Origin of the sequence: Sphingobacterium sp. UBA5996, from assembly GCF_002429765.1 — a bacterium.
Lineage (GTDB): Bacteria > Bacteroidota > Bacteroidia > Sphingobacteriales > Sphingobacteriaceae > Sphingobacterium.
This window is the reverse complement of sequence record NZ_DJAS01000005.1, coordinates 57,672-115,342: the sequence shown is the minus strand read 5'-3', so window position 1 is coordinate 115,342 and position 57,671 is coordinate 57,672. Positions and strand designations below refer to the sequence as shown.

Below are 57,671 nucleotides of genomic sequence, written 5' to 3'. Positions count from 1 at the left end.
AGTTTACCGTTTTCTCCTGACGGACAACACCGCCACAGTCAATAAAATTTTTTGTGATCTGGCCCACTTCGGTTACGTGGAAGTGCTCGGGAACCAATGTTCCGTTATCCAATTGGAATTCAATAGTTTCCAATGTTGGTAGGATTTCTTTGATTTCGGATAGTCTCATGGTATTGGATTTAAATTTGTGTAATTATATATTGCAATATTACGATATTATTGATTAAAAAAAAGCGCTACGAACAGCAGCTCTTTACTTTTACCTCCTGGTTGAAGAAAGCATTGAAATTGCGCTGCACCGACTTCCATACCGCTTCGTCAATACAATAACAGACAGACTTTCCTTCGATAGTGCCCTGAATAATACCCGTACTTTTAAGTTCCTTTAAATGCTGTGAAATGGTTGCCTGGGCAAGTCCCAGTTCATCCACAAGATCATTGCAAATACAGGCTTTCTTATCGATAATGTACTGAAGTATGGCGATCCTTGCAGGGTGGCCCAATACTTTGAATGCCGAAGCCACTTTATTCTGCTCGTCTGTAAAAATCTCTGTCTTGGTAAGTCCCATGGTGAAGCTTATTTAATATTGTAATATTACGATATTAATAATTAAGATACAAACGGAAATAAAAAATGTCGGCCTAATTAGTTCTTAGTTGCTGAACAGATTGACTAGCACAGCGCAATTTCTTTTCGGGAACGATAGGTTGTACACGGCTACTGATTATTCCTGTTGGTACATAAGGTCTTTGCTGAGGCAGTGCTCTTCCCAAGGTATTTCTATAAGCTGGCTATGTGCGTTTTGTGGAATGATACGCTTTGCTGTTGGCAGGTAAAAATGGGTTTTGTTTCCGTTTCGCAGGGTGTCGCGTAATTCGGGGATCTTTTTGAGGTTGCGTTGCAAGGCTGCAAAAAATGCTTTTGCGGATTTGTCGGCTTGCTTCATAATTTGCCGTAAGTGAATGATTTCTCTTGTCCGGTCTGTTTCATAACCGCCGCTTCCTGCAAGGGTATATTCGGCTACAGGCGAATCGTAAAAGATGCCGGAGCTTGTAATAGTTTCCTGATCGGAAAAGGGATAGGTGGACAGGAAAAATCCATGATAATCCGCTGATGCTATGCTTTTCAAAAATGCCGACTCATTTTCTTGGCTATATTTGAAGCATTTCCGCGTGCCCGATTGGCGGTTTATCGTCTCAATATAAGCGTGCGCACCATGTTTTTCCATCGTTTGGCCACAATACTGAAAAAACAGCTCTGCAGGTATGGCAATCCAAAAGTATTGGCTCATTTTCTTTTCTGTATTTAAATTAACTCATATAGGATGTTCGAGTTCTAAGCAGCAAAGTCCGCGCCTGATTTTACTTTGAGGTTGTTGAGGTTATGTTATTTTTTAGTAACTTGATCGAACTAAAGATAAGGGAAACAGACTTAAAATAATGCTTGAACAGTTTAAAAAACACCTGGATAAATTTATAAAAATTTCCGATGATGAATTTGTCGAGATAACCGGATATTTCGAGCGGCAGCGCTTAAAGAAGAAAGAAAACCTATTGACTGAAGGGCAGATCTGCAAAGCCAATTATTTTGTGCTGGATGGAATTCTGCAAAAATTTTTTATTAACGAAAAGGGGGTGCAGCAAACCACTGAATTTGCGATTGAGAACTGGTGGATGACAGAGACCTTCTCGTATATCAATCAGAAAGCCACAGCGTTTTACATCCAGGCTGTACATCCAACGGAAGTTCTGGTCATTCGCAAGCAAGCCTATGATGAACTGCTCGAGAAGCATCCGGCCCTGGAAAAGTATTTTCGCATGGTGTACCAAAAAGCGTATGCCGCAGCGCAGATGCGTATCAAGTTCCTTTATGAATACTCTAGGGAAGAACTATACCTTCATTTCCTCAAAGACCAGCCGGCCTTTCTCCAGCGCGTACCGCAATATCTTGTGGCATCCTATCTGGGCTTTACTCCCGAATATCTCAGCGAAATACGTAAAAAGAATCTTTCTTAAACCCGTTTAAGTTTTTCCGGTTTTTCATTTTCCAATTTTGTAGAAGCAAAACAAAAAATAAGAAACATGGATAAACGAATCAACATCAGTACGTCAGAACCACAGGGCTATAAAGCCATGTTGGGATTGGAAGGTTATCTTTCCAAAATTGACATCTCACAAACGCTTAAAGAGCTCGTCAAAATTCGTGCGTCACAGATCAACAACTGTGCGTACTGTATCAACATGCACACCAAGGATGCCATTAAAAACGGTGAAAGACCAGAGCGTATCTTTATATTGGGTGCCTGGAGGGAGGCGACCAAATTTTTTACCGAAGAGGAGCAGGCCATACTGGCAATGACAGAGGAAGTAACCCTTATCCACCAGCATGGATTAGCTGAAGAAACCTACAACAAGGCGGCGCAATTTTTTACTGAAAATCAGATTGCTCAGATCATTATGCTCATCGTGACCATCAATGGCTGGAACCGTATTGCCGTGAGTACGCATCTACAAATAGAGTATTAAAAATCAGTAATACAGGGAGTTGTAGAAATCAACCAGAAGTATTTCTTTAGCTCCCTTTGTTAACTTACTGCAGTTTTCAGTGCCCAGTCCTCAAAATGAATCTTGCCGGCATGGTATGTTCCAGCAGGTACGAGCAATGATTTAGGAACAACCAGATGCATATATTTGCTGTCCTCGTCGGAAACTACCCTGATGTGCTTCCCGGTGATCGCGATATATTTTGCGACAAAATCGTCCATATTGGCCTTTATGGGCCCCGCAATCTCGACCGTACCATTTTTAGGCTCCTCGAGTGCAAACTGCACAATGTAGTCTGTGACATCTTCTAGGGCAATGGGCTGGTAGTCGATCTTGGAAACAAATACCTCGTTGCCCTGGCCCTGCACGGCAATGATGGCATCGGTATGCTCATAAAATTGTGTCGAACGAATGATGGTATAAGGTATTCCGGACTGCTTGATATTGTCTTCCTGATATTTCTTGGCGCGAAGATAGCCGATCTCTGGCGCGTCGTCCGTTCCGACAATGGAAAGTACGAGGTGATGCCTGATGTTTGCAGCCACCTCTGCTGTTACCAGATGCTTTCCTGCGGTCTTAAAAAAGTGGATGGCATTTTCTTCTTCAGGAGTGGAGGAATTGGAGAGATCGATCACGATCTCCGTATTTTCAAGCGCCTGTGTAAGACCTTCTCCTGTCATTAGATCCACGCCATGTGAAGGCGAGCCAATAACGACTTGATGACCAAGTTTGGCCAGTTTTTTTGTGACCAGCCTTCCTGTAAGACCCGTTCCACCGATTACTAATATTTTCATAGCTGAACAATTTAAATATACAACTTATCTATTGCACAAAATTGATCAAAAATTGAACGCCGGTAAACTGATAAACAAAGGTTAAAGGTGGACAAAAAAAGGGCTGTGTCGCAGTTGAATAGACTGGGTGGGCTAAGCTTGATCCGTATTGGCGCGTAGTGTCTTTCTGTAATCGCCCGGGGATAGCCCAGCTTTTTTTGTAAAAAGCCGGATAAAATACTTGGTGTCTTTATAACCGAGCTGCACGGCAATTTCCTTAATACTTAATCGCGAATAATAGAGCAGGCGCTGTGCTTCGCTTAGTATTTCCTTCTGAATCAGTGCGGATGCGGATAGGCCGGTCACCTTTTTTACGACATCGTTTAGATGGGCCACGGAGATATTTAACTGCTGGGCATATTCTGATGGACGTTTAAGGCTGCGATAATCGTTCCTGACAAGATTTTTGAATTGGTTGGCGATACTCATAAGCCGGGGGCTGTGACTTATGGACCCAACTACGTTGCGCTGTTGGCAAATTACCGCCTGCGTTATAAAAGCTGAAAGCAAGGGTTGCTGCACTTCCTGATATGCAGTATTGTTTATGCTGTGCAAATTTATGAGCGAGTCGAGGACGGATTTAAACCATTGTTGCTCGGACGCTGAAAGTGACAATATAATGGTTTCATGTAAAGCTGCATCCAGGATATCTTTGGCTGAGCTCGTTATATGACGGCCTTCGAACGAAATGTAATAACCCGCTGCCCCTAATCTGCTGGTGATCTGATGGACCTGGTGCGGCGGGCAGATAAAAAGTGTCCCTGCAGGCATGGTGAGCGGTTCCAAATCAAATAGGACTTCCAGCTGGCCAGCCTCTACAAGCATGCAGGTATAGTGGTCATGCCGATGCGGATTCAGTGCTTTTAGGATCCCCGGAGTTGAACCATCCCATATTCCAACAGCCATACTGCTGCTGGAATCCATGCTGTTCACTAAAATAGGATCTCTTTTTGGCATGCGGCGCAATTTTAAGTTCAAATGTAGTGCATCTATGTTAAGAATTAAGATCGATGTTTTTTTGTTCCGTAAATCTCGTATAAACTTATCCTTTTAATTTTGAATACACGACGGTATCAAGAAACTTACCGTTATAAAATTCGTTCTCTTTGAAATAAGCTTCTCTTACAAAACCACATTTTTCGAGCACGGTGCTGGAAGCTATATTCTCCGGATCGACTAACGCTTCGATGGAGTGAAGTCCCATCGCCTCAAAGCCGTAGTGGACGACTGCAGCAATCGCTTCAGTTATATAGCCCTTCCCCTGAAATTCCGGGAGCAACATATAGCCAATCTCTGCACGATAATGCTCAGGCTTAATGTGGTAGAAGCCTATTGTTCCGATCATAGTAGGGTCACCCTTGATGCTGATCTTCCAATTGATCATTTCATTGTCCGCTATTTTTTCATCCGTCACCCGCAGGAACTCGGCAATCTCGTCTGGCGAAGTTGCCATGGGGCGTGGAATGTATTTCATAATCTGTTCATCAGAACGCAAGCGATAGAGCTGCGGTATATCCGTTGTATCTGCCCGTCTGAGGGTTAACCTGTCGCTGTGTAGTTCTGGAAATGCAGTGAAATCTAGTGTTAACATAGTAACTTTAATGTAATGACGCGCTATTTCTCTAAAAATTTAGACCATAGCTGATTCAATTGCAATGATAATAAATACGGAAACAAATCCAGCTGTTAATTTAAATTTTCGGTATAGCTAAGCGGCCTTCTGCGCTTCTTTTTGTGAGGGCAAGCCCCTTAAATTGCTTCCGTCACTCGGACTAATTTTGAAATACTCAATTAACGATAGCATCGATAAAACGGCTATTAACTGGAGCGCCAAACTAAAATCGCGCATCTGATAAACCGTATCCTGGTAGTAACTGCTTGCCAGGTGCAGCGTCACTGCGCCCAGCGCGATACCCATACCGAGCGCCATTTGCTGCGCCGTATTGTACAGGGTATTGGCATTGCTCATCTTTTCATTCGGTACGTCTGCGTAAGCCAACGTGTTGAGGCTCGTAAATTGAAGCGAGCGCGTCAGTCCGGAGAAGAAGAATACGATGGCCACCAGCCAAATCGGCGTTTGTATGGATAGCAGGGATAGCCCGGCAGTGACAAGCGTCAGGATAACGCCATTGCCGATTAAGACTTTTCGAAAATCATATTTCCGTGTGATCCACATGGCCACGGGCTTCATGCTCATACTGCCCAGCATATTGGCCATGTAGAGGAGACCGGCATGAAATGGGCTCAGTCCAAAACCGAGCTGCAACATCAGGGGCAATATAAAGGGCGCTACATTGATCACCATACGCGTGATCGAACCCGAATACACCGTAATCCGGAAGGTCTTTACTTTAAGGATACTGTAATCGATCAGCGGATATTTGATGCGTTTGGAGTGCCATACGGCGACGGCCATAAGCGCAAAGCTTGCTAAAATGGTCACGATCGGTTTTGTATAATTGCCGTTGGCAGCACCGATCATTTCAGTCCCCAGCATAATGCCGGCAAGACCGATACCGCTGATAAAAAAGCCGACGATATCAAGCGGACGGTTATTTTCTGAATCCATCGCCGGGATAAATCGATGTACTGCCCACAGCGCAAAGACGCCGACGGGTACATTGATAAAGAAAATCCAGTGCCAGCTGAAATAGGTGGTGAAAAATCCGCCCAGCACAGGGCCGATAATTGGACCCAATAGTCCGGCCCAGGCAATATAACCGATCGCTTCAACCAGATCTTTCTTTTCGGTGTGCTTTAGCACAATGAGACGTCCCACAGGCACCATCAGGGCACCGGCGGTACCTTGGCAGATGCGCGCTAGCACAAAGGCTGTTAGGCTGGTACTGAGCCCACAGGCGATAGACGAAAGGATAAATCCAATAATCGCCATATTGAACACTTTTTTTGCACCATAACGGTCCGCAATCCAGCCACTGATCGGAATAAATACTGCTAACATAACGGTATAAGACGTAATACCCGCGCTGAGGTGTACTACATTTGTCTCAAAATCATGAGCCATTTTGGGTAAGGCCGTGGATATCGCTGTGGTGTCGAGCATCTCCATAAGCAGCGTGCCCCCGACAATGAGCGATATGATGCGTGATTCTTTCTTCATTTTGCTCTTTTTCATTCCCGAACGGGAAATATTTGCCACAAAAGTAAGCGGATCTCATCAAAGAAAAGTCATGTAAAGGCTATTTTTACCCGATAGTGATGGGGTTGCGTTGTATCAAATCAATATACCGCTAAATCAGCGCTTCGCATAGGGCAGCCGTTCAATCCGGTTGGTGGTATGGTAGCTGTCAAGTCCGCTGGTGGTTACTGAACCGGCTTCTTCGATATCAATATAGCCATCTTCCTTGACATACGTATCCGGCACCAGCACCGTTGTAATCTGCCCAATGACCAAGGTCGTACCGTTTAGCTCAATGGCTGTTTGCTGCACAAAATTACAGGCAAATTTAAGTGTACTTTCGCGCACAAAAGGAGCGGGGATGTTTTCCAGGTATTCGGGGGTGAGCCCAACCTGTTCAAATTCGCTCACGCCTTTTGGATACTTGGCGCTGCACTGGTGCGCCTGTTGTACGAATGCAGGTGAAACATGATTAATGGTATAACACTGCTGTTCAAGAATATTATCCAATGTACTGCTAAAAGGAGTGGCCGGCCGAAGGATAATACCACAAAGTGCAGGATCTGCGCCCAGGTGGAATAAGCTACTGAACGTAGCTAAATTTTCACTTCCGTCGCTGTTGTTGGTGCCGATCAGTACCAGGCTTTTAAACCCGCCCAGTGAATTGATAAAGTTGGCCCTGTATCTTCTTTCAAATGCAGCAATGGCGTCTTTAGTATAAATCATCGTGTCTAAATGCTTATGTTCAATTTTCAGCGACCCTGTGTAATAGCCTCCTGCACAGGAAGCTACATAAAGCTGATATGATATACGAATAGTGCTTTCTGGCGCTAACAGGTTATCACCGTTAAATTGATGCATAAATATACTACAAACATCGATTGCAACATCATGTTTACAAAAACTTTTGCTATGGCAATGTTACATTCGCGTAGTACGTCATTGTTTATATTTGTAGCGTATGCAGATCAAATTGCATGCATTAGACGTAATACAACCTATGTTAAGACGAGTCATATTTCAATTTCTCTTACTGGTGAGTGCGATGCTGCTAGTTGTAAAGCCTTTGATCGGCTTTTCACTCTACCATCAGGCAAAAGCGCAGGGCGAGAATGAGTTTATCACCGTTATCAAAGCCTTTAGTAAACGCAAACAGGAATATTTGGACTGGGTGGATGCAAAGGATGGTGTCTGCCTGACGCTATCGCCCGTCCGCCACTTTGTGGCCAAAGTGAAGGAGTTTTTCATCACTCATTTTTTTAACACTTTTGTTCCAAATTTCGACGCGTTTTCTACCGGGCACTTCCTGTCTAAGATATTGCCGCTAGAACGGCTTTACCTGCGTAATCTCCAGCTCACCTTATGATAAAAAAGCCATTTTAATCGTATGCAATGGTTCCCCGTGGGACTACAGACATTCATTTATTTAAAATAAGCTTTTTATATGTTTCAGAAACTTGTCCTTATGGGGCATGTGCTGCTCTGCTGTAGCCTATTGGGCTACGGTCAGGAGCGTCATGTGCCTATCAAACTCAACGAACTGCTCGCTTCGGTAACGCAGCATGCGCCCTCTTTGCGGACCGACTACGTGCGTACACAGGTACAGCAGGCCCGTGCCGCCGAAGTGAAAAATAACCGTCTGCCAAGCCTCCAGCTGTCGTATCAGGCAGATGTCGGATCCAATAATAATGTACCGGGGCCTTACTTCGGATTTGGCCTCGTGCCTACCAACAATGGCGGTATCCGCGCCGATAATAAGTATCAGGCGGTGAGCAGCAATCTTGGCATCGCAGCTTTCCAGTGGGAACTGTATAACTTTGGTCAATTCAACGCCCAGGACGCACTCGCCCAGTCGGAGGTAAACGTCGAAAACCGCCGTTTTGATCAGTCTAAATACGACTTACAGTCTTTTACCATCTATAGTTACCTGCAATTATTAAAGCTGCACGACTTGATCGGTATTCAGTCGCGCAGCATCGCCCGTAACCAGGAAATCCGCCAATCGATATTTGCACTCGTCAAAAGTGGTATCCGGGCGGGGGTAGATACCAGTATGGCCGATGCCGAAATATCGCGGAGCCAGCTTAGCCTCATCGAGCTGGACAATCAGCAGCAGCAGTTGCAGATTCAGCTGGCCACGCTGGCGGGAATATCGCCAGCTCAGATTGTAGCCGATACCACGGCCGAAAAGATTCTTTTTGAGCAGGTCAAGAATGCCCCCATTGCGCTCGATGGTGGCCGACAGCATCCGATGGTCGCCTATTATAATGCATTGTTCGATAAGACCAAGATGGAAGAAAAGCTGGTTGCCAGCAGCTACCGCCCCAAGCTGTTCCTCTCCGGCGCAGTCTGGGGAAGGGCTTCCAGTGTCCATAGCGACAATAGCTATGGGGCGCTCACCGATGGCTTTGGCTTGCAGCGTGGCAATTACCTCGTTGGCCTGGGCATCAACTACAACCTATTCGACCTGCGCCGCAAAAAGGTAAAACTCAATACGCAGCGCCTTATGGTGAACGAGGCGGGCCAGAAACTACAGGAACAACAGGCCAACATTTCCATGAATATCGCACAGTCGGCCGCCGAAGTGGAAACTGCCGGAAGACGGCTCAAGGAAATACCGCGTCAGACCAAGGCTGCAAATGCCGCCTACCGTCAGAAGTTTTCCCTCTACAAAAACGGTCTCATCGACATCGTGGAGGTTAATGTAGCCCAGAACATGCTCTATCAGGCAGAGCGCGATTACATCACGGCCAAGTACAATTATTACCTGGCATTGTTTCACCAGGTGGTGGCACAGAACAATGTCGATGGCTTTCTTCAACTTTTTAACTAATCACTTATGTCACTAGTCACAGCTGCTTTACGAAGGCCCATTACCACGGTTATCATCACGCTGAGCCTGTTGCTCTTTTCGGTGCTCGCTGTACTGAAAATACCGATAGATATCTTTCCGCAGCTCAATTCGCCGACAATTTACGTCATCGAATCATACGGCGGAATGTCCCCGCAGCAAATGGAAGGTTTCTTCTCCTCGCGGATGCAGGATCAGTTTCTGTATGTAAATGGAATCAAGAATATATCCGCCAAAAATATTCAGGGCCTTACGCTTCTGAAACTTAGTTTTTACGAAAATACCGATATGGCCGAAGCCTCGGCGCAGGTGGCACTGCAGGTAAACCGGGCCATGAAGTTTTTCCCGCCTGGAGCCTTGCCACCACAGGTGGTCCGTTTTGATGCCTCTTCACTACCGGTGGGGCAGCTGGTTCTTTCGTCGAAAACCAGAAGCCTCAAAGAGATCTACGATATGGCGAGCACGCTGGTACGGCCCACGTTTTCGTCGGTACCGGGACTCTCGGCACCGCCGCCCTTCGGCGCCAACTCCAGAACGATCACGGTGAATGTAGACCCCAATAAACTGCGGAGCTACAACCTCACCGCAGATGAGGTGGTGATGGCCTTGTCCAAATTCAACGTGATGTCGCCATCGGGTAACCTGCACCTCAATAATACGATGTACGTAACCACCATCAATTCATTGATCAAGAATGTGGCCGACTTCGCCGATATCCCTATTCTCACAAAAAATGGGATTCCGATTTACATCAAAGATGTGGCACGGGTATCGGATGCTTCGGACGTGACCGTAAGTTACGCCCTGATCAACGGGCGGCGCTCGGTTTATATTCCTGCCGTCAAGACATCGGATGCATCTACCTGGGCCGTGGTGAGCAACCTCAAAGCCAAATTGCCCGAAATCCAGAATCTGCTGCCGGAGGATGTCAAGGTGTCTTATGAGTTTGACCAGTCCGTGGCCGTAATGAATTCGGTGCAGAGTCTTTTGCACGAAGGTGGGCTCGGTGCTTTGCTTACCGGCCTGATGGTACTCTTGTTTCTGCGCGACTGGCGAAGCAGCCTCATCGTCATTGTAACCATACCGGTGTCCATTCTGATCGGCGTACTGCTGCTCACCTTGTTTGGCCAGACCATTAATATTATGACCTTGAGCGGATTGGCACTGGCCATCGGTATTCTGGTCGATCAGGCCACGGTGACCATCGAAAGCATTCATCAGCATCAGGAACAAGGGGCACACAAGCGTAAGGCCATCTATCAGGCCTGTCAGGAAATTGCGGTACCATTGCTTTTAATCCTGTTTTGTATTTTGGCCGTATTTGCACCTTCCTTTATGATGACGGGCATACCGCGGGCGATGTTTCTGCCGCTCTCTTTGTCCATCGGATTGACCATGATCGCTTCTTATTTCATGGCGCAGACGCTGGTACCCATTCTATCCAACTGGCTGCTCAAAGAGCATCACATTGGTCATTTCCAGTCGGATTCGCCTGGATTTTTCGATAAGATCAAAAAGCGGTATCGCTTTGGCCTGTATCGGTCCATGCGGCATAAGGGCAAAGTGATTGTCGGTTATCTGCTGTTCACGGTCGCTCTTGCAGCGGCAGCATTTATGTATATCGGCAAGGATATGATGCCCAAGGTCAACAATGGGCAGTTTCAGTTGCGCATCAAGGAACCGGATGGCACTAGACTCGAACGTACCGAAGAGTCCGTCAAGCAGGTGCTCCAAGTAATCGATAGCACGGTAAACCACCAGGTTGCCATCAGTTCGGCCTACGTCGGTCTGGTACCCAGCAGTTATGGGGTCAGTAACCTGTATGTATTTAATACCGGGACGCATGAGGCGGTGATCCAGGTGAACCTCAATGCGGATTATCATGTCAATATGGATGAGCTTAAAGATGCCTTACGGCGTAACATCCACTTTAAACTGCCCAAATTGCGACTCAATTTTGAGCCTATTGATATGACCGAAAAGATTATGAGCCAGGGGGCGGCAACACCGATCGAAGTGCGCGTTGCCGGAAAGAAAATGGACGAACTAAAGGTCTATGCCGATAAAGTGGTCAGTTCACTGCGGCATATCGACTATCTGCGCGATGTGCAGATCGCGCAGCCACTACGCTTGCCGACGATTGCCATTGCCATCGACCGGCTCAAAGCCTCACAGCTTGGTCTGCAGATGGATGATATTGCGCGATCGGTAACTGCGAGTACCTCGTCCAGCCGATTTACGCAAAAGATCCAATGGCTCGACGAAAACAATACCTATACGTATCAGGTACAGGTGCAGGTACCGGAATATGTGATGAATACCATGGACGAACTGCGGGAGATTCCGCTGGTAAAAGGGCAGCTCACGCCCACCTTGGGGGATATTGCCACGTTCAATACCCAATATGTACCGGGAGAGTATGACCGGCAGGGGCCAAGGCGGTATTTGACAGTGATGGCCAATATTCATCAAAAGGACCTGGGTTCAGCAACGGCCGATGTGCAGCAGGCGATTCGCGAGCTTCCGGCACCGCCGCGCGGTGTTATGGTGGAAATGAAGGGGATGTCGACGCTGTTGCTCGATACCATGGGCAGTCTGCAGCTCGGTCTGGCCTGTGCTATTGTTGTGATCTTTCTGCTGCTGGCCGCCAATTACCAAAGTGTCAAGCTTTCGCTGACGGCATTGGTGACTATTCCAGCCGTAATATTGGGCTCGCTGGCCATGCTTTTGCTCACAGGGTCTACACTCAACCTGCAGTCTTACATGGGCATGATTATGTCTACGGGGGTGTCGGTCGCTAATGCGATCCTGATCGTGTCCAATGCTGAAACGCTGCGGCTCGACTTTCGCAATGCCCGTACAGCGGCTTTGGCCAGTGCAACCACACGGCTGCGTCCCATCCTGATGACCAGTATGGCCATGATTGCCGGCATGATTCCCATGGCCATGGGCATGGGGGAGACAGGCGAACAGGCCGCTCCGCTGGGAAGAGCCGTTATCGGCGGGCTGTTTGCATCCACCTTTGCCGCCCTTTTTGTATTGCCGCTGCTGTTTGTGTGGATGAAGGAAAAATCATCGTTTGATTCCGAATCCCTGTTGCCGCAGGACGAGCCCGATCATGGGTCTTTATCCATCGAAACCCATCCGCAGGAACTGCGATGATAAAGGCAGCAAGGGGATTGCAAAGGAAGAGAATAGTATTAAAGATAAAAACGCCAAAGGTATGCGGGCTGATTGAATGCGGCGCGCATGCCTTAAAGAAAATACCAAATCATGAACAATAAAATAGAACGGATAAAAAAAACAGGCTTTGTACTCGTGCTGGCAAGCTTACTTTCGGCTTGTGGTAACACCGAAAAGCCGATTGATCTGACGCCGAAAAATCCGGCTAAAGCCAGTACCTACCAGACCACCGTAATACAAGAAAAAGTAATGTCGAGCAGTGTACGCCTGCCCGGCAAACTCAAACCCTTTAACGAGGTAAATATCTATGCCAAGATGAACAGTTTTGTGAAGCATATCTATGTGGATAGAGGAACCCTTGTAAAAAAGGGACAGCTGCTGATGCAGTTGGAGGCACCCGAGATGTTGGCCGCGGTGCAAGCGGCGCATTCCCGCTTTGTACAGGCTCAGGAAACGGCTTCGGCGAGTAAGGATAAATATAAAAGGCTTAAAAATGCAGCGCAGGAGGAGGGAGCAGTGTCGCCCCTTGATCTCGACAATGCGTTATCGAAGATGAAAGCGGACGAAGCGGTTGCCATGTCGGAAAAAGCAAATGTGGAGGAGGTTGAGATGCTGCAGTCTTACTTGAATATCAAAGCGCCTTTCAATGGGGTGATTGTGCAGCGTAACGTCTCCGAAGGTGCGCTCGTAGGACCGGGAAAAGGGAATGATCAACCGCTATTGATCTTGCAGGATCTCAATAAACTCCGGTTGGAAGTACAGATCCCGGAGACTTATGTCGATAAAGTGGATCTCTCGAAGAAAGTGACCTATCGTTTTAATAATACACCGAATAAGGTATTTGAAGGGATGATTGCGCGTTCGGCAAATTCTTTGGGTGCGATGCAGTCCGAAGCCATAGAGGTGGATGTGCCCAACTCGGATAACAGACTCAAGCCGGGGTTATACTGTGAGGTGGATATTCCCTTATCTGCCGGAGCGAATTCGTTATTGGTGCCCTCCAATAGTATTGTACGTTCGACAGAAAGGCAGTACGTAATTCAGCTGATAGACGGCAAAACTCATTTTGTGGATATTAAAGAGGGGGTGTCCACACATGATTCGACCGAAGTTTTTGGAAAGCTGAATAGGAGTGATCAAATCTTGCTGCATGCCAATGACGAAATAAAAGAGGGGGTCAAACTGCCTTTGGAAGAGTAAGTATAGTGTGTGATTTAGTAATTTGAAAGGCCTCCACGGGGCCTTTCAAAATTTGATTAGCCATGGGTTTTGACCAATGACTCAGACGTTATACCTAAAAATTCATTTTCTGCAGCACAGCAATTGGATGCAACTATTCGCGTTAAAAAAAAGATGATTTATTATCATTTTTTAAAGCAAAGACCTTCGCTTTTGGCACGATTATTTATCGATATTCATACTTTCATCGCATTCGTTTTGGCGTAATTGCCATAGTTTAAAAATTTTAGAAGGTTTATATTTATGCAAGGCACAATTGACAGGATAAACAGCGAGCATCATCGTTCGCAGGTTTTCCGTTTAACGTACAAAGGACAGGATTACCAGTTGATATTGTTAAAAAAATCTTTATCAAAGTTCGATACAGAGCTCCCAATTTTGCTGGATGGAATTGACCAAAAATTAGTAAAGAAAGGCGACAGCTGGTTTTTTGAAAATATGTATTCCGATCAGCACTTTGCTACCGAGATCTGGCGCAATCTATCGCTTCGGTACCGCCTTTAAACCCATATTTAATCGTGCCTCATCTTTCTGTAGACAATAAAGGAATTGTGCCATTTGGCCAACCTTGAGGCAATTTGTTGTAATTGTTTGATTTTCGTTATCTATTGTTTCTATTTAGTTACTACCGCCGTTGATCGATATGCTAACTTTGTCCTGTAATTAAATTGATATGGAGACAAATAAAGTATGGTTTATAACGGGAGGGTCCAAAGGTATCGGACTGTCGTTGGTCAAAAAACTGGTTGAAAAGGGCTATCGCGTAGCAGCAACAAGTCGAAAATTGCAGGCATTAATCGACGCAGTAGGACGTGTTGACGTGGCGCATTTTTTACCTCTGGAAGTGGATTTGACACGTGAGAAAGCGATCCGTGAAGCTGTCGCACGTACAGTTACTCACTTTGGTAAAATTGACGTTTTGGTGAATAATGCAGGCTACGGCATCGGGGGAGCGGTTGAAGAAATAGATCAGGATGAAATCAAAGATAGTTTTGACATTAACGTCATGGCTGTCATCAAAACGATGCAGTCCGTTATGCCTTACTTTAGGCAGCAGCGGTCGGGCAACATCATTAATGTTTCTTCTATTGCGGGTTTTGCCCCGGGAACTGGCTGGGCAATGTATGCTGCCACAAAATATGCGGTAACAGGACTATCAGAAGTCATGGCAGAAGATGTAAAGGAGTTTGGCGTGAAGGTGACGCTGGTGGCGCCGGGAGCTTTCCGCACCGAGTTTCTGCAAGATAGTTCACTTGTTTTGGCCCAAAAGAAAATTGATGGCTACAGCGCGGTGAGGACCTCGCATCAGAGATATGCAGCGATGAACGGGACACAGATCGGCAATCCCGAACTGCTGGCTCAGGTTTTTATCGATCTGGCAGCGCATCCCAATCCTCCTGTGCGCCTCTACTTGGGAAGCGATGCCTACAAAAGGGCAACGGAAAAAATCAAGTTACTTTCGGAAGAGCTGGAAAATAATAAGCTTATTTCTTATGCGACTGATTTTAACGAAATCTCTTAAGCGACAATTAGAGACGTTGTCATTATCATTGACCACGTCTTATTTGATTTTCGTATCTTCAACACATGGAAAAATTGCAGTCGCTCGAGGAATTTTACCAATCTAAATTTGAACGTATTCCGGAGGATATCCAGCATGGGGTAGGGCATTTCAATGTCTTTACAATTGATGAATATATAGGGAAGCATACGAAGCCAGTGGTGTATAGTCGAAAAGATTATTATAAGATCACCCTAATTATTGGTAAAAACAGAATACATTATGCCGACAAGGTGATTGAAATAAAAAAGCAGGCCTTGTTTTTTACCAATCCGCAGATTCCCTACAAATTTGAATGGATTGACGATTATAAGTCGGGATTCTTTTGTGTGTTTACGGCATCATTCTTTCATCATTTTGGCAACCTCAATGATTACGAAGTGTTTAAACCGAATGCCTTACCCGTATTTGAGCTGACGGATGGGCAACTGGAAGATATTAAACAGGTGTATGGGAAGATGCAGGATGCCTTAGATTCGGATTATGCGCATAAATACGATCTGCTGAGAAATCTTGTGTTTGATCTGCTGCACTATACGCATAGCATGCAGACGGCTTCTAAAGTGGAAAAGCAGCAAGCAAATGCATCTCAACGGATTACGCATATGTTTCTGGAACTCTTAGCACGTCAGTTTCCGATTGAGGATGCGCGGCAAAGGATCGGCTTTCGCTCACCCTCGGAGTTTGCGGGCCAGCTTGCGGTCCATGTCAATCACCTCAACCGTGCCGTCAAGGAGATCACTGAAAAGACTACCTCCGCGATTATTGCCGACCGTCTGCTGCAGGAGGCCAAAATATTGCTGCGGCATACCGAATGGAATGTCTCCGAAATCGCTTATTCTTTGGGTTTTAAAGAGGCCACTCATTTCAGTAATTTCTTTAAAAAAAAGATGCAGATGACACCGCTCCGCTTTCGGGAAATGGATTGATTATCTGTTGAGCAGTTGCAGTGCTTTTATGATTTTCTTGTCTTTCTTGAGATTTTCAAAGTCATCGCCTTGCAAAACTTCAACATCCGGAAGGATATTGCCGGTGTAAATCTTCGAATTTCTGTCAACGACATAGTCGGTAGACAGATTTATTCCAGCATCCTTGTTGATCGTGAAGCCCTGCACAGCTGTCGTATAGTCAGCCGTTGGTTCACCAACGATAGACGTGTTTTTTCTTCCGATTAGCGATATGGCAGTCATTTCACCGGCGCTGGCGGTATAGCAGCTTGTGAGTATAACGATGGGAATGTCCTTTTTTATGGAGTTTTTCTGTTGGGCCTGCCTAAGCAGTTCAATGCCGTCAATACGCATGTGGCCATCCCTGATTTCCCATTGTCCGGACGATAGGCCTTGTGCATTTCTAAAACCTCCGAAAATAATGTTTTGATCACCGATAAACTCCTGCAAACCCAAGAAAATAGGATACATATTGCCGCCGGTATTTATTCTTAAGTCGATGATCCATGCTTTTATTTTTGCAGTGGATAGTTTATTGATATGGGCTGTGAGATCATTGGCAATGCTGTCGACTTTCTTAAATGCAAAGTCATTGTTGCCAGGTATCCTGAGGTAGGCTATTGTATGATCAATGATCTGGCTGACCACCGCTTTTTCTGTTTTTAACTTTGCTTTCAGATAAGCACTCTCAGGCCGCTCAGGCCTGTCCCAGCTGTAGGTTCTAGCCTTGTATTTGAGAGACCCGTGATGATCCTTGAGCAGTTCAAAGACCCCTGTGTACAAAGGAGCAAGGTCAGAAACTGCATCGAGATCTTTTGCTTTGTTATACAAGAGGCTTTCGATCAGGTTGATGTTGGAGGTATCGATAGCATTCGATCGGATCAGGCTAATGGAAGTGTCCACAAATGATTTGATGCTGTCAATTTTAAACGTTTGGGCAAAGGAGGAAATATAGAAAAATACTAAAATATGGACTAGAGAAAACCGGATCATATGCAACAATGAAATTATATCATAAAGCGCTAAATATAAGAAATTACGCGCAATCATTTTACAGCCTTAGTGCGCATTTCGCGTGCTACTGGTTTTCCCCGACGGGAGAAAGCAAGGGGGTTAACTTGTAGAATGGAATGCTGAAGTGATTCGATTGAACTATTTATGGCCGTCTGGTGTTCTCAAAAGAACTGTAGAAAAATCGTAACGATAAGATTGAAAACATAAATAGCAAAATATGAATGGATTGAATAAAAATATGTTAGGCGGATTGCTCGGTGCGCTCGTACTCAATGTAGTCCATAGTGCTGCCAAAAGGTTTGACTCCAAAGCTCCTGAAGTGGATAAAGTGGGTGAGGAGGCGATGAAAAAAACGGTGCGATTTGCTGGTTTTAAACCGCCAAAAGGTAATGCATTGGTCGCAGCCACCTTTGGGGCCGATGTCGCATCGAATGCGATGCTGTATACGCTTATCGGATATGGCAGTCAGAACAACCTGCTGCTCAAAGGGGCACTGCTGGGTACTTTGGTGGGCGTAGCGACATTGACTATTCCAGAACAGGCCGGATTGAATGCCGAGCCAATAAAAAAGACGGATCGTACCAAGTTAATGACCGTTGCATGGTATGTAATCGGCGGAATAGCGGCTGGAATGGCGATGAAGGCCATGGGAAAGAAATAATAAACAAACAATTTCATCGCGTTATGTACAGGGTGTAGTACGCTGCGCATAACGTGATGAATTGATAAACAGTTTATGGCCGAAGAGGCAAAGTATAATCGTTAGTCTAAAATAAAATTTTCCTGATCCTTCGTCAGTACAATCGGATCTGTCATTATTTTCTGGACATCGCTGAAACTGGCATTTCGAAAGTTCGCAACAAATTTCTCGAGATGAAAGGCATTTTCGGGTAAGAAAGCTAAGGCATTATTCTTCGCATTGCCCTGAAACTTTGTGATAACAGGCTGCATCAGGTGGTTGTATTTTTGACAGGCGGACGGCAGGTCATCGGGCTCCAGAGCGATATAATGAGCCAAAGCCTTAGCCCCGTAAATAGACAGTGAAGCGCCCATGCCCGATAGCGCTGTAGGACAATAGCCTGCATCTCCCAGCAACACCATCCTGCCATTGACCAGGTTTGACGTATGTACCATGCCCATTTTGTCGATGAAAAATAAACCTTCATCCAATAAGCTGTCCAGCAAATGGTTTACTTCAGCATTGTAACTTCCAAATGCATTTTTAAGAATGGACGGTGCGCTGTTTCTCAACGTTTTGAGGTCTTCAAAACTGCGTAAATAACACTGGATGGCTATCTCATCTTCTGCGATGGGATAGATCGACAGCATCTTGTCTACATCAATATAGATTTTAAAAGCACCAACTTTCTTGTGGTGATGTTGCCTTAATTTGCCGCCTACGTACAGCATATTGAAATCCTCAAATTGTACGTTGTCAAAATACTGCTGCCGACTAGCGGATCGCAGTCCTTCCGACACGATAATTAAATCGACACACAGCGTACTCCCGTTTGAGAGCTCGACTTCTGCATAATCTTCCTTTTCATTGACTTGTACCAGCGTGGTTTCAAATAGGATATGGACATCGTTTTTGATGGCCTCGTGCAATACCTGGTGCAATCCGCCCCGCGATATCAATACCGAGCGTTCGATGTTTTCATTCATTTTGTCATAAGCGATGTGCTGGATAACGCTGTCATTGGTTTCAACAAAATCGACTGTCTCGGAAGGGGATGATGCTGCCTGTAGCGCCCCGCTAAGCCCAAGCTCGTCCATGATTTTAACACCGAAGCTCTTTAGGGAAATAAGAAATCCGGCCTTGCTGAATGAAGGTGAGCGATCAACTAGCGTGACACAATGACCTTGTTGCGCCAAGAAATTTGCTGCGGTCAAGCCGGCAATTCCGGCACCGGTAACTAAGATATGTTTTTTCATTGCTTTTATTTGTAAGGATTAATGCAAATTTATGCATACTTTTAAGGCTAAAATAGTTCAATAAAAAGCAAAATTAGTCCAATAAAATGAGTAGTGTCGCTAAAAAATGAAGAAATGAGCTACTGGGTGGATCGCTTGGGCGTTTCGCTATCGCCCGACAGATCCGAATTGGAAATGCTCGAACTGAATGAGCTTAAGATGGTCGATCTGTTGCCCGAAATGCTGCTTATGATTCGTTCGGTAGTGGCCAAGCAAACCTTTTGCTTTCGAAGGGAGCCGATCAAAATCATCGAAAATGGGGTATCCATTTCGTTTCAGAATATCATTCATTCGCCCTCAACTCCGCAGGTACAACCACATGTCCGCATCGTACCCTTACATGTGGCAACCGAGTTGACATTTCCAAAAGCCGTGAATATCCAGCAGGTAACCATTCTGGTGAGTCTCGATTATTTAAAAAGTTTCATTGGAAAAGCACACCGCACATTCGATTATCTGTTTGATAACGATAAAACGCTCTGGATTGAAGAATTTATGTCGCCAGAAATAGCGGCAATTGCCAATGAGATAGCGAAGTCTAGCTGTGGTGAACCGCTTTCTGATGCCTTTTATAGGTTAAAATCACTCGAGTTACTCTTTCATCTGTTTAAAAACCTGTCTGCCAGAACGCAGGTCACTCATCAGCAATTGACAAAATATGAACTCGAATCGATCTATCGGGTGAGGGATCAGCTAGCGAACTACATGGACCGGCCTTTTCTTCAGGAAGAATTAGTGAAAATAAGTGGTATGAATGTCATTAAACTTCGTAAGCTTTTTACACAGGTTTTCGGTATGGGAATGTATCCTTATTATCAGCGTCTGCGTATGCAGGAGGCTGGACGGCTTTTAAGGGACGAGTTATTATCTGTTTCTGAAACTGGGTACCGCTTAGGATTTAGCAACTTAAGTTATTTTGGCAGATTATTCGAAAGCCATTTCGGATCTAAACCGAAAAAATGGATGCAGCTGCACAAGCGTACTTCCTCCGGATCTAAAAAACAGTACGATACGTAATGAGCCTATTTTGACATGGCTTCCAGGACTTTTAAATGCGACCTAAAGGCAGTGCCAAAGCTACGGAATTCGTTGTATTTTATTTTATACTCGCTACAAGTCTGCTTGACGATGCGGTTGAGTGCGGGATAATGCACGTGGCTGATTTTTGGAAAAAGATGATGCTCAACCTGAAAATTGAGTCCGCCAAGCAACCAGGTTAGTACCTTGTTGCGGGTAGCAAAATTTGCGGTGGACTGGATCTGGTGGATCATCCATTCTTCTTCGACCTTAGACTGGTCAATGGTTTTGAATTCGGTCTCCTCAACTACATGGGCCAGTTGAAATACGGTGGCCAGACTCATGCCACAAACCGTACCTGAGATCAGCAGTCCGATAAGCGTGGGCAGCCATCCTACGAAGATCACCGGAATAATGACAAATAAGCTGAGGTGAACAAGCTTACTAACCCAGAAAATAATACGTTCGCTGAGTGGAAAATGAAATCGCTCAATTTTATCGCCCATACGGCCACGAAAATACTTCTCATAATCCTGGTAAAAGATCCATGCCAAATAGGAAATTCCATAGAGCAACGGAAAGTAAAACCGTTGATAGCGATGGTGCTTACACAGTTTCTGGTCGTGATGTATACGCATAAATTTAACCTCAATATCGTGGTCTTCGCCATCGATATTGGTGTAGGTATGGTGGGCGATATTATGTTTGAGTTTCCAAAAGTAGATATTACCGCCCAATAGATTGAGCGAGTAGGATAGTAATGTATTGAGGCGTTTGTTGTCTGAAAAAGAATTGTGCCCCGCATCATGCATGATATTAAAGCCAATAGCAGCGAGGTTGATACCAAAAATAAGGCATAATACGATTGCAACGCTCCAGTGCAGGGGCGCGAATACGAGCAGCCCATATAACACTATAAAGCTGACGAGCAGGATAGCGGCCTTCAGGTAAATTTTACGATTCCCCGTTTTGGGTTGCAGCGAAGTTTGAAAATAAGTATTGATTTTTTGTTTTAGGGTTTTAGAGAACAATGTATTTACATTGCTGAATTTTACAGACTGGGACATTTGACTTTTTACGGGAGAGATATTCTTTCTTTTTTTATAATCCGATCTTGAGTGATTGAATTGTGATAAAGGTACGCTAATTTATTCGATTGATTATAATAATAAAGTTAAAGATTGTTAAAGCTTATCGTTCTCCTAAATTCAAGTGGGGAGACCGATGTTTTCTTTTTAAATAATCGATTGAGGGACTGTGGCTGTTCAAATCCGAGCTGATAGGCGATTTCGGCGACAGAAAGTTGAGACCGTGAAAGCAGATTTTTTGCTTTTTCGATGATCTTATGTTGGATGTGGTTCTGTGCACTCTCACCGGTTTGCGCCCGCAGTAGATCGCTTAAATAGTTTTTTGACATATTCAACCGTTCCGCAAAGTACCCTACCTGCGGGAGGCCGGTGTGTTCTGTGCCGGCGTCGAAGTATTCATCGAGCAACTGCTCAAACCGGCTAACCAATGGTATATTGTGTGCTTTACGGGTGATAAACTGACGGTCGTAAAAGCGCTGTGAATACACCAGTAACAACGCGATAAAACTGACAATGGCATCTTGGCTGTAGCTGTCAATGGTACCTTCATATTCGCTCAAAATACCCTTTCCAATCGTTCTGATCTGCTGCTTTTCCTTTTCGGATAGGAAAAGTGCTTCATTGACCTCATAGTCGAAAAAACTATAGCTACCGATGTTGTTTGCCAGCTCATAGGTACGAATAAAATCTGGGTGGAAAACAACGGAATAGCCAACTTTGACATCGGAGCTCGTCGGATCTACAGTAATGGCCTGACCGGGCTTAAAGAAGGTCATTAGGCCCTCCCGAAAGTCGTAGTGATGGGGGCCATAGCGCAACACGCACTGCGCATCTTCCTTGACGGAAATACAGTAGAGATTGAGTAGAAAGGTGGTTTCTACCGAGGGATGTGTATGCTTGTTCTGCGAGAAATCGGTGATACTGAAAAGCGGGTGCTGCGGTTTGGGCAACTGCAATGCCTCATGATACTCCGCGATGCTATTTATCTTAACGAATGCTGGTTCTTTTTTTGACATGGTCGTAGGGCCTATTAAATATCATTGACATGGTCGTATTGCCTAGTGTATGATACGCTAATTTAAGTAAAATGTCATGCGCTTTGGGCAAACATGACATCTATATTTTCTAGGATTGCAGCGGTATGCTGACATCGCGCGATCCGGTATCGAGTCCTACGGGTAGAATAGCCTCAATGCGCTGTAGCTCTTCGGGAGTCAACAGGATTTCGGTCGCTGCGATATTCTGTTCCAGATAGCGTACCTTTTTTGTGCCAGGTATGGGCACAATGTCTTTTTGGATGAGCCAGGCAAGGGCCAGCTGGGACGGAGTAACTTGTTTTTCCATGCCGATTTGTTCAAGCTCGCGCACGAGCGCCAGGTTTTTGTAAAACTGCTCGCCCTGAAAGCGTGGAATAAGTCTGCGAAAATCATCTGCTGGAATATCGTCCGGCGACTTGATCTGTCCGGTAATAAATCCGCGGCCCAAGGGGGAATAGGCGACGAGGCCGATGCCCTGCGCTTGTGTGAGTTCGTATACGCCGTTGGTTTCTACCTCACGTCCGAAGAGGGAAATTTCATTCTGCACCGCCGTAATCGGAAAGGTCGCATGCGCTTTTTTTATTTGCTCGGCACTGACTTCTGAGATGCCCAGGTACCGGACTTTCCCGGCTTTGACCAGTTCGGCCATGGCACCGACAGTTTCTTCAATAGGCACATTTGGATCAGGCCGGTGCATATAGTATAGATCAATTACATCGGTATCGAGGTTTTTAAGGGAGCGTTCGATTGACTTTTGGATATAATCTGGCCGGCCATTGATACGCCAGGTCACTTGGCCGCTGGCATCAATCTCAAAGCCGAATTTGCTGGCGATGATAAACTCATTCCGCTTACCCTTGATGGCTTTGGCGATAAGCTTTTCGTTTTCAAAAGGACCGTAGAGATCGGCAGTATCCAAAAAGTTGCCGCCCAGTGCTAAGGATCGATGGATGGTCGCAATGGATTCTTTTTCGTCGGCCTTGCCGTAAATATCGCCGGTGGACGCAAAACTGCTCATCCCCATACAGCCGAGCCCTATCATTGGAATTTCGAGCCCTTGGCTGCCTAGTTTTCTTGTTTTCATTTGCTGCTTTTTTTTGTTACTCAAAATTACGGTGCAAGACCCGTTGGCCACTTACCCCAATTACAGAATAATGTAACCGAATTACGGATCGTAAGGCATACTTGCCCGTATACCTTTTCGTACATGCTCCGGTGATCAGAGCAACTAAGGGATCTCGTTGATGGATAGGCAGAGCCAGGCGACCGCACCGCAACGAATGTCGGCACAGCGATGACGAATTGTAAACGGCTGCAGGTAAATATTAAATCGCTGAACAAATCGATCATAAAAACGCTTAAATTACATCAAAATTGAGCGCATGATAGGCTTCAATGGATAATTTAAATAATCATGATGAGAAAATATTGTTGTATACTGCTTCTTCTAGCGGCGGTAGTAGGAAATGTACAGGCGCAAATAGTAACGACTAAACTGCTCCCGCAGCGCATACCCGCAGGGTTTGACCGTGTGAAGGAAGCGGTTTCCGACATATCCGGCAGGAACGGAGATAGCAAAATACAGGTCACACCGCTTGCAGCAACCGATACGACGGCTACCTTTGAAATTGAAGAACAGGGTTTAAGTATCGAAACTGTGGTGGACGACGAAAAGAAGTTTAATAAACTAGTCGCTGAAGCGGCAAAGGACGTTTCGAAACCGAGTATTCATATCTTGCATACCTATACGTTAAAGGATAAAAAATTGAAAGTGCCACCGCCAAGAAAGATTTTCTTCTCTCCGGAGTACGGGGTAACCTGGACGTTGACCCTAAAAAAAATAGCAGACAAGGAAACGGAGCTCGTACTTAACTATAAATCGATAGCGCCCGCATTTGCCAAGAAGATTGAGCTTGAATTTGAAAGTGATACCTATTACAACAATAAGATCGTTAAAATTGCTGTCGATGATATCCGGATGCGTCATCTGATCCGTGAAATTTTAATCGATCAAATGCATGTCGACCGGGATTACCCTGCACCGACATATCCGGCGTCTAACTAAAAGGATTTGCTCAGCAATTTGCTAGCTAAAATAATGGCCGAACCCCGGGTTCGGCTTTTTGTGTATAGGCTATTTTACATTGGAACACGACCCACTTCGCTCGTGGCAGTGGCTAATTAAGAGGGTCGTCAAAGCCCGATAAAGGTGCCAACTTTTGTAGGAATTCATCTGTTATAAAAATTGTAATACTAATAATATTATAAATTTGTACCTTTACCGCGGTTCATGAGGGCCGCTAACTTTATTCAACTGTATGATTAACTTGTATGGTGCGGATTCTACTTTTACAGTATCCCAAAAACATCTCGCTCAGGCGCTTGAACAAGCTCGTATGGGCTTTTGGGAAGTAAGCTTGGTAGAAAAAAATTATATGTCTTGCACGGATCAGTGCAAAAGAAATTTTGGGTGGGACACGACGAAGGAGTTTAGTTACAGTGATATGCTGGGCTGTATCGTAGAAGAAGACCTAGAAGCGATGCAAGATTGCGTGGCCCGGTCTATTGAACTCCAAATTCCCTATAACGCGCAGTACCGCGTACGTCATAGCGATAATAGCATACATTGGATTGAGGCGCGTGGATGGGTCACTTATGACGAGGCCGGTTATCCGCAGGTCATATCGGGAACAACGCTTGATATTACCGAAAAGAAAGAACTGGAAATTTTGCGCGACGAAATGTTGAGCATTGCCATGCATGAAATCAAGACTCCGCTGTCATCTGTGAAAGGAACACTGCAGATGCTGGAAAGGAAATTGGAAGTACAAGATGATACGCTATCCAATAAATTGATTCACAATGCGCTTAAAGCCACCGAGCGTATCAACCGATTGCTCAATGAAATGGTTGCACCTGTGATGGTTATGGCCAGAGGCATTACATTGGATAAGACCGAAATAAACCTATCACAACTCATCCTTGAAATAAGCCAAAACGCTGGACTGGTGTTCCCTGAAAGTCATATACAAGTGCATATACCTGAACAGGATGTCTTTCTGCAGGCTGACGGATATCGTATTGGACAGGTCATCACCAACCTGATCAATAATGCGATTAAGTATAGCGACGGAAAATCGCCCGTGCATATCAAGGCGGTAGCCCTTCGGGATGAAGTATCCATCGTGGTGAGTGATCTGGGGATGGGCATAAAATCAGAAGATCGGAAAAAAGTATTTGAGAAGTTTTATCGGGCCAATCGTGAGGGGCATATCGAAGGACTTGGTATTGGATTGTTTCTATGCGCCGATATCATATTGCGGCACGGTGGCCAGATCAAGATTCTTGAAAAGGAGGGACCGGGTACCGATATCTCTTTTACGCTCCCTTATAACAAGTAGGTCATCGGCTCTTCAATAGAGACATCCGCTAACATGCACCAGACTTTTGATGGGCAATGAAGCTTTATAAAACGACTTTAACGTGGCGTTTAAAGACTGTATGTCTATTTTCATTTATTTAAAACTATTGTTGTTGAATGCAAGTTCTGATTTAAATGAACGGAAAAAGGACTTCCTTTTTCTGTTCATTTAAAGATGGAAAAAGATGAAAAGAAAAATAATAGTTTGCGATGAGAGCTCAATGGTATTGGAGGCTCTTTTATTGGTTTTAACGGATAAGTATGAGGTGTATACCATTTCCCAATCAAAAAAGCTGATAGGTGCAGTTGAAAGCATTCATCCCGATATCGTGCTCATGAGCGCAGAAATGCATTGGCAGTTTGACGGTAATCTAATCTTGCAAAGTCTTTTTTCTAAAACCTTCAAAACTATTCCGGTGATCATGATGTCTGCCAATCTGGCGGATAGTGAGTCGGCAAAGGCATGGGGTGCGGATAGCTTTTTACCAAAACCTTTGGACTTAAATGAGCTATACTATCAGCTCGAGAAATGTACAAAAATGACATGTCGCTCGACAGCTTGATCAGCATGTAATGAAAGTGCTGTGGTCGATTTGCCGACATGAAAAACGATGCAGTATAGTGGCAGAATTAAAAAGCATGGGGTATGGTAAACCAAAAATTACTACCTTCGCCCGGTGTGCTATCCACTCCGATTTCACCGCCATGCCGACGCACGATTTCAGCAGAAATATACAGCCCCAATCCGAGGCCAGAGTATTTTTTTCCGTCAGGATAGACCCGGTAATAGCGTTCGAAAATTTGATGCTGTAGTTCGGGGGCAATACCTTCGCCATAATCTCGAACGTGGATTTTCACATCGTCGGCTTTCTTTTCGATCCGCACATCAATTTTATAGGATTCGGGCGCATATTTGATCGCATTATTGATGAGGTTGGAAACGACTTGTTCGATACGCTGCTCATCGGCATTGATCACAGCGTCAAGATCGCCGATCAAATTGAGCTGATGCTTGCCGATAATATTGATATCCTGGAAGCAGGAGCGGATCACTTTAGCCGCTGAAATAGGTGTTTTATTCAGTTTTAATTGCCCCAAACTGATGCGGTGCATATTGAGCAGATCATCGACCAGTGCTGTTATTTTTTTGACACTGACGCCCGACATGTCAATCAGTTTGCTGATGGTAACATCTGCCGATTTATCCTTGAGCATCTCCAGCATCTGTATTGTGCCCCGTAAACTGGTAATGGGAGTTTTGAGCTCATGGCTGGCGATACTGAGAAAATCCTCTTTCTGGGCTTCGTAATTTTTGCGTTTGGTGACATCTACGGTGACGCCGATGAGGTCCAAGGGTTTCCCTTCGGCATCATAACGGGTTAGCCCCGAAGAATTGATCCAATGTAGCGAGCCATCGGGCCAACACGTAAGATATTCGGCCTGATAGGTTATATTCTTAGCAATAGCTTCCTGAACTTTTTGCTCTACCGCCTCACGATGCTCGGGCACAATGGCTTGTATAAAGTCTTTAAATTGAAAGTCTCCTGTTGGGGGAAGACCGAAATGGCTTTTGCAGGTGGCTGATGCATTGTTTTTCCAGTTTTGAATATCGAGGTGGTAGGTTCCCAATTCTCCCGCTTTCAATGCGATTTCCAATTGCTGGTTGAGTGCTTCAAGATGTTCTTTCTGAAGGATACGATCGGTCACCCTATTGGCAATTACAATGATTGATTCCGTTTTTCCATCCTCGCCACTTAAGGGTTCATAGATAAAGTCAAAATACTGTTGAGATAGTACGCCGTCATATTCAAGCATGACAGGCGCGGTATCACCAATATAGGTTTCCCCACTGGTAAACACGTTATAAAGAATATCGAGATAAGGCTGATCTTGCAGCTCTGGCAATGCAGTGGCCAGCGGATGCCCGATGACAGCGGTGGTTTTGCCCCAGATTTTGAGCACCATATCATTGGCCACTTCAATCGTCAATTCGCGGCCTGTTAGAATGGCGAAAGCAATCGGAGCCTTGGTAATAAATGATTTTAAACGCTGCTCGCTCTTTTTCAGATTCTTATTGAGCAATAGCGTGATGTCATAGGATTTATACAACTTGCTGTTGGTGAGCGTGAGCTGCTCGTTTGTAGCCTCCAGCTCGCTGTTGAGGTCGAGCAGCCGCTGCTGCATATTGGCTAGGTTGATATTGGTGGAAGCCACTTCTTGGACGTTTTCAATGGCTGCATAACGTAAAGCGACCTGATCCATTGCAGTACGGGCAAAGGACGCCAGCATGCGCTCTTCGGCGGCACTAAATTCGCGACATTGATAATCAGCAATACTGAATGTACCGATATGAAATCCATCGGAAGTGATCAATGGGGCAGCAGCATAGAAGCGCAGTCGATGTACCCCGCCAAAATTAGCTTCCGTGCTGACCCACACCTTGCCTTGTTGGATGATGTGCGATAGAAGGCTATCCGTACGGCTAATCTGTATCGGATCGATGCCGATAGCTGACTTAACAAAGATCCGTTCTGCGTCAACAAAGGAGAGTAATAGTACCGGCGTCCGAAAAACCTGTGCCGCTATTTCCAACAGGCCATCAAAAATTTTTTCGGAAGGGCTATCCATAATTTCGTAACGCTGCAGTGCGGCAATCCTTTCAATTTCCCTACGTGGTGTGGCCGCTTCGCTGAATACATCTTCTGTCATATGACCGGATTATCTTTACGTAAAGATAACCCAATCTTGGCAGATATACTACGCCGATGCAATAAAATTAATTTTTGTATAATAAAGCTGTTCGGAGTCGTCAGTTAGCTGTGCTGGCTCATTAATGAACATGGTTTAATACCTCAACCTCCTGAAATGTGAAACCTACGCGTATGGCTTTCAAACCGATCAGCCCCTGTAGGTCTTCCACCTCAAACTGTTCGATATCAGCCTCGAGCAGGCCTTTGTGCTGAAGCAGTTTTATATAGCCCAGGTATTCGGTTTCTTCGTGAATGGTGGAATAGACTATGACCAGTTTTCCTTTTTGGGTAATGCGCTCCGATTTTCCTTTAATCTTTGCTTTGTCGATGCGTTTCTTGGCAATTTCATACCGTACATTGTAGGAACCGTCGATATCAAACTGTTTTTCGTCCATCCGGAAACGGATGGAAATAGGTGTTGCAAAGACAAGCACTAGCGAGGTCACCTCCAGTTGATGCGGCAGTGAGGGCTGCAGCAACTTAAATTCGTGTTCCATTGCGCACATGACCTGCAGCTGCCATAAGCGTAAGTTGCGCAGGTAATACAGCTCAAAGTTGCGGTCGGGCGCAATGGATGCACCAATATACATATTGTGTTCGATACCATCCGTTTTGTAGCGTTCGTAATAATGGGGGAAATATTCTTGGGCTTCGACCTGTTTTTCGTCCAACACGGCCACGAGCTTTTTATTGATGAGGGTGATGGAACTGTCATAATCGCGACGCGCCTCATAAAAACCGCCGATTGCGGGGTTGATACGTTCAAAATACCGGTCAATTGCATCGACAATGTGGGCATCTCGGGTGCTTTTACGGAAATTCTCCAGTATAGGATGGATGTCAGCATGAAAATAATCGAGCATCTGTTGTTCGGTATCCGTCAGCAACGCATGCTGAAGTGCCGCCAGGTTTCTTTCCAGATCGAAAATCTTCTGCTCAAACAAGGGTAATTTTTGTGTTTGATTGACGGCTGTGAATAGGGTGATCAGTTCGCTGTTTTGGTTGAACAGATCCTGCCGTATAGCTTGGTTGCGCGATTCTGATGAACCCTGTACGTCGATCTGTCCGTAAAGCGGATAGACATGATCGAAGACAATCTCCTGCAGGGCATAGTCTTTTCCGAAAGCGCGGTCGTTCAGAAAGTGGACAGCTTCTTCCTGAAACCGCCATTTGACACTCGGGTGGATGGAGGTGTATTCCTTTTGGATCACTGCCTCGATCTGATTTTCTGTCTCGGAAAATGCTTTGGACACTTTATCTTTAATAAAAGGCAGAATAAAGTTGAGCTTGTTGGCATTGACAGAATTGAGTTCGCGTACCCGCGACGATGACATCTCCAGCAGACCCAAAACTTTGCCGCCTTCGATAAGGGGCACAAAAATAAAGCTCTTGACCTGCTGCTGCTTCAGCTTATTGATAAAATAGGCCTGTTTCGGATCAGTGATGGGCATCTTGTCGATATCGGGCACGACAAGATATTCATCTTTTGTCAGCAGGCTCTCGAGGGTGTCGCTGCAGAGCATCTCTTCACACTCGGTGATCGTGGAATCGTAGAGCAGATGGCTGTAAAGCTGTTTTTCGACAATCCGTAAGTTGTATTCGTTTCGGACCTTTTCAAATGAGGTGAGACCGATGCGCAGATCGCTAATTTTGTAGATAGACCTAAAAATATTTTCAATTTCTGCCAGCTGGATTGCGCTTTTCTCGCGGAGTAGATTACTCTTGAAGCTCGATACCGCATTTTCAATGGTGGCATCAAAAAGGGTCATTATGGCAAAGCCTTTTAAGATCCAGCTCCGTTCGGGGAATTTGGATTTCCATAAGGCAATATCCGAAAAATTGTCGATCAATTCAACAATATCTTCTTCTGAAAGATGCACAGTGCGTTCAGTGGGGATAATATCCATAAAATCGGCATTGAACAATACGCGGTAATGATGGATAATATTATTTTTATCTGGAATATCCAAAAATTGGGGCGCATCCATAGCATCTACCTTAAAGCCATAATACTGGCTGATGATGACGCAGCAATTGAGAATATAATAGGTGTCGGCAGAGATGTCGCGAAGACTGAATTCATAGTGATCGCCAGCATCGCTTAAGATTTTTTCGAGTCTTGCGGTGTGATTGAACGTGTAGAGATGAAAGGGAATCGTAACGGCCTTGATCTCATTGTGTGTTAGTGAGCTCGGGAACAGGTCTGCCAGCAGCACCCTGATGATGGGCTCGTAGCGCAACAGATCGTCAGCTTTCTCCACACCTTCGATTAGTTGGGGATATTTCTTGATTTCGTCCAGTAACGAGCGCGCGTAAGCGGCCTGAAAATCGATCGGCGATAAGGCGGCTTTTTCAAAGGCGGGTATAATCTTGTGAAAAGCGATCAGGGTTTTGAACGGACTGGAATCAAAGGCGAAATTAAACTGCATAATGGTTGTTCCCGACTAAATTAGATTATTGCTGGAAGATGTACAAAAATAAAAAATAATCGGCGATTGCAGAACGGATTTTAAATACATTTTTCCGTTTTTACGGAAGGATGTCATATCGGCTCCGTCCACTGCTGTCTAGCTATAGGTTAATAATCGTAAAAGCACCAAACTGTATGGTCATGCGCTTGTTCTATACACAAAAGACGCAAGCAAGCGGAATCAGATCGCACAGAAGGAATAGGGGGTTGCTTAAAGCAGCGATTAACTTGAGCTCAGCGATTGGGAAACGCAGGCAGAGGTCAGAAGGCTGGCAACAGCAATAAGGATATGACAACGCATATGAAAATTAAAAACTAATACCATGGAAGAGAGAACTACATTTACGGGGATTCCCGTGACCAACGACGAAGGAATAGAAAAGTATTTTGATTTTGAAGTAGGTCGGGAGGAAGGCCAAAACGAATATGCACGCATTACAATGGATGGATGCCAGCTCATCTTAGATGAACAACTGGCTTATCTCAGCGGTGATCTGCCGGAAGAATGGCACAGGCCAGCGATCGATAAACTACTCTTTTTATTGTCGGTAGACCGTAATAGTGATGATAGCGCACAGGCGTAATAGGTGGAAATAAGGTCGTATACAGCGAATCGTCTCAATAGGCTACTGGATCGAAGGGACAATGGGTAGGCTTGACGTGTTGGATGGTGCGGAGAAACAGTCTATGGAGTATAAACAAAAAAAGCTCATCGTATGATGAGCTTTTTTTGTACCTAGGGCGGGAATCGAACCCGCACTCCCTTAACGGGAACAGGATTTTAAGTCCTGCGTGTCTACCAGTTCCACCACCTAGGCAGGTGAGCGAAAAACGAGATTCGAACTCGCGACCCCAACCTTGGCAAGGTTGTGCTCTACCAGCTGAGCTATTTTCGCATTGGAATTATTATTCTTTCAATCGGTCAGAACCTTGCGTTCTTCCTTTTCGGTGGTGCCAGCTGGATTCGAACCAGCGACACAAGGATTTTCAGTCCTTTGCTCTACCAACTGAGCTATGGCACCTTTTCAACGTGAGCTGTTTGCCTTATTGATGATGCAAATATAGACGGATTATTTGAATTACGAAAGCGAAAAGCGCTTTTTTTTACGTTTAAACGCCAACCTGCTGATTTTTAAGTAAAAAAAAATAAGGGGCTATCCGTATGGAATAGCCCCTGTATAGTTTGTTGATGCTGTTGATTACGACAATTTGCCAACTTCTAAGACCAAATCAACAATTTTGTTTGAATAACCCCACTCGTTATCGTACCAAGATACCACTTTAACGAAGTTGTCATTCAATGAAATTCCAGCTTTCGCATCGAAGATTGATGTACGTGCATCACCTAAGAAATCTGAAGAAACAACTTCGTCTTCAGTATAACCCAAGATACCTTTCAATTCACCTTCAGAAGCTTCTTTCATCGCTGCCTTGATGTCTTCGTAGGAAGCACCTTTGTTTAAACGTACTGTCAAGTCAACAACTGAAACGTCTGCTGTAGGAACGCGCAATGACATACCTGTCAATTTACCTTTCAATTCAGGAAGAACCAAACCTACTGCTTTAGCAGCACCTGTAGATGAAGGGATGATGTTTTGGTATGCACCACGGCCACCTCTCCAGTCTTTTACTGAAGGACCATCCACTGTTTTTTGTGTTGCAGTTACGGCGTGAACTGTAGTCATCAAACCTTCAACGATACCAAATTTATCATTCAATACTTTAGCGATAGGCGCTAAACAGTTTGTTGTACATGAAGCGTTCGAAACGATATTTTGATCAGCTTTCAATTCTTTGTGGTTTACACCCATTACGAAAGTAGGGGTATCGTCTTTTGCTGGAGCAGACATTACCACTTTCTTAGCACCTGCATCGATATGTTTTTGAGCCAACTCTTGTGTCAAGAAGAAGCCTGTAGATTCGATGATCACTTCAGCACCTACTTCATCCCATTTCAAGTTTGCTGGATCTTTCTCAGCTGTAACGCGAATAGTTTTTCCGTTAACAACCAAATTACCGTCTTTTACTTCTACAGAACCGTCAAATTTGCCATGTGTTGAATCATATTTCAACATATAAGCCATATAGTCTGGTTCAACTAAGTCATTGATACCAACAATTTCAATTTCTGGACGATTGATTGCTGCTCTGAATGCTAAACGACCAATACGGCCAAATCCGTTAATTCCAATTTTCATATTCTTAATTTTTATTGATATAATATTTAATTAAATTGTGTATTGGTTCCTTGACTACAGTTCCAATACTGATATTAAATTCTTCTGTGGCAACTTCCCGGAGGAGGTTCTCATAATTGAACGCAACCGAACCGGTAAAGTTTACGTCACTGTCGGGATATTCTTTCATTAGCGGCTTGATGTAAGTTTTAATAAACGTACGAAGCCCGTTTTTAACCAGCTGATTGATGAATAAATGATCTTTGTTGTCAAGTACAAAATCGGTAAAGGAATTCAGAAAATTTGTCGGTTGAGGTGCAAAATAAACCCGTTCCAAAATCATTTTCTTATCAATATTAAATTGTCTTTCCAATTTGTCCCGAAGATCAATAGGGAGAGATTCTGTCATATAATGTTTGAGCAGCTGCTGGCTATTCCAATTTGTCGCTCCCTCATCGGCTAGGATGTAGCCTAGACCATAGTTATTATCAATGATTTTTTTCCCTGTATAATAAGCTGCATTCGATCCACTTCCTATAATCCCAATGATGCCTCTTTCGTCGCCAAACGTAGAAATCGCCGAAGCGATTACATCATGGTCTACCCGCACACGAGCGTTGACAAAAAAACGTTCCAAGACATTCTTTATTTTATCTTTGCGCTCCTTGGACGATGACCCCGCACCAAAAAAATAAATCCGCTTTATTTTCTCGGCGTTGTTGATCAGATTGGTGTTCTTGTGCAGGTGCTGTAGTATGGAACGCTCATCTTGAAGATAGGGATTGATCCCGTTCATGCGAAAACCAGTGGTTATACGGCCTTTATCGGCCAATCTCCAGTCCGAAAATCGCGATCCACTATATACTACTGCTATCATGTCTGTTCAATTTATGATTATAAAATCTCAGCCATTTCCAATAAATCAGGGCTAAGTTTGATTTCCTTATTGCTGATTGCTTCTTCAATTGGAGTTGTTTGGATTTCATTGCCACGCAGACCTACAGTTATTCGTGTATTTCCTGCCAATAATTCATTGACAGCAGCAAAGCCCAATCGACTAGCAAGCACGCGGTCGAAACTCGTTGGAGAACCACCTCGTTGCAAATGCCCTAATATACTAACTTTCGTGTCGTAATGATCAAACTTTTCTTTTACTTTTTTCGCTACATAATATGCTCCACCGTTTTGGTCGCCCTCAGCAACAATAACGATAGAGGATGATTTCTTCTTAATAGCCCCATCTTCCAGGTGGCGGATCAAATCGTCAATAGCCGTTTCTTTTTCAGGAAGTAAAATAGCTTCGGCTCCGCCTGCAATACCGGCATTTAAAGCGATACAGCCTGAGTCTCTACCCATTACTTCCACAAAGAAAAGACGCTCATGCGAAGCTGCCGTATCTCTGATTTTATCAATTGCTTCAATAACGGTATTATTGGCCGTATCGTACCCAATGGTATAATCTGAACCATACAAATCGTTGTCTATCGTTCCCGGTATTCCTACTACGGGAATGTCGAATTCTTTGGAAAAAAAGTTTGCACCGGTAAAGGATCCATCACCGCCGATTACCACCAAAGCGTCAACACCGGCAGCTTTTAGATTATCGTAGCCTTTTTGACGGCCTTCTGGTGTTTTGAACTCCATGCAACGCGCCGTTTTCAATATTGTACCGCCACGTTGGATGATATTACTGACCGAACGTGTATCCATTTCTATAAAATTGGCATCGATCAGGCCTTGATAACCTTGGTAAATACCAGTAACTTCTAATCCCTTATGTAATGCTGTACGAACTACAGCACGTATACAGGCATTCATGCCAGGAGCATCACCTCCGGATGTTAAAACGCCTATTTTTTTAATTTCTTTTATCACACGCAATATTTTAGGTGATACGAATATAAGATTTTTATAGTGTATATTCTACACTTTGAATAAATTTTTCAATATTTTTTTGCGCATCACGTTTAGGAAGCGTATAATTGTTACAGATAACCCGATGATTAGTAACCGCTAAATTTAGCTCAGTATATTGCACATAAATAGATTTAGAAGTTTTGTATAGTAATTTTACCGTAGACTGTGTCATATTAGGCTTTCACGAAGGAGAATTAAAAGTTCTTCTGGCCGAAAGAAATGAATATCCTTTTAAGGATTGGTGGGCATTGCCAGGCTTTTTCGTGGATAACGATGAAGAGATGGAAGATGCCGTAAAGCGGATTTTGTATGAAAATACAGGTTTGAAAGACGTCTTTATGGATCAGCTCCATTCCTTTGCCGGTTTAAAAAGGCATCCAAAGGGAAGAATTTTGACCGTGGCTTATTACGCCCTCATTCAATTGGACAGTACCAAACTGAAAACTAAGCCTGTTACAAATTACATGAAACAGGCCAAATGGTTTCCTGTTCGTAATGTACCCGAACTGGCCTTTGACCACAAGCAGATTTTGGATCTCTGTCTGGAAAGATTGCAGCGTCGCCTCGCTTATAAGCCTATCGCTTTTGAATTGCTTCCCGAAAAATTTACCCTTACCCAATTACAGCTGGTCTATGAGGGAATATTGAATAAACAACTCGATAAACGCAATTTTAGAAAGAAAATGCAAAACTATGGGTTTCTAAAAGAACTCGATGAGGTACAGACCGGTGTGGCGTATCGCGCAGCAAGACTCTATAAATTGGACAAAAGGAAGTTTCTAAAACATTTTCAGAACACGGTCGCATTCTGATTGTGTGATTTATCCTAATAAAGGCAAACTTATAAAGTTTGCCTTTTTTGTTGTCAGCTCAATATCAAAATTATTACAATTTCAAAATTTATTTTGTACGGCATGTTACTTTTTATATTTTTGAACAATTTCTGATAAAAGTCAGAAAGTTGAAAGGAGTTTTTTGAAGAATGGAAGATAGAAAAGATCAAATCATCGAGGCGGCGATACGGCGCTTTATGCATTACGGTTTTAGTAAGACTACGATGAATGAAATTGCGGAGGATATAAAAATTACTAAAGCGAATTTGTATTACTATTATTCGGAAAAGAATGCACTTATACGCGACGTAATTGTGCGTTTAACAGATGAATATAGGGAAGAGGAGGAAAAGGTGGCCGATGCACATGAAGGTACTACGTACGAACTGATCATCAAGATTTTGGAGCTGCGTGATGCATTTGTACGGAAATACTATATGTTGCACATGAACGAAAATCTGGAATGGATAAAGGGGCTTTCTATGCAGGATTTTTTTCAGTGCCTGCATGACCGCGATGTAAAAGCGTTATTTGAGATTTTGCAGGTAGGTGCCGAAAAGGGGGAAATCGACGGTGAGGAACTCTATAAGACCGCTGAAATCTATGTGGAATTGATGAAGAGTCTCTCGCTGATGTGCAATATTTCGGATATCATTTCGGGCATACCAAACCAGGACCGTTTTGATGAAGTATTACAAAAGCAAAAGTTGGCTACCAAGCTTTTTTTTAATGGTATAGGTAAAAAGTAGATATAAAATTAGGATAAACAAATTAGGAATGAAAACAATCAGAATACTAGCCAGCCTTTTATTAGGTACGATGGTTTTCCAAAGTCATGCACAACAACAGTTAACCTTAAGTGACGCCATTAAATTTGCGTTGCAAAATAAGGCTGATGCAAAAAAGGCAGGTCTTGATATTGCAAATGCTGAGCACAAAATTGCGGAAGTTAAATCGGGAGCATTGCCGCAGGTGAATTTTAACGGTGGAATTACCTACAATCCAATGATCCAAAAAGTTGCTTTACCGGGGGAAATTGTCGGTCAGCCGGGAACAACTGTGATGGCCGCTTTTGGACAAAAATGGCAATCTACCAATACCATCAGTTTAAACCAACAGCTGTTTAACCAGACGGTATTTACGGGACTGAAAGCTGCAAAAACGACTCGCGAATTTTATGTGATCAATAAGACCTTGACGGATGAGCAACTGATCGAGAAAGTGGCTAATAGTTATTATGATGTTTACCAGTCCAAACTGCAGTTAAAAACCGTGGACAATAACCTGGAAAGTACCACCAAAACACGGGATGTTATTGAAGGGTTGGTTAAAAACGGATTGGCGAAAAAAATTGACCTGGATCGTACCAATGTTGCCGTGACAAACCTGAAAGCTTCTAGGCAACAACTTATTAATGCGGTGGAACTGAAAGAAAATGCATTGAAATTTGTTATCGGCATGTCCATGTCCGAGCAGATTACCATGCCGACTTCAACATTTGAAACCGTAGCACTGGATGCGATATATGATCCGCTTGATGTGTCGAATAGGACAGAAATCCAGGTGCTTTCAAAACAGAATGAATTGCTTGAACTAAATAAAAAGGCAGAAATCTCCAAATATTATCCGACGCTGTCGTTGACCGCTAACTACGGACGACAAGGACTGGGGCCTGTATTCCCGATATTTTCTAAGGCACAGGGCGTAAATTGGTCTGGCTTTTCTGGCATCGGACTTAACCTTACCGTTCCTATTTTCAATGGTTTCCTCACGCGATCGAAAGTTCGTCAGGCGCAGATTGATATTGATAAATTGCAGATCGATATTGCCGATACGAAGCTAGCATTGAATATGGCTGCTGAGAATTCGCGGGTTCAGATCAAAAACTCGTTATTGACTATCGAGTCGAACCGTAAAAATGTGGATCTGGCAAAATCAGTATTGGATGATACCAACAACAATTATAAAAATGGCCTAGCGACATTGACTGATCTGCTGGATGCCGAAAATGCGTATGCAGATGCGCAAAATAATTTAAATACTTCTTTGCTGGATTATAAAATCGCTGAGGTTCAGCTGATCAAAGCGAATGGAAAACTTAAATCATTGATTAACGAATAATTGACTAATACAATATGAAACGCGGAATTATTACCCTACTTATTATTGCTGCTGGTTTAGCAGGAATATTTTTTGTGTTAAATAAGAATAAAAAGAAAAATGAGGCCGAAACAGCGGAGGTTGCCAAGAAAAATGCAGCAATCGCCGTACGTATCGATACAGCGAAAGTGTCGTCCATGGATTTACGCTATACCGCAAATGGCACCTTCTCTCCAAAACAGGAAGTGACCGTTTCGGCTCAAACTGCCGGCAGAGTAGTCAGAGTATTGGTGGATGAAGGTTCCCGCGTGAGCGCCGGACAGACTTTAGCGATCATTGAAGGCGATAAACTGAATGTAAACGTAGCCAATGCGCAAGCCGCATTTACCAATGCGCAGGCTGATCTGCAACGCTTTGAAAGTGCTTACTCGACCGGAGGTGTAACCAAACAGCAGTTGGATCAGGTGAAATTGCAGTTCGAAAATGCCAAGAATAATTTAAAAGCATCTAAATTGAATGCCGGCGATGTGACCATCAAAACGTCAGTATCGGGAATCGTCAATGCACGTAAGATTGAACCGGGTACCTACCTGAATATTGGCGCTCCAGCCTTTGATATTGTCAATGTAGCCACCTTGAAATTGCGCGTTAACGTCGACGAAAAGAACGTTGCGACGTTAAAGATCGGTCAGTCTGTTGACGTGAGTGCAAGTGTTTATGCAGATCAGCGCTTTACAGGAAAGATAACGTTTATTGCCCCCAAATCGGACGGTAGCTTAAATTTTCCAGTAGAGATAGAGGTCAATAATGCATCAAACAAATTGCGTGCAGGTATGTACGGTACAGCAATCTTTGGTGAGGGTGTTGCCACCAATACCTTAATCGTGCCGCGCAATGCTTTTGTAGGTAGTGTGAGTGACAATAAGATTTTTGTGCTCAAAAATGGTAAAGCAATTGAAACAACGGTCAAATCGGGTAGAAACTTTGGTGATTACATCGAGATTTTAGGTGGTTTGCAAGATGGTGATCAGGTAATTGTATCGGGTCAGATCAATTTATTTGACCAAAGCCCTGTAGAAATTATTAAATAGAGGATACTGTAATCAATAGCTGATGAAACGCTGTCTTTGCACGGCTATTTAAAATAAAATATTCTAATGAAAATTACCGAAATATCGATAAAACGCCCCAGTATCATTATCGTATTATTTATAATACTGACATTGGGTGGGTTGTTTTCTTATACGCAATTGGGCTACGAACTGGTCCCTAAGTTTGAAATCAACGTAATCACGGTACAAACAATCTATCCGGGGGCATCGCCTGCGGAAGTGGAAAGTTCGGTCACCAAGAAAATAGAAGATGCAATTTCTTCGTTGGAAAGTATTAAAAAGGTGGAGTCGACCTCGCTCGAAGGGGTTTCGATTGTGATGGTTACCCTGAATAACGGTGCAGATGTCAACTTCCTCCTTACAGACGCCCAACGAAAAATCAACGCTGTCGTCAACGATTTGCCGGACGATGTGAAGACGCCTTCGCTCTCCAAATTCTCGTTTGATGATGTGGCAATCATGAGTCTGGCCGTCACATCCAACTTGTCAGAGAAAGAGCTTTACGACTTATTGGACAATAAAATTCAACCGGTTTTTGCACGGATCAATGGGGTAGCCAAGGTTGACATGATCGGTGGGGAGGAACGCGAAATACAGATTTCCGTAGATCCGAAAAAAATTGAAGGTTATGGACTGACAATTTCTCAGGTGCAACAGACTATTGCATCGTCCAACCTGGATTTTCCTACAGGTAACGTCAGTACCCGCGACAACCGTACAACGATTCGTCTTGCAGGTAAAGTAACCTCTATCGAAGAGTTGCGCAATCTGCCTATCACTACACCTGCAGGCGTGCAGATTTATCTGCGCGATATCGCCGATGTGCAGGATGGTATCAAAGAGATTGAAAAGGTGGCACGTTTGGACCGCCAAAACACGATATTGCTACAGGTATTTAAACAGTCTGATGCGAATGCCGTGGCTGTGTCTGAGGCCGTAAAGAAAGTTATCGCTGTACATGATAAAGATGGAAAAGTTATTAGTGGGGTAGAGAAGGATTATGCGGCGCAGAATATTAAAATTCTGGTGGCTAATGACTCTTCTGATTTTACCTTAAATGCGGCTGATAACGTTATCCACGATTTGATGATCGCCATTGCTTTGGTGGGTTTTATCATGCTGTTCTTCCTGCAAAGTTTGCGTAATGCTGCCATTACCATGGTTGCGATCCCGCTCTCCTTGATTGCGACTTTTATCGGTTTGCTACTGATGGGGTATACCTTAAACCTCATGTCCTTACTGGGACTGTCATTGGTGGTAGGTATCTTGGTGGATGATGCGATCGTGGTGATCGAAAATATTCACCGCCATATGGAGATGGGAAAAAATAAAGTACGCGCAGCGTATGATGGGGCGTCTGAAATTGGATTTACGGTAACGGCAATCACCTTGGTCATTGTCGTCGTGTTCCTTCCAATCGCCATGTCAACGGGATTGGTGGCCAATATCCTTGCACAGTTCTGTGTGACTGTCATCATCTCGACGCTATTGTCCTTATTGGTATCCTTTACGGTCGTACCTTGGTTGTATTCACGCTTCGGTAAATTGGAGCATCTGAGCAAGAAGTCGCTGTTTGGTCGTGTTATCCATGGTTTTGAAAGTGGATTGAACAGCTTTACACATTGGGTTGCCGGTTTGTTAACCTGGTCATTGAAGAATGTCAAAACCAAATTAGCCACCTTAGGTTTGGCAATCGGTTTACTTATTGCATCATTTGCACTCGTGGTTAAAGGTTATATCGGTTCGGATTTCTTTCCGAGTGTAGACCGAAAAGAATTTTTTATCCAGCTGGAACTCGATAAAGATGCTTCTTTGGAAAAGACGAACTTGTTAACGCAGAAAGCCGAGGCATATATCACGGCGAAGCCAGACGTCAAGGAAATCATTACCACAGTAGGTCAGTCCTCAGACGGAATGGCGTCGACAACAGGCTCACGTTATAAATCGGAGATCCATGTGATTCTCGACAAGGAAAATTTTGAAGGCAACTCGCAGGTGTATTCAGCAACATTAAAACGCGAACTGGAAAATAAGCTGATCGGTGCCAAGATCAAAACTGTAAACGTGGGTATCATGGGAGCGGAACAAGCGCCATTGAAATTGACCATCATTGGTGCCTCGGTCGAAGATGCGCAGGAATTTGCTGAGAAAGCAGCAGATCTATTGCGGAAAATTCCTGGATCTGCAGGGGTTAAGTTGACTTCCGAAGCCGGTAATCCGGAGATCAATGTGAAGATAGACCGCGATAAAATGACTTCGTTGGGATTGAACGTATCTACCGTAGGTATGACCATGCAGACAGCATTCTCCGGTAATACGGATAATAAATATAGAGCGGGGGATAACGAGTATGACATCAATATACGCTATAACGAAAGTGGTCGTGCAACGATCGACAACGTGCGTGCCCTTAAATTTATCAACAATCAAGGCGCTTCCATTTCATTGGATCAATTTGCTGAAGTGACTTATGGCTCGGGACCTACTTTGCTAGAACGACGCGACAAATCGCCAGCCGTATCTATTCAGGGGCAGGCCATCGGTAGACCGATGGGTACTGTCGCTCAGGAGTGGCAGGCGCAGTTTGAGAAATTGCCGCGTAAACCCGGAATTGTATTTGTATGGGGTGGTAATATGGAAAACCAAAGTGAAGGTTTCGGTACATTGGGAATCGCTTTGTTAGCATCTATCATCTTAGTATACCTCGTTATGGTCGCATTGTACGACAGTTTTATCACACCTTTTGTTGTGTTATTTTCGATTCCATTGTCGTTTATTGGTGCATTGTTGTTCCTGGCATTAGGAAATCAGACTTTGAACATCTTTACCATTTTGGGTATTATCATGTTGATTGGTCTAGTTGCTAAAAATGCGATCATGCTGGTCGATTTTGCAAACCACCGTAAGGAAGCCGGCGATAATACACACGACGCTTTGGTCGCTGCCAACCACGCGCGACTTCGCCCGATCCTGATGACTACAATTGCGATGGTTTTCGGTATGATCCCTATTGCGATCGCTACTGGAGATGGAGCAGATATGAACAGGGGGCTCGCTATTGTTATCATCGGGGGTCTGTTGTCCTCTCTGTTTTTGACTTTGGTTGTCGTGCCCGTGGTATACTCTATTTTTGACAGCCTTCAACGTCGTTTTGGAAAGAAAGAAAAGACTGACTATGAAGCCTTGATGAAGGAAGATTACGACCATGTGGACGTGGCAGAACATTAAAAAATAAGTAAATGTAATATCCAAAAAAGGCGGTTAATATGTGTTAACCGCCTTTTTTGTATTAATTTTAGGTTAATCAATCGATTGCATAAATATTTTTTATTACATTGCGTCGCATTAACAAAATATACACTTAAAATTGAGACAAGCATGTGTGGAATTGTAGGATACACAGGTTATCGTCAGGCGTACGGTATCGTCATTGACGGATTGAAAAAGTTAGAATACCGTGGATATGACAGTGCTGGAGTGGCATTGCATAAAGGTGATCAGATCGATGTTTATAAAAAGACAGGTAAAGTCGCAAACTTAGAAGAGTTTGTGTTCGGTCAGGATCTCCAATCAACTACAGCGATAGGCCATACACGTTGGGCAACACACGGTGAGCCTTCGGACAGAAATGCACACCCCCATTATTCTAATAGTGGACGCATAGCCATGATCCATAACGGGATTATCGAAAACTACGCTTCTTTGAAGTCGGAATTGATCAACAAAGGGTATACGTTTAAGAGCGATACGGATACAGAGGTGCTCGTCAATTTTATTGAAGAGATTCAATCTCAGAACGAATGCTCGCTAGAAGAAGCTATTCGTATTGCCTTGAAACGGGTAGTAGGAGCTTATGTGATCCTCGTATTGGAGGCAGGTCATCCGGATCGTATTATTGCAGCGCGTAAAGGAAGTCCTTTAGTTATTGGTATCGGTAAAAATGAGCATTTTTTGGGTTCAGATGCTTCGCCGATGCTAGCCTACACCAAAGAGGTGGTATACATCAACGATTACGAATTGGCGATCATTACGCCGGACGAACTGATCTTGAAAAATCTAGGTAATGAACGCATCACACCTTACGTTCAAAAATTAGATCTTGAGTTGTCAGCAATCGAAAAAGGCGGTTACGACCACTTTATGCTAAAGGAAATATTCGAACAACCCGATACTATTTTCGACTCCATGCGTGGTCGGCTAGACCTGCAGTCGCATCAGATTACGCTGAGCGGTATCGAGAAGTTTGCAAACGAAATCAGTAATACCAACCGCATTGTGATTGTCGCTTGTGGAACAAGCTGGCACGCCGGACTTATCGCAGAGTATATTATTGAGGAACTGTGCCGAATTAATGTGGAGGTCGAATATGCCTCGGAATTCCGCTATCGTAATCCCGTTATCCATCCTGGAGATGTAATTTTGGCCATCTCTCAAAGTGGTGAGACTGCTGATACGTTAGTCGCTTTGGAAAATGCTAAAAAACAAGGTGCTATTATTTTAGGCGTTGTCAATGTGGTGGGATCTTCTATTGCCCGTCTTTCGGATGCTGGTGCCTATACACATGCAGGTCCTGAAATCGGCGTAGCAAGTACCAAAGCGTTTACAGCACAACTGACAGTACTGAACCTAATTGCTTTAAAAATCGCTTCATTAAAGGGTTCAATCAGCGACGAACGTTACCAGGCACTTGCTCGGGAATTGAATGAAGTTCCGAAGAAAGTGGAATGGATCTTAGATACGCAGGTGGAGAAAATCAAACAGATTGCCAAAAAGTATAAAGATGCCCGCGACTTCCTATTCTTAGGCAGGGGATATAACTTTCCGGTTGCCCTCGAAGGTGCCCTGAAGTTGAAGGAAATTTCATACATCCATGCCGAAGGTTACCCGGCAGCGGAAATGAAACATGGTCCTATCGCATTGGTAGATGAAAACTTACCTGTTGTATTTATCGCCACTAAAGATGCTTATCACGAAAAGATTGTATCGAATATCCAAGAGATCAAAGCGCGTAAAGGCAAAATCATCTCGGTTGTCACCCAAGGCGATACTGTTTCTGAAAGCTTATCGGATGATTTTATGGAAATACCAGAAGCCGATGAAATCATTGCACCATTGATTTCTGTTGTGCCACTGCAACTCCTATCGTATTATATTGGCGTAGAGCTAGGATTGGATGTGGATAAACCACGTAACTTGGCTAAGTCCGTAACTGTAGAGTAAGGAGGCTGATGAGTATATTGAAGAAAAAACCTTTGGAGCAGCTGGGATATGGATTTATCCCAGCTGAATTTATTCCAGCAGGACAAGACGAATATACCCTGCGTTTTCAACAAAATCCGCGGAATGACTTTCGGGATCTGACGGATGAAGAGATTCAGCAGTTAATCAAAAACGGCAACTGGTCCAGCGACTGGTCCAAAGTTAAAGTATCGGCGGTCTTTGATCCAAATCAGATCCAACATTGTAAATTCTATGGTCTGGTCCGTATCGGAAATCTGAGCCCAAGTTACCTGGACTATCGCAATTTGAAATTGCCTATAGGCCTGTATCATTCCACGATTGTAAGTTCGGATTTTGGCGACGATGTTGCTGTCCATCACGTGGGTTTTCTGTCTTACTTTATCGTTGGTAATGAGGTGCTGTTAAGCCAGATTAAGGAAATGGAAACAGGCAGTACAGCGAAATTTGGCAATGGTATTCTTCGCGATGGCGAAGCGCCCGAAAAACGGATACAGCTGGAGCTCTGCAATGAAAATGGTGCACGCTCGGTCTATCCTTTTGATGGCATGCAGTCTGCAGACGTATACCTCTGGACCCGTAATCGACAGGATCATGTGCTGCAACGCCGATTTGGGGAATTGACTGATCAGAAATTTGGCAGTCAACGTGGCTTTTACAGTCAGATCGGCGACCGTTGTGTCATCAAAAATACCTTCACGATCAAAAATGTAAAGATCGGAACTGATGTATATATCAAAGGCGTCAGCAAACTGAAAAATGTGACGGTCAATTCCTCGCAGGAATCTTATACCCAGATTGGCGAAGGCTGTGAGCTTGTCAATGGTATCATAGGCTACGGCTGCCGCATATTTTACGGTGTTAAAGCCGTACGTTTCATCTTGGCTTCTTATTCGCAGTTGAAGTACGGTGCTCGTCTGATCAACTCGTATCTGGGCGACAACTCCACTATTTCCTGTTGCGAAGTATTAAATTCTTTGATCTTCCCGGCACATGAGCAGCACCATAACAATTCTTTTCTATGTGCGGCGCTCGTGATGGGCCAAAGTAATATGGCTGCGGGAGCTACGGTAGGATCCAATCACAACTCTAGAGCAGCGGACGGTGAAATTATCGCGGGACGTGGTTTTTGGCCGGGACTCTGTGTCAGTTTAAAACACAACTCCAGATTTGCATCGTATTGTCTTATTGTCAAAGGAGATTTTCTGCACGAATTGGACATTAGATTGCCTTTTACGTTGGTAAGCAATGATGTGCAGCATGATCAGCTGGTATTGATTCCGGGCTATTGGTTTATGTACAATATGTACGCGCTGGTGCGTAATGCCAATAAATATGAAGCCAGGGATAACCGACATTTCAAAAACCAATATTTTGAATACGATATGTTGGCACCGGATACGGTGAATGAAATGTTTGAAGGAATGGATCTGTTGGCTTTAGCCGTTGCAGATAGTCTTCATACCGCAGCAGGTAAGGAAGTGCAGGAGCGTATTATTGCCGGCCGGGCACTGCTCGCCAACAATATGGATCTCAAGAACCAGACCATTGTGCTCCAAGGAGCAGAGAATTCCCGAAGACCTACCGTAATTCAGAAAGTAGGTGAGGCGTACCATTTGTATCGCTCGTTTATCAAATACTACGGTGTGTTGCATTTGATGGACGCACTCGAGGACGGTCTTTCGCTGCAGGATATCATTGAATCCTTAGCGGATAAGACGCGTACAAGCTGGCAAAATATAGGTGGACAGCTGATCGAAAGCAACGCGTTGCAAACTTTTCTGAATGATATTAAATCTAAAAAAATAGATTCTTGGGATGAAGTCCACGAGTTCTATCATGATAAGAGTAAAGCTTATGCCTTGGATAAACGTGAACATGCGCTCTTGTCTTTAATGGAGATTCTAAATTTAGAAGGGATGGCTTTATCAGCAGATAAAATTGTATCTTTGTTGGATCAGGCACTCGGACACCGAATCTGGATTGGTGAACAGATTTACAAATCGCGCGCTAAAGACTACAAAAATCCATTCAAAAACATGGTGTATGCCAATGATGAAGAACGAGATATTGTGGTAGGAAAGCTGGAGGAGAACTCCTTTATCAATCAACAACAAAAAGAATTAGAGACATTTAAGATAAGGGTTGCTAATTTGAAAGGGCAATTTTAAAAGAAAGGCTTCCGCTCGGAGGCCTTTTCTTTTTTGAACTCTACACTGCCTGAAGAAGCTCCACACTGCCTGAAGAAGCTCCACACTGCCCAAAAATCCGCGCTGCTCTCGAGCGTGAATTGCAGTTCTTTAATCATTAATCTTATCAAGAGGTTTGCGTTTATTCTCTTTGATCTGTTTAAAGTGACTCGGTGTAAGTCCAGTAACCTTTTTAAATTGATTACTTAAATAAGCAACACTGGAGTAATTGAGTTTATAAGCAATTTCACTCAGGGTGAGTTCGTCATAAACCAATAACTCTTTGACATATTCAATTTTTTGGCCAATGAAATACTTTTCGATGGTCATGCCTTCCACTTCTGAAAAAAGATTGGAGATGTAGTTGTAGTCGTGATGTACTTCCTTGCTGATAATTTCGGAAAGATTGAGGTTAGTATCATTATGCTGGTTGCGGATAAGGTCCAAAACAAGATGTTTGACCTGCTCAATGATGACCGTTCTTTTATCGTCAATGAGTTCAAAGCCAAGGCTGGAAAAGGTGGCAGCAAGTTGCTTGGTCTCCGCTTTGGTTAGTTCTTCATCGATTTCAACCTGACCCAAGGAAATATGTTTGATATGGAGATTGAGCTTGGCCAATTCATTTTCAACGACCATAATGCACCGATTGCACACCATATTCTTTATCGCAAGTTTCATATGTAAATTATTTTAAATACAAGTTACCAATGTAAACCCAAAAATCGATAATTTATTGGACATGGGGTTGTAAGATTTGGAGATTATCTTGTATTATTTTTTAAAGCGTTACGGTTTGATTTCAATGGGAGTGCCAATTGGAACTGCTTTAAAAAGTTCATCAATCTCCGAGTTAGTTAGCGCCATACAACCTAAAGTCCAGTCCATGTGCCGCTGCAACTTGCCGATAAAGCCCATACCATTTCTAAGCCCGTGGATCTTAATGTCGCCGCCAGCTGCCTTTCCTAAGGCTTTGGCCTGGGCGATATCTGCTTGATTGGGATAGGAGACCCCAAGGTTTTTGTGGTAGTCGCTATACTGATTTTTATCGTTGATCGTATATAGACCCTCAGGTGTTTTTAAATCGCCTTCAAACTGTTTGGCACCGATAGGTTGCCTACCCAGTGAAATCCGGTAAGTTTTTAACAGCCTTCCGTCACTATACGCTAATAGCGACCTTTTCGATTTGTAGACGACAAGCTTGTCGACTTTAGCGTTGTTACTTAGTGCAGGTTCCGGATAGCTGTTGTAGCCCCACAGCCCCAGGGCAATAAGGATAAAGAGAGCGATAACCGTTTTTAATACTATTTTACGTTTTTTTTGTCGCTTCATCTTTGAGAAGTTTTAAAAGTGTATAAATGGGTAAACGAAGTGCCAGACACTGCGCTGGCACTCGGTTTATTTTTATGCTTTCGTTTTCCGGAAGATAAAGTATAATCCGACTAATATAAAAGGTATACTTAATAACTGACCCATGTTTAGAGCCATGCTTTGCTCGAACGCTTCCTGGTCGATTTTAAAATGTTCCAGCACCATACGCGCGCCGAACAATAAGACCATAAAAATGCCGAATAGCTGACCTCTCTGACGGTTGGGATTTGACTTGAATAGGGAACCGATGATGATAAAGATCAAAATATAAGCGATAGCTTCATAAAGCTGTCCGGGATGACGGGGTATATTGTCTACACGTTCGAAGACAATAGCCCAAGGAAGGTCGCTGGGGGTTCCAATAATTTCGGAATTAAAGAAATTCCCAATACGGATAAGTGCGCCGGCAATAGGGACAACGACAACGAGTCGGTCTGCCAGCCACAGAAAATCGGTTTTCGTTTTTCTGCAAAATAAATAAAGCGCGACAAGAATCCCCATGGCCCCACCATGGGAAGCTAGGCCTGCAAAGCCTGTGATATGAAATCCTGTATTATCCCACTTGAATGGTAGGAAAATCTCCAGGATATGATCTTTATAATACTCAAAATCGTAAAACAGGCAGTGCCCCAATCGTGCTCCGATTAAAGTGCCCAGAAAAATATAAATTGATAGTTGATCTAGTTGCTCCTGTGTACGGCCTTCTTTTTTGAAAATACGCAACATAATGACGTATGAGACAAAAAATGCCAATAGCCAGCACAATGCATAATAACGCAGGGCAAAGGCGCCGAAGTTGAACATTTCAGGGTCAATATTCCAATGTATTGCACTTAATATTGAATTCATAAATTTTATAGCTGTTTAAATTACTTTGGAGTAAAGATAAGCTTTAATCTCATTTTTTTGGTTATAATTTGCTTAAACAAGAGCAACACGATCATGGCGTTTGTTATTTCAGGTAAGCAGGCCTTCTTTCTGCTATTATTTTCCAAAAAACATTTTTACTTTTGCAATTCATTGAAATTTTCATATTTTGACGAAAGTAAATAGAAAAGGAAAAGATGGCAGAAAAAAACAAGAAAAAAGAGCCGAAACACAATACGATTGTGACTAAAGATTCGCTTTCATTTTTTGAAAAATATATCAACAACGCTTCTCCAACAGGATTTGAGTGGGATGGACAGCGTTTATGGCTGGATTATTTAAAGCCTTATGTCGACGAGACGTTTGTAGACAACTACGGTACTGCCGTGGGTGTAATTAACCCGAGGGCGGAGTACAAAGTGGTTATAGAGGCTCATGCTGATGAGATTTCTTGGTTTGTCAATTATATAACAAAAGACGGGCTGATCTATGTGATACGCAACGGTGGTTCGGATCACCAGATAGCACCCTCTAAGCGCGTGAATATTCATACGGAAAACGGTATCGTCAAAGCCGTATTCGGCTGGCCGGCTATTCATACACGTTCGGGCGAGAAAGAAGAGAACCCTACATTAAAAAATATCTTTTTGGATTGCGGTTGCAGCACCAAAGAGGAGGTCGAAGCTTTGGGTATCCATGTCGGTTGTGTGATCACTTACGAAGATACATTCTCTATCCTGAATGATCGTTATTATGTCGGACGTGCGATGGACAATAGGGCAGGTGGCTTTATGATCGCTGAGGTGGCACGCTTGCTAAAAGAGAATAAAAAGAAATTGCCATTTGGATTATATATCGTAAATTCGGTGCAGGAAGAAATTGGTTTACGTGGAGCAGAAATGATTGCAGACCGGATCAAACCGAATGTCGCTATCGTTACCGATGTAACGCATGATACGCAGACTCCGATGATTAATAAGATCACGCAGGGGGACCTGTTCTCAGGAAAAGGCCCGGTATTGTCGTATGCACCAGCAGTGCAGATCAATTTGAATAAGCTGTTGGTGAAGGTTGCTGAAAAGAATAATATTCCATTCCAGCGTCAGGCTTCTTCCCGTTTTACTGGAACTGACACGGATGCATTCGCCTATAGTAATGGTGGTGTACCGTCGGCGCTGATTTCTTTGCCACTGCGATATATGCACACGACAGTAGAGATGGTTCATAAAGAGGATGTCGACAACGTGATCAGACTGATCTATGAAACATTATTGAATATAGAGAATGGTCAAGACTTTAGAACATTTACAAAGTAGAATTTAGAATATATTAACTTATCATTAGAATTATTATGGAAAATAACCAAAATCAAAACGAATTGAGCATCGAGTTGACAGAAGAAGTAGCAGAAGGAATCTACTCAAATCTTGCGATTATCACTCACTCTAATACTGAATTTGTGGTTGACTTTATCCGTGTGATGCCAGGAGTGCCAAAAGCAAAAGTGAAATCAAGAATCGTTTTGACTCCGGAGCATGCTAAACGCTTGTTAGGTGCATTGGTTGATAACGTGAATCGTTTCGAGGCGTTGAACGGTCCGATTAAAATGGATGTAGGCGCTGCTGAACAACCTCAACAAGGTGGTGACCCTACTGTAGCATTTCCTTTCGGAACTCCACAAGGTCAAGCATAGTTGATAAAAACTATCCCTGAGATATAAAAAGCGTCAATGATCCCATTGACGCTTTTTTTTGTCCTTAATTTAACAATTAGTGTTGTTTCGCCTTTAAGAACGGGCTTCAAAATGTACTATAGCAACGTTTTATCGCATTTTCTGAAATCCTATCGTACCTAATCTTTTCGGATTTTCTCCATATAAACGAACTTATGTACTCAAAAGTTGTTATCTATGGATGCTGGCCCTTTTAGTGCATGCTACATACCCGGTATATTACCTATGGATAGCCCTTGTACCAGGCCTTTACTTTTACTAAATTTAGATAACTAATTTCAAAAAGGAGAATTATATGGATATTCAAGTGCGGAACTTGACAAAGAAGGATTATGTTGATTTGAAAAAATCGATGGAACAGGCATATGATGGTGTAGGTGAAACCTGGTCGAAAGAAAATATTCAAGACCTGATCGATTTATTTCCAGAAGGACAATTATGTGTGGAGATTGATGGGCATGTTGTCGCTTGTGCCCTGTCCATTATTCTGAATTCAAAAAAGAATAATATCTACGATAGCTATTATGAGATTATTGATAATGGCAAGTTTACCAAGCATAGTGATGATGGGGATACCCTCTATGGGATAGAAGTGTTTGTGCATCCCAGTCATCGGGCTCTTCGACTTGGACGCCGGCTTTATGATGCACGTAAGGAGCTGTGCGAACAGATGAACCTCAAAGGTATCATTGCTGGCGGTCGGATACCCAATTACCATAATTATGCAGAAAAAATGAGTCCGCGGGTGTATATTGAAAAGGTCAAACGCAAAGAAATTTTTGACCCCACTTTAACGTTTCAACTTTCAAATGATTTTCACGTCAAGAAAATCCTCAAACATTATCTACCTGAAGATGCTGAATCGATGGAGTTTGCTACGCTCCTCGAGTGGAACAATATTTATTATGAGGCCGAGACGCGATCGATTTCGACGACAAAGCAAACCATCCGTCTGGGGTTGGTGCAATGGCAGATGCGTTTATTTGATAATCTTGATGCATTTTACGATCAGATTGAATTCTTTGTGGATACAGTAAGTGATTATGGAACCGATTTTATTATGTTTCCCGAGTTTTTTAATACGCCGCTCATGAGCCCGTACAACGATCTTCCGGAACGTTTGGCAATGGAAAGGCTTGCGCAGCACACTGCGGAGATTATTGATCGCATACAGCAATTTGCCGTATCCTATAACGTTAACATTATTGCAGGCTCTATGCCTTTGGTAGAAAATAAAAAGCTCTACAATGTTTCTTACCTCTGCCATCGCAATGGTAAACTGGATCAGTTTAAGAAAATTCATATTACACCGAACGAATTTAAATACTATGGTATGGTCGGGGGGAGTGAAGTGAAGGTTTTTGATACCGACTGTGGTAAGGTAGGGCTATTAATCTGCTACGATGTCGAATTCCCTGAGTTGAGCCGAATCTTGGCAGACCAGGGCATGCAGATTCTCTTTGTTCCCTTTATGACCGATACACAAAATGGTTATATTCGTGTGCGTACCTGTGCGCAGGCCAGAGCGATAGAAAATGAATGTTACGTAGCTATCGCTGGTTCTGTGGGCAATTTGCCGCGTGTGAACAATATGGATATTCAATATTCGCAGTCTGCTGTCTTTACGCCTTCAGACTTTGCCTTTCCAAATAATGCTATTAAAGCGGAGGCAACCCCAAATGCCGAAATGGTACTGATCGCCGACGTTGATCTGTATGCGCTTCGGGATCTACATGAATATGGTACCGTTAAAATCAAGAAGGATCGGCGTAAGGATCTATATGAAGTAAAACTTTTAAAGTAATTTTATATATGCTTTTAATTTAATAAAATATGATACAAAAAGTCAAGTGGGGAACGCTGTCGATCGTTTTCATGATGATGTCATGTCAGTCAAATAAGAAAAGCGATACGGCTCAAGAGGTCCGGACCAGTTTTTTTGACGTTTCGGGAATGGATACCACGGTGCATCCAGGGGATAATTTTTTTGAGTATGCGAATGGAGCCTGGATGAAAAATACCCAGATCCCGGCATCAGAAACAGGATGGGGGTCATTTTACATTCTTGAGAATGAAAATTTGGAGAAGCTCAGATCTGTTTTGGAAAACGCTGCAAAATCAGCTGACAAGAAGGGATCCGATCAGCAAAAGGCAGGCGATTTCTATGCCAGTGGCATGGATACCGTGACCATCGACAAATTGGGAGCAAAGCCGATCGAAGGAGCAATCCAGAAAATCAATGCGTTGAAAAGCATCGAGGAACTGATCGCTTATGCTGCAGATGGATTTAAGGAGGGTGATGGAGACCTCTTTACATTTTATGTCGCTGCGGATGATCGGATCAGTACGAAAAATGCATTGCAATTTTTTCAGGGCGGACTTAATCTACCTGAAGCAAGTTATTACCTCGATCAGGATGATAAAGCAAAGAAAATCAGAAAGGCTTATGTGGCCTATCTGGTTAAATTGTTTGGATTGATCGGAGAGGGAGCCAGCGCACAAAGATTGGCAGAGGAAGTACTTCAACTGGAAACCGCTATAGCCAAATCTCATGCGACTCCGGTAGAATTGCGTGATCCCGTTAAAAATTATCATAAATTTGCGGTGCAGGATTTCCAAAAACAGACGCCAAATCTTAATTGGAAGGATATCCTAAGTCGTTTGGATATCAAAACCGATACCATGCTCGTGCAGCAACCTAAGTTCTATCTTGCTTTAAATAATCTGTTGAAATCACAATCGCTAGCGACCTGGAAGACAAAGCTCAAAGCAGATTTAGCAAATGCATCGGCTAACGCTTTGAGCAAGGAATTTCGGGAAGCTAAATTTGAGTTGTTTGGAAAAATATTGAATGGTCAGCAGCAGGAGAAAGAACGCTGGAAATTAATGGTGAGCTCCGCAGATCAAAACTTGGGGGAGATTGTCGGAAAGTTATATGTGGATGAATATTTCAAACCTGAAGCAAAGAAACGAATGCTTGAACTGGTCGACAACCTACAAAAGGTGTATAAAAGCCGCATCGAGAAATTAGACTGGATGACACCGGAGACCAAGAAGAAAGCAATCGAAAAATTGGAGGCTTTCACCAAGAAAATCGGTTATCCTGAAAAGTGGAAAGATTATAAGGACGTGGAAGTGTCCAAAGATGCCTACTATGCCAATTTACAGTCTGCAGCCAAGCATGCTTATAAAGAAATGGTAGAAAAAATCGGTAAACCGGTTGACAAGTCGGAATGGCTGATGACAACACCTACGGTAAATGCATACTATAATCCGCCTTACAACGAAATTGTATTTCCAGCCGGGATATTGCAATTTCCATTTTTTGATGTGAACGCAGACGACGCCATAAATTATGGCGCTATTGGCGCCGTTATCGGTCACGAGATGACCCACGGCTTTGATGATCAGGGACGTCAATATGATAAAGATGGTAATTTGACAGATTGGTGGACTGCGGTCGATGCAAAGCAGTTTACAGAAAGGGCCAATCAGGTAGCAAAGTTATATAGTAGTTTCACATTGTTGGACAATCAACATGTGAATGGTGAGCTCACGTTGGGCGAAAATCTCGCTGATATCGGAGGACTCAATATTGCCTATGACGCCTTTAAATTGACCAAGCAAGGGCAGGGGCAAGAGAAAATCGATGGTTTTACACCGGATCAACGTTTCTTCCTGAGTTTCGCGCAGGTGTGGCGCGTAAAGAGTAGCGATGAAAGAATGCGTTTGCGTTTAAAAGTCGATCCGCATAGCCCCGAACAATTTCGCGTGAATGGCCCAGTGTATAATATGGAGGCTTTCTATAAGGCATTTAATATACAGCCCACGGCAAAAATGTATGTGGCACCCGAGAAGAGAGTTTTGGTTTGGTAATAACTTTTGGGCACGAATGGTATTGTCTTGATGCTGGTTAGGGCAATACTATTCACAAAATAACGTTTAAGTAGAAATGAAAATGTAAATTTGTCTTTGAATTATGATAAAAACTGATTACTTTTGCCCTTCATTTAATAACACATTTAATTAATTAACAATGTACGCAATAGTAAATATAGCAGGACAGCAATTTAAAGTTGCAAAAGACCAGTTCCTTTTTGTACACCGTTTACAAGGAGATGAAGGCGCTAGTATTGAATTTGACAATGTATTGTTAGCAGAAGACGGTGGTAAATTTACCATTGGTACACCTAGCGTTGCTGGTGCAAAAGTTTCGGCTAAAATTTTGTCTCATTTAAAAGGCGATAAAGTTATCGTTTTCAAGAAAAAACGTCGTAAAGGCTACAAAAAGAAAAACGGTCACCGTCAACAATTTTCTAAAATCCAGATTACTGGTATTACGTTATAATTGAATTTTTAATCAGACAAACAGTCTTAAATTAAGATAAAGAAATGGCACACAAAAAAGGTGCAGGTAGTTCGAAGAACGGCCGTGAGTCACATAGCAAGCGTTTAGGTATCAAAATCTTCGGTGGTCAACAAGCAATCGCTGGTAACATCATCGTACGCCAACGCGGTACACAACACAATCCTGACACAAATGTTGGTATTGGTAAAGACCACACATTGTTCGCTTTAGTAGACGGTAAAGTAGTTTTCCGTAAAAAAGCTAACAATAAATCTTATGTATCTGTAGTTCCTACAGAACAAGCATAAGGTTTTGCAACAATATTTAAGAGGCATCAAGAAATTGATGCCTTTTTTTTTACTACTTATCTGCTTTTTCCTTATGCCAGCGGCCGCACCAGGCCACCTCGGAAGCTGTTGCAATAGCGCACTAACACCATCTTAAAAAGTTTGGTTGCAGCACACTACTGTTTAAAAGTCTCATCCCACTGTACTCAATTTGTTAGGGTTGATAATGAACTGTTTAAGGTTTTTAAACAGATTTAAATTGTTATTTTCTGTTAAATGTAACTGCTTTGGTACAATTTTTATAAAATATTAGTGTTTCTAAAATAAACACCAATTGATGAAATATCGACAGAGACTGAATAGGGCTTTCCACGCAGCAGCAGCGACGCCGGCTTGGTTTGTATATCTGTACACGATGTGCGTGTGTAGACGAGATGATTTAGATATTTTATGCCTATAAAAGAGCGAAATGTGATGGATTCATGTGTCCATATCATGCAAAAAAGAACGAATAAATACTTACATATGAAATACAATAAGTTGGGATATGTTATGTGCGCTGGATTATTTGCCTGTTCATTCTATTCCTGTAGTTCCATTTATATGCCCAATGTGCCATCCGCGCCAATGTTTACAGAAGCGGGGGAAGTATATGTGTCGGGTAATATTAATACCAAAGCCAATGTATCGGCAAACCTCGGTGTAGCTGTCACTGATCACGTGGCGGTGATTGCCAATGGTTCCTATGTAGATAGTAGATCCAATATCAAAGACTATGCGCAAAAGATGGGAGAGGCAGGAATAGGCTATTATACACGGTTTGGTCGTAAAAATAATCGCGTATTTGAGGTTTATGGCGGTTATGGGGTGGGAAATACAAGTGTAATCGATAAGCGTTCATCGACAATGGGACAAGCAATTGTGGAAACGAAGGACATGGATTTTGACAAAGTGTTTGTACAGGTCAACTTTTCATCGGAAAAAAAGGATGCCCTGAAACTATTTGGTAACCGGCATGACATCGATTATGGTACCATCATCCGTCTGAGCAATATGCGCATGAAAAATTTTGCGATCGATGGCCTTCCGGCAGAAAAAGAGGAAAATATGCTGGTAGAACCTGTATTTTATACCCGGATGGGGCTTGGAAAAGGGTGGAAGCTGCAGTATACAAATGGTATGGTTTTCGGTCTCAAAAGTAATACCTATTTAAAAGCAGGATATCCATTGTTTACGTTGGGAGTTTTATATAAATTTGGAGGAAAATAGCGGCTATGAACAAGAAAATATTATTGGCGTTTTTTGTAGTGCTGGGTTTTTTTATTTCCGGCTGTGGAGTAAATCGACAAAAAGCGCAGATCGAGAACTTAGCGAAATGTAAGTTCGATGTAGAATCAGTGGATAGTATCCGGTTGGCAGGCACATCCCTGCAACGACTGATCAGAAATAATCAGATTGACTTAGGAGCCGCGCCAAGCTTAGCATTGGCGTATTTGCGGAAGGATATCCCCTTAGACGCCGTAATCCGGCTTAAAATAGATAATCCAACGCTTAAGAAAGCGTCCATTAATAAATTTCAATATATCATTCTTTACGGTGGGCAGCAGCTTGTTGAAGGTATTGTCAATCAGTCCTTACAAATAGAACCCGGAGAATCTACGGTCGCTAATGTACGTATAGCAACCAACATCTACGATTTGTTGAAAAATTCGGATCTACAGGATTTTTTAATGTCAAGCGATGAAAATAAAAAAGGAATATTCACGTTAAAAGTGAAACCTTCAATCAATATCGCCGGTCAATCTGTTTTCTATCCAGGTTATATTACCATAGATAAAGCGGTAAGCCGCAAGATCCTGCTTTAGCGTATAAGCGTAAGCGGCTAGATAATAAGGTTTTTCATGGAAGTGGAAAACCTTTTTTGTTTATTCGGCGGGCAAAGGATTGGTCAGAGGCAGTTTACCAACTGCTTTCAAAACTGTGGGCCTTGTTGACATGGGGAAGATTTTAGGAGCTGATTTTTCAATTGTTGCGATTTTTGGACGGTGGTATGTGATTTTGCTAAACCGTTATTATAAATGGACTATTATGTGAAGAATTAAACTGTAATAAAAAAGTTATAGTGTCAAAGTGTAAAGTATACACCTTATTTTATATTTTAGTCCTTAATTACAAACCTAAATATGTTTAAAAAAATCTTTATTCCTGTTTTATTATTTACTGGCGTACATGCTATGGCACAAAAGGCCTTCGAGCCATACGAGCAGTCTATTGAAGGAACTAATTTGACATTCAAAATGCTCGCCATCCCTGGCGGTAATTTTACAATGGGAAGCACGAGTGGAGGTAAGGAGGATGAAAAACCTGCGCATGAGGTTAAGTTGGATCCGTTTTGGATGGGTCAGTATGAAGTAACATGGGATCTGTTTGAGCCA

General features: G+C 43.4%; 52 protein-coding genes and 3 tRNA genes (2 of these 55 cut by a window edge). 31 read left to right on the top strand and 24 right to left on the bottom strand.

All coding sequences use genetic code 11. From position 1 onward, the window contains the following. The 3 genes from B3E00_RS04435 to B3E00_RS04425 all read right to left on the bottom strand — a co-directional run. Positions 1-169: the start of a DUF6428 family protein gene (locus B3E00_RS04435; protein WP_293887947.1), read on the bottom strand. The gene continues 305 nt to the left of window position 1, outside the view; 169 of the gene's 474 nt are visible here — the first part of the coding sequence; it begins with the start codon at positions 167-169; the stop codon falls past the left edge of the window. Positions 170-236: 67 nt separating this feature from the next. Continuing rightward, positions 237-569, bottom strand: coding sequence for an ArsR/SmtB family transcription factor (locus B3E00_RS04430; protein WP_209581236.1), 333 nt, complete (start codon positions 567-569; stop codon positions 237-239). A gap of 156 nt (positions 570-725) precedes the next feature. Next, positions 726-1,292, bottom strand: coding sequence for a hypothetical protein (locus B3E00_RS04425; protein ID WP_293937152.1), 567 nt, complete (start codon positions 1,290-1,292; stop codon positions 726-728). 148 nt (positions 1,293-1,440) lie between these two features. Between B3E00_RS04425 and B3E00_RS04420 the strand changes: the two genes are divergently transcribed. Next, entirely contained in the window at positions 1,441-2,016 is a 576-nt protein-coding gene (locus B3E00_RS04420) for a Crp/Fnr family transcriptional regulator (protein WP_293937150.1), read from the top strand. A 66-nt stretch (positions 2,017-2,082) separates the two neighbouring features. After that, the gene (locus B3E00_RS04415; RefSeq protein ID WP_293937148.1) at positions 2,083-2,526 is read left to right on the top strand and encodes a carboxymuconolactone decarboxylase family protein; all 444 of its coding nucleotides are present in this window, start codon (positions 2,083-2,085) and stop codon (positions 2,524-2,526) included. A gap of 59 nt (positions 2,527-2,585) precedes the next feature. Here the strand turns inward: B3E00_RS04415 and B3E00_RS04410 are convergent, their stop codons facing one another. The 5 genes from B3E00_RS04410 to B3E00_RS04390 all read right to left on the bottom strand — a co-directional run bounded on the left by B3E00_RS04410 (position 2,586) and on the right by B3E00_RS04390 (position 7,377). After that, a complete protein-coding gene (locus tag B3E00_RS04410; RefSeq protein WP_293937146.1) occupies positions 2,586-3,338 on the bottom strand; it encodes an SDR family oxidoreductase in 753 nt (250 codons plus the stop codon). A 132-nt stretch (positions 3,339-3,470) separates the two neighbouring features. Next, positions 3,471-4,334, bottom strand: a complete 864-nt coding sequence (locus B3E00_RS04405) for a helix-turn-helix domain-containing protein (RefSeq protein ID WP_293937182.1) — start codon at positions 4,332-4,334, stop codon at positions 3,471-3,473. A gap of 85 nt (positions 4,335-4,419) precedes the next feature. Continuing rightward, complete coding sequence (locus B3E00_RS04400; RefSeq protein WP_293937143.1) at positions 4,420-4,968, bottom strand: GNAT family N-acetyltransferase; 549 nt, start codon at positions 4,966-4,968, stop codon at positions 4,420-4,422. A gap of 117 nt (positions 4,969-5,085) precedes the next feature. Then, positions 5,086-6,513 carry a DHA2 family efflux MFS transporter permease subunit gene (locus B3E00_RS04395; protein WP_293937141.1) on the bottom strand — a complete coding sequence of 476 codons (1,428 nt, stop codon included), beginning with the start codon at positions 6,511-6,513 and terminating at the stop codon, positions 5,086-5,088. A gap of 120 nt (positions 6,514-6,633) precedes the next feature. Next, a complete protein-coding gene (locus tag B3E00_RS04390) occupies positions 6,634-7,377 on the bottom strand; it encodes a flavin reductase family protein (RefSeq protein ID WP_293937137.1) in 744 nt (247 codons plus the stop codon). 139 nt (positions 7,378-7,516) lie between these two features. On the opposite strand from B3E00_RS04390, the gene B3E00_RS04385 reads away from it, so the two are divergent. From B3E00_RS04385 to B3E00_RS04355, 7 genes are all read left to right on the top strand, one after another. After that, positions 7,517-7,882, top strand: coding sequence for a hypothetical protein (locus B3E00_RS04385; protein ID WP_293937135.1), 366 nt, complete (start codon positions 7,517-7,519; stop codon positions 7,880-7,882). 78 nt (positions 7,883-7,960) lie between these two features. Beyond that, positions 7,961-9,349 carry a TolC family protein gene (locus tag B3E00_RS04380; protein WP_293884465.1) on the top strand — a complete coding sequence of 463 codons (1,389 nt, stop codon included), beginning with the start codon at positions 7,961-7,963 and terminating at the stop codon, positions 9,347-9,349. A gap of 6 nt (positions 9,350-9,355) precedes the next feature. After that, positions 9,356-12,529, top strand: a complete 3,174-nt coding sequence (locus tag B3E00_RS04375) for an efflux RND transporter permease subunit (protein WP_293937132.1) — start codon at positions 9,356-9,358, stop codon at positions 12,527-12,529. Between the two features lie 111 nt (positions 12,530-12,640). Beyond that, positions 12,641-13,750: an efflux RND transporter periplasmic adaptor subunit gene (locus B3E00_RS04370; protein ID WP_293937130.1), complete on the top strand. Its 1,110-nt coding sequence runs from the start codon at positions 12,641-12,643 to the stop codon at positions 13,748-13,750. Positions 13,751-14,032: 282 nt separating this feature from the next. Beyond that, a complete protein-coding gene (locus B3E00_RS04365; protein WP_293937127.1) occupies positions 14,033-14,293 on the top strand; it encodes a hypothetical protein in 261 nt (86 codons plus the stop codon). Positions 14,294-14,462: 169 nt separating this feature from the next. Beyond that, on the top strand, positions 14,463-15,311 hold the full coding sequence (locus B3E00_RS04360; protein WP_293937124.1) for an SDR family NAD(P)-dependent oxidoreductase: 849 nt from the start codon (positions 14,463-14,465) through the stop codon (positions 15,309-15,311). Between the two features lie 65 nt (positions 15,312-15,376). Continuing rightward, positions 15,377-16,279, top strand: a complete 903-nt coding sequence (locus B3E00_RS04355) for a helix-turn-helix domain-containing protein (RefSeq protein ID WP_293937122.1) — start codon at positions 15,377-15,379, stop codon at positions 16,277-16,279. Here the strand turns inward: B3E00_RS04355 and B3E00_RS04350 are convergent, their stop codons facing one another. After that, a complete protein-coding gene (locus B3E00_RS04350) occupies positions 16,280-17,290 on the bottom strand; it encodes a S41 family peptidase (RefSeq protein WP_293937120.1) in 1,011 nt (336 codons plus the stop codon). Positions 17,291-17,528: 238 nt separating this feature from the next. On the opposite strand from B3E00_RS04350, the gene B3E00_RS04345 reads away from it, so the two are divergent. Next, a complete protein-coding gene (locus B3E00_RS04345) occupies positions 17,529-17,972 on the top strand; it encodes a hypothetical protein (protein WP_209581170.1) in 444 nt (147 codons plus the stop codon). A gap of 101 nt (positions 17,973-18,073) precedes the next feature. Here B3E00_RS04345 and B3E00_RS04340 read toward each other — a convergent pair whose 3' ends face one another. Continuing rightward, a complete protein-coding gene (locus B3E00_RS04340) occupies positions 18,074-19,246 on the bottom strand; it encodes an FAD-dependent oxidoreductase (protein WP_293937119.1) in 1,173 nt (390 codons plus the stop codon). A 114-nt stretch (positions 19,247-19,360) separates the two neighbouring features. Here B3E00_RS04340 and B3E00_RS04335 point away from each other — a divergent pair, with 114 nt between their 5' ends. Next, positions 19,361-20,302 carry a helix-turn-helix transcriptional regulator gene (locus B3E00_RS04335; protein WP_293884475.1) on the top strand — a complete coding sequence of 314 codons (942 nt, stop codon included), beginning with the start codon at positions 19,361-19,363 and terminating at the stop codon, positions 20,300-20,302. A gap of 5 nt (positions 20,303-20,307) precedes the next feature. On the opposite strand, the gene B3E00_RS04330 is transcribed toward B3E00_RS04335, so the two are convergent. The 3 genes from B3E00_RS04330 to B3E00_RS04320 form a co-directional block, all read right to left on the bottom strand. After that, on the bottom strand, positions 20,308-21,369 hold the full coding sequence (locus tag B3E00_RS04330; protein WP_293884476.1) for a fatty acid desaturase family protein: 1,062 nt from the start codon (positions 21,367-21,369) through the stop codon (positions 20,308-20,310). Positions 21,370-21,476: 107 nt separating this feature from the next. Continuing rightward, on the bottom strand, positions 21,477-22,406 hold the full coding sequence (locus B3E00_RS04325; RefSeq protein WP_293937117.1) for a helix-turn-helix domain-containing protein: 930 nt from the start codon (positions 22,404-22,406) through the stop codon (positions 21,477-21,479). A 109-nt stretch (positions 22,407-22,515) separates the two neighbouring features. Further along, complete coding sequence (locus B3E00_RS04320) at positions 22,516-23,511, bottom strand: aldo/keto reductase (protein WP_293937115.1); 996 nt, start codon at positions 23,509-23,511, stop codon at positions 22,516-22,518. Between the two features lie 330 nt (positions 23,512-23,841). Between B3E00_RS04320 and B3E00_RS04315 the strand changes: the two genes are divergently transcribed. The 3 genes from B3E00_RS04315 (at position 23,842) to B3E00_RS04305 (ending at position 26,411) form a co-directional block, all read left to right on the top strand. After that, positions 23,842-24,492 carry a transcriptional regulator gene (locus B3E00_RS04315; RefSeq protein ID WP_293937113.1) on the top strand — a complete coding sequence of 217 codons (651 nt, stop codon included), beginning with the start codon at positions 23,842-23,844 and terminating at the stop codon, positions 24,490-24,492. A 253-nt stretch (positions 24,493-24,745) separates the two neighbouring features. Further along, entirely contained in the window at positions 24,746-25,828 is a 1,083-nt protein-coding gene (locus B3E00_RS04310) for a PAS domain-containing sensor histidine kinase (RefSeq protein ID WP_293937110.1), read from the top strand. 205 nt (positions 25,829-26,033) lie between these two features. Further along, entirely contained in the window at positions 26,034-26,411 is a 378-nt protein-coding gene (locus B3E00_RS04305; protein WP_293937108.1) for a response regulator, read from the top strand. A 67-nt stretch (positions 26,412-26,478) separates the two neighbouring features. Here the strand turns inward: B3E00_RS04305 and B3E00_RS04300 are convergent, their stop codons facing one another. After that, positions 26,479-28,557 (bottom strand): ATP-binding protein, encoded by a 2,079-nt coding sequence (locus B3E00_RS04300; RefSeq protein ID WP_293937106.1) that lies wholly within the window; start codon positions 28,555-28,557, stop codon positions 26,479-26,481. Between the two features lie 121 nt (positions 28,558-28,678). Beyond that, the gene (locus tag B3E00_RS04295; RefSeq protein WP_293937104.1) at positions 28,679-31,027 is read right to left on the bottom strand and encodes a GAF domain-containing protein; all 2,349 of its coding nucleotides are present in this window, start codon (positions 31,025-31,027) and stop codon (positions 28,679-28,681) included. A 364-nt stretch (positions 31,028-31,391) separates the two neighbouring features. On the opposite strand from B3E00_RS04295, the gene B3E00_RS04290 reads away from it, so the two are divergent. Beyond that, positions 31,392-31,652 (top strand): hypothetical protein, encoded by a 261-nt coding sequence (locus B3E00_RS04290; RefSeq protein WP_293884484.1) that lies wholly within the window; start codon positions 31,392-31,394, stop codon positions 31,650-31,652. A gap of 149 nt (positions 31,653-31,801) precedes the next feature. On the opposite strand, the gene B3E00_RS04285 is transcribed toward B3E00_RS04290, so the two are convergent. From B3E00_RS04285 to pfkA, 6 genes are all read right to left on the bottom strand, one after another. Further along, a tRNA-Leu gene (locus tag B3E00_RS04285) sits at positions 31,802-31,886 on the bottom strand. Between the two features lie 5 nt (positions 31,887-31,891). After that, positions 31,892-31,964: transfer RNA gene (locus tag B3E00_RS04280), tRNA-Gly, on the bottom strand. A 53-nt stretch (positions 31,965-32,017) separates the two neighbouring features. Then, positions 32,018-32,090 (bottom strand) — tRNA-Phe (locus B3E00_RS04275). Positions 32,091-32,267: 177 nt separating this feature from the next. After that, entirely contained in the window at positions 32,268-33,266 is a 999-nt protein-coding gene (gap, locus tag B3E00_RS04270) for a type I glyceraldehyde-3-phosphate dehydrogenase (RefSeq protein WP_209581127.1), read from the bottom strand. 4 nt (positions 33,267-33,270) lie between these two features. Beyond that, complete coding sequence (locus tag B3E00_RS04265; RefSeq protein WP_209581123.1) at positions 33,271-34,122, bottom strand: hypothetical protein; 852 nt, start codon at positions 34,120-34,122, stop codon at positions 33,271-33,273. A gap of 17 nt (positions 34,123-34,139) precedes the next feature. Further along, on the bottom strand, positions 34,140-35,117 hold the full coding sequence (pfkA, locus tag B3E00_RS04260; RefSeq protein WP_409050308.1) for a 6-phosphofructokinase: 978 nt from the start codon (positions 35,115-35,117) through the stop codon (positions 34,140-34,142). A 185-nt stretch (positions 35,118-35,302) separates the two neighbouring features. Between pfkA and B3E00_RS04255 the strand changes: the two genes are divergently transcribed. The 7 genes from B3E00_RS04255 to B3E00_RS04225 all read left to right on the top strand — a co-directional run bounded on the left by B3E00_RS04255 (position 35,303) and on the right by B3E00_RS04225 (position 46,616). Then, the gene (locus tag B3E00_RS04255) at positions 35,303-35,974 is read left to right on the top strand and encodes an NUDIX hydrolase (protein ID WP_209581110.1); all 672 of its coding nucleotides are present in this window, start codon (positions 35,303-35,305) and stop codon (positions 35,972-35,974) included. Positions 35,975-36,144: 170 nt separating this feature from the next. After that, on the top strand, positions 36,145-36,744 hold the full coding sequence (locus B3E00_RS04250) for a TetR/AcrR family transcriptional regulator (RefSeq protein ID WP_293887999.1): 600 nt from the start codon (positions 36,145-36,147) through the stop codon (positions 36,742-36,744). Positions 36,745-36,772: 28 nt separating this feature from the next. Beyond that, a complete protein-coding gene (locus B3E00_RS04245; RefSeq protein WP_293884486.1) occupies positions 36,773-38,116 on the top strand; it encodes a TolC family protein in 1,344 nt (447 codons plus the stop codon). 14 nt (positions 38,117-38,130) lie between these two features. After that, positions 38,131-39,186: an efflux RND transporter periplasmic adaptor subunit gene (locus tag B3E00_RS04240; protein ID WP_209581101.1), complete on the top strand. Its 1,056-nt coding sequence runs from the start codon at positions 38,131-38,133 to the stop codon at positions 39,184-39,186. A gap of 66 nt (positions 39,187-39,252) precedes the next feature. Next, complete coding sequence (locus B3E00_RS04235; RefSeq protein WP_293884487.1) at positions 39,253-42,435, top strand: efflux RND transporter permease subunit; 3,183 nt, start codon at positions 39,253-39,255, stop codon at positions 42,433-42,435. A gap of 150 nt (positions 42,436-42,585) precedes the next feature. Then, the gene (gene glmS / locus B3E00_RS04230; RefSeq protein ID WP_293937102.1) at positions 42,586-44,427 is read left to right on the top strand and encodes a glutamine--fructose-6-phosphate transaminase (isomerizing); all 1,842 of its coding nucleotides are present in this window, start codon (positions 42,586-42,588) and stop codon (positions 44,425-44,427) included. Between the two features lie 8 nt (positions 44,428-44,435). Next, positions 44,436-46,616 carry a DUF4954 family protein gene (locus B3E00_RS04225; protein WP_293884489.1) on the top strand — a complete coding sequence of 727 codons (2,181 nt, stop codon included), beginning with the start codon at positions 44,436-44,438 and terminating at the stop codon, positions 46,614-46,616. A 129-nt stretch (positions 46,617-46,745) separates the two neighbouring features. Here B3E00_RS04225 and B3E00_RS04220 read toward each other — a convergent pair whose 3' ends face one another. From B3E00_RS04220 to lgt, 3 genes are all read right to left on the bottom strand, one after another. After that, on the bottom strand, positions 46,746-47,312 hold the full coding sequence (locus tag B3E00_RS04220; RefSeq protein WP_293888002.1) for a helix-turn-helix domain-containing protein: 567 nt from the start codon (positions 47,310-47,312) through the stop codon (positions 46,746-46,748). Positions 47,313-47,420: 108 nt separating this feature from the next. Then, positions 47,421-47,963 carry a L,D-transpeptidase family protein gene (locus tag B3E00_RS04215; RefSeq protein ID WP_293888004.1) on the bottom strand — a complete coding sequence of 181 codons (543 nt, stop codon included), beginning with the start codon at positions 47,961-47,963 and terminating at the stop codon, positions 47,421-47,423. Positions 47,964-48,035: 72 nt separating this feature from the next. Beyond that, the gene (gene lgt, locus B3E00_RS04210) at positions 48,036-48,851 is read right to left on the bottom strand and encodes a prolipoprotein diacylglyceryl transferase (protein WP_293884492.1); all 816 of its coding nucleotides are present in this window, start codon (positions 48,849-48,851) and stop codon (positions 48,036-48,038) included. A 215-nt stretch (positions 48,852-49,066) separates the two neighbouring features. On the opposite strand from lgt, the gene B3E00_RS04205 reads away from it, so the two are divergent. From B3E00_RS04205 to B3E00_RS04165, 9 genes are all read left to right on the top strand, one after another. Further along, positions 49,067-50,185 carry a M42 family metallopeptidase gene (locus B3E00_RS04205; RefSeq protein ID WP_293884493.1) on the top strand — a complete coding sequence of 373 codons (1,119 nt, stop codon included), beginning with the start codon at positions 49,067-49,069 and terminating at the stop codon, positions 50,183-50,185. Positions 50,186-50,220: 35 nt separating this feature from the next. Beyond that, positions 50,221-50,562, top strand: a complete 342-nt coding sequence (locus B3E00_RS04200; protein WP_293888008.1) for a DUF3467 domain-containing protein — start codon at positions 50,221-50,223, stop codon at positions 50,560-50,562. A 334-nt stretch (positions 50,563-50,896) separates the two neighbouring features. After that, positions 50,897-52,405: a carbon-nitrogen hydrolase family protein gene (locus tag B3E00_RS04195; protein WP_293884495.1), complete on the top strand. Its 1,509-nt coding sequence runs from the start codon at positions 50,897-50,899 to the stop codon at positions 52,403-52,405. A gap of 29 nt (positions 52,406-52,434) precedes the next feature. Beyond that, positions 52,435-54,477: a M13 family metallopeptidase gene (locus B3E00_RS04190; protein WP_293937100.1), complete on the top strand. Its 2,043-nt coding sequence runs from the start codon at positions 52,435-52,437 to the stop codon at positions 54,475-54,477. A 160-nt stretch (positions 54,478-54,637) separates the two neighbouring features. After that, positions 54,638-54,949 (top strand): 50S ribosomal protein L21, encoded by a 312-nt coding sequence (gene rplU, locus B3E00_RS04185; protein WP_028068281.1) that lies wholly within the window; start codon positions 54,638-54,640, stop codon positions 54,947-54,949. Positions 54,950-54,993: 44 nt separating this feature from the next. Further along, the gene (gene rpmA, locus B3E00_RS04180; RefSeq protein WP_046672918.1) at positions 54,994-55,257 is read left to right on the top strand and encodes a 50S ribosomal protein L27; all 264 of its coding nucleotides are present in this window, start codon (positions 54,994-54,996) and stop codon (positions 55,255-55,257) included. Between the two features lie 504 nt (positions 55,258-55,761). Beyond that, a complete protein-coding gene (locus tag B3E00_RS04175; protein ID WP_293937097.1) occupies positions 55,762-56,505 on the top strand; it encodes a hypothetical protein in 744 nt (247 codons plus the stop codon). Positions 56,506-56,510: 5 nt separating this feature from the next. Continuing rightward, positions 56,511-57,101 carry a hypothetical protein gene (locus B3E00_RS04170; RefSeq protein ID WP_293884498.1) on the top strand — a complete coding sequence of 197 codons (591 nt, stop codon included), beginning with the start codon at positions 56,511-56,513 and terminating at the stop codon, positions 57,099-57,101. Positions 57,102-57,419: 318 nt separating this feature from the next. Beyond that, a protein-coding gene (locus tag B3E00_RS04165; RefSeq protein ID WP_293884499.1) for a formylglycine-generating enzyme family protein crosses the window boundary here: on the top strand, positions 57,420-57,671 show its 5' end (the start). The gene runs 717 nt beyond the window's last position; only the first 252 of its 969 coding nucleotides appear in the window; it begins with the start codon at positions 57,420-57,422; its stop codon lies beyond the right edge, outside the window.

Coding starts and splice junctions, on each gene's coding strand:
- B3E00_RS04430 (WP_209581236.1), bottom strand. CDS start 569: ATGGGACTTACCAAGACAGAGATTTTTACAGACGAGCAGAATAAAGTG.
- B3E00_RS04400 (WP_293937143.1), bottom strand. CDS start 4,968: ATGTTAACACTAGATTTCACTGCATTTCCAGAACTACACAGCGACAGG.
- B3E00_RS04220 (WP_293888002.1), bottom strand. CDS start 47,312: ATGAAACTTGCGATAAAGAATATGGTGTGCAATCGGTGCATTATGGTC.
- B3E00_RS04190 (WP_293937100.1), top strand. CDS start 52,435: ATGATACAAAAAGTCAAGTGGGGAACGCTGTCGATCGTTTTCATGATG.
- B3E00_RS04290 (WP_293884484.1), top strand. CDS start 31,392: ATGGAAGAGAGAACTACATTTACGGGGATTCCCGTGACCAACGACGAA.
- rplU (WP_028068281.1), top strand. CDS start 54,638: ATGTACGCAATAGTAAATATAGCAGGACAGCAATTTAAAGTTGCAAAA.
- B3E00_RS04370 (WP_293937130.1), top strand. CDS start 12,641: ATGAACAATAAAATAGAACGGATAAAAAAAACAGGCTTTGTACTCGTG.
- B3E00_RS04325 (WP_293937117.1), bottom strand. CDS start 22,406: ATGTCAAAAAAAGAACCAGCATTCGTTAAGATAAATAGCATCGCGGAG.
- B3E00_RS04235 (WP_293884487.1), top strand. CDS start 39,253: ATGAAAATTACCGAAATATCGATAAAACGCCCCAGTATCATTATCGTA.
- B3E00_RS04340 (WP_293937119.1), bottom strand. CDS start 19,246: ATGAAAAAACATATCTTAGTTACCGGTGCCGGAATTGCCGGCTTGACC.
- B3E00_RS04320 (WP_293937115.1), bottom strand. CDS start 23,511: ATGAAAACAAGAAAACTAGGCAGCCAAGGGCTCGAAATTCCAATGATA.
- B3E00_RS04360 (WP_293937124.1), top strand. CDS start 14,463: ATGGAGACAAATAAAGTATGGTTTATAACGGGAGGGTCCAAAGGTATC.
- B3E00_RS04295 (WP_293937104.1), bottom strand. CDS start 31,027: ATGCAGTTTAATTTCGCCTTTGATTCCAGTCCGTTCAAAACCCTGATC.
- B3E00_RS04265 (WP_209581123.1), bottom strand. CDS start 34,122: ATGATAGCAGTAGTATATAGTGGATCGCGATTTTCGGACTGGAGATTG.
- B3E00_RS04215 (WP_293888004.1), bottom strand. CDS start 47,963: ATGAAGCGACAAAAAAAACGTAAAATAGTATTAAAAACGGTTATCGCT.
- B3E00_RS04225 (WP_293884489.1), top strand. CDS start 44,436: ATGAGTATATTGAAGAAAAAACCTTTGGAGCAGCTGGGATATGGATTT.
- rpmA (WP_046672918.1), top strand. CDS start 54,994: ATGGCACACAAAAAAGGTGCAGGTAGTTCGAAGAACGGCCGTGAGTCA.
- gap (WP_209581127.1), bottom strand. CDS start 33,266: ATGAAAATTGGAATTAACGGATTTGGCCGTATTGGTCGTTTAGCATTC.
- B3E00_RS04300 (WP_293937106.1), bottom strand. CDS start 28,557: ATGACAGAAGATGTATTCAGCGAAGCGGCCACACCACGTAGGGAAATT.
- B3E00_RS04420 (WP_293937150.1), top strand. CDS start 1,441: ATGCTTGAACAGTTTAAAAAACACCTGGATAAATTTATAAAAATTTCC.
- B3E00_RS04415 (WP_293937148.1), top strand. CDS start 2,083: ATGGATAAACGAATCAACATCAGTACGTCAGAACCACAGGGCTATAAA.
- B3E00_RS04175 (WP_293937097.1), top strand. CDS start 55,762: ATGAAATACAATAAGTTGGGATATGTTATGTGCGCTGGATTATTTGCC.
- B3E00_RS04355 (WP_293937122.1), top strand. CDS start 15,377: ATGGAAAAATTGCAGTCGCTCGAGGAATTTTACCAATCTAAATTTGAA.
- B3E00_RS04305 (WP_293937108.1), top strand. CDS start 26,034: ATGAAAAGAAAAATAATAGTTTGCGATGAGAGCTCAATGGTATTGGAG.
- B3E00_RS04345 (WP_209581170.1), top strand. CDS start 17,529: ATGAATGGATTGAATAAAAATATGTTAGGCGGATTGCTCGGTGCGCTC.
- lgt (WP_293884492.1), bottom strand. CDS start 48,851: ATGAATTCAATATTAAGTGCAATACATTGGAATATTGACCCTGAAATG.
- B3E00_RS04410 (WP_293937146.1), bottom strand. CDS start 3,338: ATGAAAATATTAGTAATCGGTGGAACGGGTCTTACAGGAAGGCTGGTC.
- B3E00_RS04310 (WP_293937110.1), top strand. CDS start 24,746: ATGATTAACTTGTATGGTGCGGATTCTACTTTTACAGTATCCCAAAAA.
- B3E00_RS04380 (WP_293884465.1), top strand. CDS start 7,961: ATGTTTCAGAAACTTGTCCTTATGGGGCATGTGCTGCTCTGCTGTAGC.
- B3E00_RS04315 (WP_293937113.1), top strand. CDS start 23,842: ATGATGAGAAAATATTGTTGTATACTGCTTCTTCTAGCGGCGGTAGTA.
- B3E00_RS04245 (WP_293884486.1), top strand. CDS start 36,773: ATGAAAACAATCAGAATACTAGCCAGCCTTTTATTAGGTACGATGGTT.
- B3E00_RS04205 (WP_293884493.1), top strand. CDS start 49,067: ATGGCAGAAAAAAACAAGAAAAAAGAGCCGAAACACAATACGATTGTG.
- B3E00_RS04395 (WP_293937141.1), bottom strand. CDS start 6,513: ATGAAAAAGAGCAAAATGAAGAAAGAATCACGCATCATATCGCTCATT.
- B3E00_RS04405 (WP_293937182.1), bottom strand. CDS start 4,334: ATGCCAAAAAGAGATCCTATTTTAGTGAACAGCATGGATTCCAGCAGC.
- B3E00_RS04335 (WP_293884475.1), top strand. CDS start 19,361: ATGAGCTACTGGGTGGATCGCTTGGGCGTTTCGCTATCGCCCGACAGA.
- B3E00_RS04200 (WP_293888008.1), top strand. CDS start 50,221: ATGGAAAATAACCAAAATCAAAACGAATTGAGCATCGAGTTGACAGAA.
- B3E00_RS04240 (WP_209581101.1), top strand. CDS start 38,131: ATGAAACGCGGAATTATTACCCTACTTATTATTGCTGCTGGTTTAGCA.
- B3E00_RS04385 (WP_293937135.1), top strand. CDS start 7,517: ATGTTAAGACGAGTCATATTTCAATTTCTCTTACTGGTGAGTGCGATG.
- B3E00_RS04250 (WP_293887999.1), top strand. CDS start 36,145: ATGGAAGATAGAAAAGATCAAATCATCGAGGCGGCGATACGGCGCTTT.
- B3E00_RS04195 (WP_293884495.1), top strand. CDS start 50,897: ATGGATATTCAAGTGCGGAACTTGACAAAGAAGGATTATGTTGATTTG.
- B3E00_RS04365 (WP_293937127.1), top strand. CDS start 14,033: ATGCAAGGCACAATTGACAGGATAAACAGCGAGCATCATCGTTCGCAG.
- glmS (WP_293937102.1), top strand. CDS start 42,586: ATGTGTGGAATTGTAGGATACACAGGTTATCGTCAGGCGTACGGTATC.
- B3E00_RS04375 (WP_293937132.1), top strand. CDS start 9,356: ATGTCACTAGTCACAGCTGCTTTACGAAGGCCCATTACCACGGTTATC.
- B3E00_RS04390 (WP_293937137.1), bottom strand. CDS start 7,377: ATGCATCAATTTAACGGTGATAACCTGTTAGCGCCAGAAAGCACTATT.
- B3E00_RS04425 (WP_293937152.1), bottom strand. CDS start 1,292: ATGAGCCAATACTTTTGGATTGCCATACCTGCAGAGCTGTTTTTTCAG.
- B3E00_RS04170 (WP_293884498.1), top strand. CDS start 56,511: ATGAACAAGAAAATATTATTGGCGTTTTTTGTAGTGCTGGGTTTTTTT.
- B3E00_RS04330 (WP_293884476.1), bottom strand. CDS start 21,369: ATGTCCCAGTCTGTAAAATTCAGCAATGTAAATACATTGTTCTCTAAA.
- B3E00_RS04350 (WP_293937120.1), bottom strand. CDS start 17,290: ATGATCCGGTTTTCTCTAGTCCATATTTTAGTATTTTTCTATATTTCC.